47 protein-coding genes and 1 tRNA gene (1 of these 48 cut by a window edge) are annotated in these 57,671 nt (G+C 62.0%); 28 read left to right on the forward strand and 20 right to left on the reverse strand.

What is annotated here, in order from left to right:
- Both ggt and HYPGJ_RS15915 read left to right on the forward strand, forming a co-directional pair.
- Positions 1–545, forward strand: partial view of a gamma-glutamyltransferase gene (gene ggt / locus HYPGJ_RS15910; protein ID WP_046847982.1) — the final stretch only. Its footprint begins 1,201 nt before the window's first position; the window shows 545 of its 1,746 coding nt (coding positions 1,202–1,746); its start codon lies beyond the left edge, outside the window; the stop codon is at positions 543–545.
- 31 nt (positions 546–576) lie between these two features.
- On the forward strand, positions 577–1,584 hold the full coding sequence (locus HYPGJ_RS15915) for an FAD-dependent oxidoreductase (RefSeq protein WP_046847983.1): 1,008 nt from the start codon (positions 577–579) through the stop codon (positions 1,582–1,584).
- Here the strand turns inward: HYPGJ_RS15915 and HYPGJ_RS15920 are convergent.
- The gene (locus HYPGJ_RS15920) at positions 1,537–4,983 is read right to left on the reverse strand and encodes an acyl-[ACP]--phospholipid O-acyltransferase (RefSeq protein ID WP_046847984.1); all 3,447 of its coding nucleotides are present in this window, start codon (positions 4,981–4,983) and stop codon (positions 1,537–1,539) included. The genes HYPGJ_RS15915 and HYPGJ_RS15920 overlap by 48 nt on opposite strands.
- A gap of 193 nt (positions 4,984–5,176) precedes the next feature.
- Here HYPGJ_RS15920 and thiS point away from each other — a divergent pair, with 193 nt between their 5' ends.
- The 5 genes from thiS (at position 5,177) to hemH (ending at position 9,086) form a co-directional block, all read left to right on the forward strand.
- A complete protein-coding gene (gene thiS, locus HYPGJ_RS15925; protein WP_200185770.1) occupies positions 5,177–5,374 on the forward strand; it encodes a sulfur carrier protein ThiS in 198 nt (65 codons plus the stop codon).
- Positions 5,375–5,392: 18 nt separating this feature from the next.
- Complete coding sequence (locus HYPGJ_RS15930) at positions 5,393–6,208, forward strand: thiazole synthase (RefSeq protein WP_046848486.1); 816 nt, start codon at positions 5,393–5,395, stop codon at positions 6,206–6,208.
- A gap of 23 nt (positions 6,209–6,231) precedes the next feature.
- On the forward strand, positions 6,232–6,834 hold the full coding sequence (locus tag HYPGJ_RS15935) for a thiamine phosphate synthase (RefSeq protein ID WP_046848487.1): 603 nt from the start codon (positions 6,232–6,234) through the stop codon (positions 6,832–6,834).
- A 101-nt stretch (positions 6,835–6,935) separates the two neighbouring features.
- Positions 6,936–7,985 (forward strand): CHAD domain-containing protein, encoded by a 1,050-nt coding sequence (locus HYPGJ_RS15940; RefSeq protein WP_046847985.1) that lies wholly within the window; start codon positions 6,936–6,938, stop codon positions 7,983–7,985.
- 39 nt (positions 7,986–8,024) lie between these two features.
- The gene (gene hemH / locus HYPGJ_RS15945) at positions 8,025–9,086 is read left to right on the forward strand and encodes a ferrochelatase (RefSeq protein ID WP_046847986.1); all 1,062 of its coding nucleotides are present in this window, start codon (positions 8,025–8,027) and stop codon (positions 9,084–9,086) included.
- A 33-nt stretch (positions 9,087–9,119) separates the two neighbouring features.
- Here hemH and HYPGJ_RS15950 read toward each other — a convergent pair whose 3' ends face one another.
- A complete protein-coding gene (locus HYPGJ_RS15950) occupies positions 9,120–10,151 on the reverse strand; it encodes a KpsF/GutQ family sugar-phosphate isomerase (RefSeq protein WP_083984156.1) in 1,032 nt (343 codons plus the stop codon).
- Positions 10,152–10,353: 202 nt separating this feature from the next.
- Here HYPGJ_RS15950 and HYPGJ_RS15955 point away from each other — a divergent pair, with 202 nt between their 5' ends.
- The gene (locus tag HYPGJ_RS15955) at positions 10,354–12,021 is read left to right on the forward strand and encodes an outer membrane beta-barrel protein (RefSeq protein WP_046847987.1); all 1,668 of its coding nucleotides are present in this window, start codon (positions 10,354–10,356) and stop codon (positions 12,019–12,021) included.
- A 41-nt stretch (positions 12,022–12,062) separates the two neighbouring features.
- On the opposite strand, the gene galU is transcribed toward HYPGJ_RS15955, so the two are convergent.
- Positions 12,063–12,956 (reverse strand): UTP--glucose-1-phosphate uridylyltransferase GalU, encoded by an 894-nt coding sequence (galU, locus tag HYPGJ_RS15960; protein WP_046847988.1) that lies wholly within the window; start codon positions 12,954–12,956, stop codon positions 12,063–12,065.
- A gap of 270 nt (positions 12,957–13,226) precedes the next feature.
- Between galU and HYPGJ_RS15965 the strand changes: the two genes are divergently transcribed.
- The 3 genes from HYPGJ_RS15965 (at position 13,227) to HYPGJ_RS15975 (ending at position 16,850) form a co-directional block, all read left to right on the forward strand.
- The gene (locus HYPGJ_RS15965; protein WP_046847989.1) at positions 13,227–14,480 is read left to right on the forward strand and encodes a lytic murein transglycosylase; all 1,254 of its coding nucleotides are present in this window, start codon (positions 13,227–13,229) and stop codon (positions 14,478–14,480) included.
- A 105-nt stretch (positions 14,481–14,585) separates the two neighbouring features.
- Entirely contained in the window at positions 14,586–15,932 is a 1,347-nt protein-coding gene (locus HYPGJ_RS15970) for a DUF459 domain-containing protein (RefSeq protein WP_046848489.1), read from the forward strand.
- An 84-nt stretch (positions 15,933–16,016) separates the two neighbouring features.
- Positions 16,017–16,850, forward strand: coding sequence for an EamA family transporter (locus HYPGJ_RS15975; protein ID WP_046847990.1), 834 nt, complete (start codon positions 16,017–16,019; stop codon positions 16,848–16,850).
- Between the two features lie 16 nt (positions 16,851–16,866).
- Here the strand turns inward: HYPGJ_RS15975 and HYPGJ_RS15980 are convergent, their stop codons facing one another.
- The 3 genes from HYPGJ_RS15980 to HYPGJ_RS15990 form a co-directional block, all read right to left on the reverse strand.
- Positions 16,867–18,306 carry a glutamate synthase subunit beta gene (locus tag HYPGJ_RS15980; RefSeq protein WP_046847991.1) on the reverse strand — a complete coding sequence of 480 codons (1,440 nt, stop codon included), beginning with the start codon at positions 18,304–18,306 and terminating at the stop codon, positions 16,867–16,869.
- 47 nt (positions 18,307–18,353) lie between these two features.
- Positions 18,354–23,078: a glutamate synthase large subunit gene (gltB, locus tag HYPGJ_RS15985; protein WP_013216607.1), complete on the reverse strand. Its 4,725-nt coding sequence runs from the start codon at positions 23,076–23,078 to the stop codon at positions 18,354–18,356.
- Positions 23,079–23,675: 597 nt separating this feature from the next.
- The gene (locus HYPGJ_RS15990) at positions 23,676–24,128 is read right to left on the reverse strand and encodes an Hsp20 family protein (RefSeq protein ID WP_013216606.1); all 453 of its coding nucleotides are present in this window, start codon (positions 24,126–24,128) and stop codon (positions 23,676–23,678) included.
- Between the two features lie 200 nt (positions 24,129–24,328).
- Here HYPGJ_RS15990 and HYPGJ_RS15995 point away from each other — a divergent pair, with 200 nt between their 5' ends.
- Positions 24,329–25,297, forward strand: a complete 969-nt coding sequence (locus HYPGJ_RS15995; protein WP_046847992.1) for an alpha/beta hydrolase — start codon at positions 24,329–24,331, stop codon at positions 25,295–25,297.
- On the opposite strand, the gene hisN is transcribed toward HYPGJ_RS15995, so the two are convergent.
- Both hisN and HYPGJ_RS16005 read right to left on the reverse strand, forming a co-directional pair.
- Positions 25,294–26,106 carry a histidinol-phosphatase gene (gene hisN / locus HYPGJ_RS16000; protein WP_083984157.1) on the reverse strand — a complete coding sequence of 271 codons (813 nt, stop codon included), beginning with the start codon at positions 26,104–26,106 and terminating at the stop codon, positions 25,294–25,296. The genes HYPGJ_RS15995 and hisN overlap by 4 nt on opposite strands.
- Before the next feature lie 543 nt (positions 26,107–26,649).
- Positions 26,650–27,546 (reverse strand): N-formylglutamate amidohydrolase, encoded by an 897-nt coding sequence (locus tag HYPGJ_RS16005; protein WP_046847994.1) that lies wholly within the window; start codon positions 27,544–27,546, stop codon positions 26,650–26,652.
- A gap of 265 nt (positions 27,547–27,811) precedes the next feature.
- On the opposite strand from HYPGJ_RS16005, the gene HYPGJ_RS16010 reads away from it, so the two are divergent.
- From HYPGJ_RS16010 to HYPGJ_RS16025, 4 genes are all read left to right on the forward strand, one after another.
- Complete coding sequence (locus tag HYPGJ_RS16010; protein WP_013216602.1) at positions 27,812–28,198, forward strand: response regulator; 387 nt, start codon at positions 27,812–27,814, stop codon at positions 28,196–28,198.
- Positions 28,199–28,287: 89 nt separating this feature from the next.
- Positions 28,288–28,362, forward strand: a tRNA-Val gene (locus HYPGJ_RS16015).
- A 19-nt stretch (positions 28,363–28,381) separates the two neighbouring features.
- On the forward strand, positions 28,382–28,507 hold the full coding sequence (ykgO, locus tag HYPGJ_RS16020; RefSeq protein ID WP_013216601.1) for a type B 50S ribosomal protein L36: 126 nt from the start codon (positions 28,382–28,384) through the stop codon (positions 28,505–28,507).
- Positions 28,508–28,591: 84 nt separating this feature from the next.
- Positions 28,592–29,317: a tetratricopeptide repeat protein gene (locus HYPGJ_RS16025; RefSeq protein WP_046847995.1), complete on the forward strand. Its 726-nt coding sequence runs from the start codon at positions 28,592–28,594 to the stop codon at positions 29,315–29,317.
- Between the two features lie 261 nt (positions 29,318–29,578).
- On the opposite strand, the gene pyk is transcribed toward HYPGJ_RS16025, so the two are convergent.
- From pyk to HYPGJ_RS16040, 3 genes are all read right to left on the reverse strand, one after another.
- Positions 29,579–31,024 carry a pyruvate kinase gene (gene pyk / locus HYPGJ_RS16030; protein WP_046847996.1) on the reverse strand — a complete coding sequence of 482 codons (1,446 nt, stop codon included), beginning with the start codon at positions 31,022–31,024 and terminating at the stop codon, positions 29,579–29,581.
- The gene (locus HYPGJ_RS16035) at positions 31,021–31,467 is read right to left on the reverse strand and encodes a DUF1036 domain-containing protein (protein WP_083984158.1); all 447 of its coding nucleotides are present in this window, start codon (positions 31,465–31,467) and stop codon (positions 31,021–31,023) included. Before HYPGJ_RS16035 ends, pyk begins: the two co-directional genes overlap by 4 nt.
- A gap of 69 nt (positions 31,468–31,536) precedes the next feature.
- Positions 31,537–32,832 (reverse strand): DUF4147 domain-containing protein, encoded by a 1,296-nt coding sequence (locus HYPGJ_RS16040; RefSeq protein ID WP_046847998.1) that lies wholly within the window; start codon positions 32,830–32,832, stop codon positions 31,537–31,539.
- 183 nt (positions 32,833–33,015) lie between these two features.
- On the opposite strand from HYPGJ_RS16040, the gene HYPGJ_RS16045 reads away from it, so the two are divergent.
- From HYPGJ_RS16045 to HYPGJ_RS16055, 3 genes are all read left to right on the forward strand, one after another.
- Positions 33,016–33,324 carry a DUF1244 domain-containing protein gene (locus tag HYPGJ_RS16045; protein WP_046847999.1) on the forward strand — a complete coding sequence of 103 codons (309 nt, stop codon included), beginning with the start codon at positions 33,016–33,018 and terminating at the stop codon, positions 33,322–33,324.
- A 332-nt stretch (positions 33,325–33,656) separates the two neighbouring features.
- A complete protein-coding gene (locus tag HYPGJ_RS16050) occupies positions 33,657–33,950 on the forward strand; it encodes a DUF2312 domain-containing protein (RefSeq protein WP_046848000.1) in 294 nt (97 codons plus the stop codon).
- A 301-nt stretch (positions 33,951–34,251) separates the two neighbouring features.
- The gene (locus tag HYPGJ_RS16055; protein ID WP_046848001.1) at positions 34,252–35,181 is read left to right on the forward strand and encodes a LysR substrate-binding domain-containing protein; all 930 of its coding nucleotides are present in this window, start codon (positions 34,252–34,254) and stop codon (positions 35,179–35,181) included.
- Between the two features lie 36 nt (positions 35,182–35,217).
- Here the strand turns inward: HYPGJ_RS16055 and HYPGJ_RS16060 are convergent, their stop codons facing one another.
- From HYPGJ_RS16060 to HYPGJ_RS16070, 3 genes are all read right to left on the reverse strand, one after another.
- Complete coding sequence (locus HYPGJ_RS16060) at positions 35,218–36,759, reverse strand: DUF882 domain-containing protein (protein ID WP_052750939.1); 1,542 nt, start codon at positions 36,757–36,759, stop codon at positions 35,218–35,220.
- A 225-nt stretch (positions 36,760–36,984) separates the two neighbouring features.
- Positions 36,985–38,955: a L,D-transpeptidase family protein gene (locus tag HYPGJ_RS16065; RefSeq protein WP_046848002.1), complete on the reverse strand. Its 1,971-nt coding sequence runs from the start codon at positions 38,953–38,955 to the stop codon at positions 36,985–36,987.
- A 330-nt stretch (positions 38,956–39,285) separates the two neighbouring features.
- Positions 39,286–40,794: a sigma-54 dependent transcriptional regulator gene (locus tag HYPGJ_RS16070; RefSeq protein ID WP_046848003.1), complete on the reverse strand. Its 1,509-nt coding sequence runs from the start codon at positions 40,792–40,794 to the stop codon at positions 39,286–39,288.
- 349 nt (positions 40,795–41,143) lie between these two features.
- On the opposite strand from HYPGJ_RS16070, the gene HYPGJ_RS16075 reads away from it, so the two are divergent.
- The 9 genes from HYPGJ_RS16075 to HYPGJ_RS16115 all read left to right on the forward strand — a co-directional run bounded on the left by HYPGJ_RS16075 (position 41,144) and on the right by HYPGJ_RS16115 (position 51,583).
- A complete protein-coding gene (locus HYPGJ_RS16075) occupies positions 41,144–42,991 on the forward strand; it encodes a M3 family oligoendopeptidase (RefSeq protein WP_052750940.1) in 1,848 nt (615 codons plus the stop codon).
- Between the two features lie 182 nt (positions 42,992–43,173).
- Positions 43,174–45,084, forward strand: a complete 1,911-nt coding sequence (locus tag HYPGJ_RS16080; protein ID WP_046848004.1) for a potassium transporter Kup — start codon at positions 43,174–43,176, stop codon at positions 45,082–45,084.
- A 205-nt stretch (positions 45,085–45,289) separates the two neighbouring features.
- Complete coding sequence (locus HYPGJ_RS16085) at positions 45,290–45,400, forward strand: aa3-type cytochrome c oxidase subunit IV (protein ID WP_101536143.1); 111 nt, start codon at positions 45,290–45,292, stop codon at positions 45,398–45,400.
- 103 nt (positions 45,401–45,503) lie between these two features.
- The gene (locus HYPGJ_RS16090; protein ID WP_046848006.1) at positions 45,504–46,646 is read left to right on the forward strand and encodes a Re/Si-specific NAD(P)(+) transhydrogenase subunit alpha; all 1,143 of its coding nucleotides are present in this window, start codon (positions 45,504–45,506) and stop codon (positions 46,644–46,646) included.
- A 104-nt stretch (positions 46,647–46,750) separates the two neighbouring features.
- Entirely contained in the window at positions 46,751–47,179 is a 429-nt protein-coding gene (locus HYPGJ_RS16095; protein WP_046848007.1) for an NAD(P) transhydrogenase subunit alpha, read from the forward strand.
- Complete coding sequence (locus tag HYPGJ_RS16100) at positions 47,176–47,730, forward strand: hypothetical protein (protein WP_046848008.1); 555 nt, start codon at positions 47,176–47,178, stop codon at positions 47,728–47,730. The genes HYPGJ_RS16095 and HYPGJ_RS16100 overlap by 4 nt, the downstream gene beginning before the upstream one ends.
- A 52-nt stretch (positions 47,731–47,782) precedes the next feature.
- Complete coding sequence (locus HYPGJ_RS16105) at positions 47,783–49,198, forward strand: NAD(P)(+) transhydrogenase (Re/Si-specific) subunit beta (RefSeq protein WP_046848009.1); 1,416 nt, start codon at positions 47,783–47,785, stop codon at positions 49,196–49,198.
- A 119-nt stretch (positions 49,199–49,317) separates the two neighbouring features.
- Complete coding sequence (locus HYPGJ_RS16110; protein ID WP_046848010.1) at positions 49,318–50,697, forward strand: YiiX/YebB-like N1pC/P60 family cysteine hydrolase; 1,380 nt, start codon at positions 49,318–49,320, stop codon at positions 50,695–50,697.
- 64 nt (positions 50,698–50,761) lie between these two features.
- Positions 50,762–51,583, forward strand: coding sequence for an alpha/beta hydrolase (locus HYPGJ_RS16115; protein WP_046848011.1), 822 nt, complete (start codon positions 50,762–50,764; stop codon positions 51,581–51,583).
- Between the two features lie 80 nt (positions 51,584–51,663).
- Here HYPGJ_RS16115 and rpsU read toward each other — a convergent pair whose 3' ends face one another.
- The 6 genes from rpsU to HYPGJ_RS16145 form a co-directional block, all read right to left on the reverse strand.
- Positions 51,664–52,026 (reverse strand): 30S ribosomal protein S21, encoded by a 363-nt coding sequence (rpsU, locus tag HYPGJ_RS16120; protein ID WP_046848012.1) that lies wholly within the window; start codon positions 52,024–52,026, stop codon positions 51,664–51,666.
- Between the two features lie 199 nt (positions 52,027–52,225).
- Entirely contained in the window at positions 52,226–53,335 is a 1,110-nt protein-coding gene (locus tag HYPGJ_RS16125; RefSeq protein ID WP_046848013.1) for a 5-(carboxyamino)imidazole ribonucleotide synthase, read from the reverse strand.
- Entirely contained in the window at positions 53,332–53,826 is a 495-nt protein-coding gene (gene purE / locus HYPGJ_RS16130) for a 5-(carboxyamino)imidazole ribonucleotide mutase (RefSeq protein WP_013216579.1), read from the reverse strand. Before purE ends, HYPGJ_RS16125 begins: the two co-directional genes overlap by 4 nt.
- A 496-nt stretch (positions 53,827–54,322) precedes the next feature.
- A complete protein-coding gene (locus HYPGJ_RS16135; RefSeq protein ID WP_046848014.1) occupies positions 54,323–56,302 on the reverse strand; it encodes a cisplatin damage response ATP-dependent DNA ligase in 1,980 nt (659 codons plus the stop codon).
- 2 nt (positions 56,303–56,304) lie between these two features.
- Positions 56,305–57,324 (reverse strand): ligase-associated DNA damage response exonuclease, encoded by a 1,020-nt coding sequence (locus tag HYPGJ_RS16140; RefSeq protein WP_046848015.1) that lies wholly within the window; start codon positions 57,322–57,324, stop codon positions 56,305–56,307.
- Between the two features lie 56 nt (positions 57,325–57,380).
- Positions 57,381–57,587: a DUF465 domain-containing protein gene (locus HYPGJ_RS16145; RefSeq protein WP_013216576.1), complete on the reverse strand. Its 207-nt coding sequence runs from the start codon at positions 57,585–57,587 to the stop codon at positions 57,381–57,383.
- Positions 57,588–57,671 lie beyond the last annotated feature (84 nt).

Below are 57,671 nucleotides of genomic sequence, written 5' to 3' on the forward strand. Positions count from 1 at the left end.
CGCACATGTCGATCATCGACGCCGACGGCAACGCCCTTGCGATGACGGCAACCATCGAGAGCGCGTTCGGCTCGCATCTCTGGGCTGCGGGGTTCTTCTTGAACAACGAGCTGACCGATTTCTCCTTCGTACCCTTCGACGAAAAAGGCATGCCCGTCGCCAACGCCGTCGCCGGAGGCAAACGTCCGCGCAGCTCGATGGCGCCGACGATCGTGCTCGATGCGCAAGGCACGCCCGAGATCGTGACCGGATCGCCGGGGGGATCGCAGATCATCCTCTATGTCGTCAAAACGCTTGTGGGATTGATCGACTGGGGCCTCGATGCGCAGAAGTCCGCCGCCTTGGCGAATTTCGGAAGTCAAGGCGGAGCGTTCATCATCGAGTATTCTCCGTACTACGTCTGGCCCGCGTTCGATCTCACAGCCTACGGACACGCCATCGGCAACGCGACGATGACGTCTGGCGTCCATACGATCGTTCGCAAGGACGGACATCTGGAAGGCGGCGCCGATCCGCGCCGTGAAGGCGTGGCGCTCGGCGATTGATATGAAGTGACGGCGTGCGACTGGGAGAGGAATGTTGAGCAAACTATCGATAGCTGTTGTCGGCGCCGGCATCACGGGACTCTGGCAGGCATTCACGCACGCACGCGCTGGCCACCGCGTCCGCCTCGTCGAGCGAAGCAGCGAGCCGTTTGCCGCTTGCGCAAGCCGCTTGGCGGCGGCGATGATCGCTCCGGAATGCGAAGCGGAGGGAGCGCCGCCAATCGTTCGCGATCTCGGCCGCGAAAGCATCTCATTGTGGCGCGATGCCTACCCCGCAACGGTGGTCAACGGCACGCTCGTCGTCGCGCCGCCACGCGATAGCGCCGACCTGACGCGGTTTGCGCAAATGACCGAACGGCACAAGGTTCTCGCAGCACAATGCCTGGCGAAGCTCGAACCTGATCTCGCCGGGCGCTTCGAGCGCGGCCTTTTCTATCCCGATGAAGCCCATGTCGTCGCGACGGAAGCGCTACGATGGCTGCTATCTCAAGCGCGCGCGCTGGGTATCGCAACCGAGTTCGGCCATTCCTTTCAGCCTCACGGCGAAGACGTGATCATAGATTGTCGCGGCATCGGCTCGCGGCAGGACCTGCCGTCGCTTCGCGGTGTCCGCGGCGAACGCATTCTTATTCAATCGCGCGAACTCGGCCTGTCGCGTCCCGTGCGGCTGCTCCATCCGCGCCAGTCGATCTACATCGTGCCGCAAGGCAACGGGCGATACGTCATCGGCGCGAGTTTGCTGGAGCGCGAGGACGATATTCCGATGACGGTGAAGTCGGCGCTCGATCTCTTAGGCTCCGCTTATGCATTGCATCCGGCCTTTGGCGAAGCGTCGATCCTCGACATGGGCGCGGGCATCCGGCCTGCCTTCCCGGACAACATCCCGCGCGCGATCATCGAAGATGGCGGCAAGACGATCCGGGTGAACGGCACCTACCGTCACGGATTTCTTCTCGCGCCCGCGCTGGCAAAAGCCGTGGCCGGGTTTCTGTCAGACGGCCGGCGTGATAGCCCGCTCTTCGACAGCCCCAACGCTTGATCCAGCCTTTTCCGCTATTGCCTTTTTCGCCAGTTCGAGCGACGCGACATAGTCCGGCTTGCCTGAGCCGAGTAGCGGAATTTTGCTGACGACAAGAATATCGGCGGGGATCATCAGCTCCGTCGCGCCCTTGCGCCGCGCGAACTGAATGAAAGCCTCGCGCGTGCACTTTGGATCGGTCGTCAACAGCGCGAGACGTTCGCCCTTGCGCGCGTCTGGAAGCGCCACGACGAGGGTGATCAAGTTCGGCCAAAGCTCAGCCGCCAGCGCTTCGACCGCCGACAGCGACACCATCTCGCCCGCGATTTTCGCGAACCGCTTCGCACGGCCCTTGATCGTGATGAACCCCTGCGAGTCGATCTCGACGATGTCGCCGGTATCATACCAGCCATTTGAAGGCGGTTCGAGAACGCCGGGATTCTCGGTGCGATAATAGCCGAGCATCACGTTCGGTCCGCGCACGTAAAGCCGTCCGCCCGTCTCTATTCCCGGCACGGGATCGAGCCGCGCCTGCATCAACGGCGACAGGCGTCCGACGGTGCCCGCCTTGTTGGCGAGCGGCGTGTTGATGGCGAGCACAGGAGCAGTTTCGGTCACGCCGTAGCCTTCGAGAATACGCACGCCGAAGCGGTCCATGTAGAGCTGCCGCGTTCGATCCTTGACGGCTTCGGCACCCGCGAGCACCAGGCGCACGCGCGCAAAGTCATAAGGATGCGCCACGCGCGCATAGCCGGAGAGGAACGTGTCCGTGCCGAACATGATCGTCGCGTTCGAGCCGTAGACGAGTTCCGGAATGATGCGGTAGTGCAGCGGCGTCGGATAGAGATAGACAGGCACGCCCGCGACCAGCGGCATCAGCAGTCCGGCCGTCAGGCCGAACGAATGAAAGACGGGCAGGGCGTTGAAGACCTTGTCGCTGCCGTTGCATGCGACGCGCGTCAGGCTCTGCGCACAGTTGGCGAGCAGATTGCGGTGGGAAAGAACGACGCCCTTTGGCAAGCCCTCCGAACCTGACGTGAATAGGATCGCAGCCGGCGCATTACAGTCGCGCTCGACCTGCGGCTTGCCGCCCTGCGCAAGGCCTTTGATCTTATCGGCGAACGTAACAGTCGCGCGCACGTCTTCGAGATAGATGATCCGCGCGACGGTGCTGATCGCCTGCACCAGCGCTTCGAAATGCCCCTTCTCGACGAACACGCGCGAGGTCAGCACGACCGTGACGTTCGCCGCTTTGCACGCAGCGATGACATTCGCGGCGCCAGCCGTGAAGTTCAGCATCGCCGGAACGCGACCGGCCGTTTGCAGGGCGAAGAACGTCACCGCGACGCCGGCCGAATTCGGCAGAAGCAAGCCGACCGATTGACCGGGCTCCGGCAGCATCGGCGCAAGCTTCGCACCCAGCACCTGGGCTCCAACGATCAGCTTCTTGTACGAAAGCTTTGTGCCGAGCGGGTCCTGGATCGCGGGCTTTCCGGTGTCGCGCGTGTGCCGCGCCTGCACGAGCGCCTCGAACAGCGTCTGGTCGATCGGCGTCGTCAGAACGGCGGAGTCCGTCATCACGTCCTGCAAAGCCGCGCCCGCTGCCAGACGCCGCTGCTTGCCGCGCAGGTTCGGATCGATGTTCAACTTGACCGGCGGCAGGATCGTCACCGTCGTTTTCGGAAACCACGCCTTTTTCGTTTGCGCGTTGCTCAGGTATCCGAAATGCGAGCGCTCGAGGCCGTCGATACGCACCGGAATGACCGGCGCATCCGCCTTGTCCGCGATCATCGCCGTGCCATCGTAGACTTTCATCAGGCCGCCGGTGACCGTCAGCCGCCCTTCCGGGAAAATGACGAGCGACGAGCCATCCTTCACGTCCTGAATGAGATGCCGCATGCCGAGCGGCCGCGTCGGATCGATGGCGTAGGATTTGGCGAGCTTCAGAAACGGCTTCACCCACCACGTATTCGCCATGCCGGTATCGATGGCGAACGTCGCGTGCGACGGCAGCAGCGCATGCATCAAGGCCGCATCGAGAAGGCTGACGTGATTGGGCGCGATGATCGCCTTCTCGCCGGGAGCGGGAAGATTCTCGAGGCCCTTCACCTCCAGGCCGAACAAGGTCTTGAACAGGAACACGCCGACATCCTTGACGCCCTCCGCGCCCCACGCGCGCAGCACCAGCGCAACGACGATGAGATTGGCGACGCCGATGCCCGCATAGAGCAGTGCGACGGAAACTTTCTCGTATTGAAGCGCGGCGACCGCGAGGCCCGCGAATGTCATGAACGCAGCCGAGAGAACGTTGCATCCGGCGATCACGCGCGAGCGGCGTTCAACGGGCGACCATGCCTGCACGGCGGCGAACGACGGCACGATGAAAAGTCCGCCTGCAAATGCGATGCCTGCGAGATCGAGCAGCATGTGGATGCCGCTGAACGACGCCAGAAGTTCCGATACGCCGATCGGTTGCGGCGCTGGCGTTATCCGCGACGCCAACAGCGCGAGATCAATGAGGAATATGCCCATCAGGAGCGCGCCGATCGGAACGAGCGCCAGATTCGGCCGGTTCTTGCTTGCACTTGCGGCGACCATCGATCCGGCCGCGACCGATATGGCGAATGTAAAGAGCGCGAGCGTGTAGACCGAGGGAGCGCCGTTCAGCGTGTGCGGAATGAGGTTCTGCAACAGCGCCAGAACGACCGCGCCGACAAGCCAGAACCAGGACGTGATGAGCGCGCCCTGCCAGATGCGCCTGTCGCTGCGCAGGTCCTTGATGAGCGTCGCCGTCGATGTGACGATATTCTTGTCGACGACAAGGTCCGGAACCGTCGAAGGCGCTGCAGGAATAAGTCGCGCGCACAGCCAGCCCGCGATCGAGATCGCGACAATGGCGGCGGCGACGAGGCCGATCTCTCGGTCGCCTCCGGAAGCAAAATTGCCGCCGATCGTGCCGAGCAGGATCGCAATGAACGTCGCGCCTTCGATCAGCGCGTTGCCCGCCGGAAGTTCCTTGAGTTCGAGATGCGTCGGCAGCAGCCCGTATTTCACCGGCCCGAAAAAAGCGCTGAGCGTTCCGAACAGGATTAGCGCCACGAACAGCAACGGCACCGAAGGCAGCAGAAACCCGACCGCGGCCGCCAGCGCGATCGGGATTTCGAACAGTCTGACGCGCGCCGCCATCCGAGCCTTGTCGAACTTATCGGCATATTGACCTGCGAGCGCGGAAAACAGAAAAAACGGCACGATCAGCGCTGCGCCCGCCAGCGTCCCGATCGCCGGACCGTTTTCCATAGCGAGGCGATAGACGACCAGCATCGCCAGCGCGTTCTTGAGGAGGTTGTCGTTCAGCGCCGCGAGCAGCTGGCTCCAGAACAGCGGAGCAAAGCGGCGGGAAGCCATCAGGTGCGAGAACATCCGGGTCATCCTCAATGGGAACGTGCGGGTAGGCTGGCGGGAAGGAACGTAGGCAATACGGCAGATTGGCGGTGCTTTGACCCGTTCACCGCGTTTACGCTAATAAATCAGAAAATCCTCTAGCAAACGCCGCGAAAAGGCCTACTTGCAGCAGATGCACGAGGACGAGCCAATGCTGAACGCGATGCCGAAAATTGAACTGATCGTCAATGGCCGCAAGTCCGAAACGGGAGCACAAACGCTGGCCGCGCTTCTGGACGAGCAGGAACTGTCTGATGCCAAAGTCGCAACCGCGCTGAACGGTCATTTCGTGCCCGCGGCGAAGCGTGATACGACGAACCTCAAAGCCGGCGATAGCGTCGAGATCGTCTCCGCGCGCCAGGGCGGCTGAATGAGCATCTCGCAATCAATGAACCTCCGGGACCAAAGTCTGCATAAAGAGCAAGCGCTGTCGTTTTACGGCGTGACGGTGCCGTCGCGGCTTCTGCTCGGGACGGCGGGATACCCGTCGCCCGCAATTCTCGCCGACGCTGCGAAAGCCTCGCGAGCGTCGATCGTGACGGTCTCTCTCCGTCGTGAGGCGGCGGGGGGAAAAATCGGCGAGCGCTTTCTCGACATCATCAAGAATCTCGGCGTCCGCGTTCTTCCCAACACCGCCGGATGCCGCACGGCGCGCGACGCGATCGCGACGGCTGAAATGGCGCGCGAGCTGTTCGGCACCGATTGGGTCAAGCTCGAAGTCATCGCCAACGACGACACGTTGCAACCGGACGTGTTCGGGCTCGTCGAGGCTGCGCGCATCCTCAACGCCAACGGCTTCAAGGTCTTTCCCTATACGACGGAAGATCTCTCCGTGGCGGAACGCCTGCAGCAGGCGGGCTGCGAGGTCATCATGCCGTGGGCGGCGCCGATCGGCAGCGGCCGCGGTCTGGCGAATGTCGCCGCGCTCAAAAGTCTGCGGGCTTATTTTCCCGACGCAAAACTCGTGATCGACGCGGGTATCGGCGCGCCCTCGCACGCGGCCCACGCCATGGAGCTTGGCTATGACGCCGTGTTGCTCAACACCGCTGTGGCCAAAGCTGCCGATCCCGTCCGCATGGCGGAAGCCTTCGCAAATGCCATCGTTGCCGGACGCATCGGCTACGACGCCGGCCTGATGCCCGCGCGCGACATGGCGGTGCCATCGACGCCGGTCGCGGGCACGCCGTTCTTCGACATCGAATAGGGCTGGATTTGAATCGAATGCCGGTGAAGCTCGCACCGTTCTACCCGATCGTCCCCGATATCGGCTGGCTCGAACGCATCGTGCCGCTCGGCGTTAAGCTTGTGCAACTCAGGATCAAGGATGCGGCGCGGGCCGATGTCGTCGATCAGACAAGGCGAGCGCTCGCCGTGACGCGCGCGCACGACTGCCAGCTGATCGTGAATGACTATTGGGACGTCGCCATCGAAACCGGCGCAGATTTCATCCATCTTGGTCAAGAGGACCTTGAGACCGCAGACCTCGGCGCGCTGCGGCAAGCCGGAGTCCGCTTCGGCGTTTCGACCCATGACGAAGCGGAACTCGCGAAGGCTTTAAAGGTAAACCCGGACTACGTCGCGCTGGGCCCGATCTACCCGACCAAGCTGAAGGTCATGCCCTGGGCGCCCCAAGGCCTTGAACGGCTTAAGTTATGGCGCAGCAAAATCGGGGCGCTTCCACTTGTCGCGATCGGAGGGCTGATGCCGGATCGGGCCGACGGCGTGGCCGATGCGGGTGCGAACAGCTTGGCGGTAATTACCGATTTTGTAACTGCCGAGGACCCAATTGCCCGGGTCAAAGAGTGGCTCGCATGGGCGGCCGGCAGATAAAACTGACCGGCGCGTTTGCCTCGACTGATTTGACAGAAGCGCCCGTTCCGGTGGAATAATTCACGCCCAACTCCCGACAACCCTCAAGGTGCCTCGCGCTCATGCCGTACAGGTTCAAGATCGACGAGCCGGTTGAGAAGGGATTTCGGCGTATCGCGCGCGAGCAGCTCGATTTGGCTTTGCAGGAACTCGCCGCTCCGGAAGTTCAACCCAAAGGCGTACACGAAAGCCGGAAAGCTCTGAAGCGTCTGCGCGCGCTCGTGCGATTGGCTGCGCCTGCGCTCGGCGCGGATAGGGCGCGCAAGCGTAACAAAACGCTGAGCGAGATTGCACAACTTCTTGCCGGACACCGTGATCAGGCGGTGATGCTCGATACGCTGAAGAAGCTCAGGGAAGAGAATGGTCCGGACGGCGCAGCGACGCTTGCTCCGTTGACGGTGCACTTCGCCAAGGCGTCCGCCAATGCGCAGCAACCGCTCGATCCCGGTTCCGCCGCGCAGGCCCGCTTGATGCTTCTGCGCGAAACTAAAAAATTCGCGCGCGCCCGTATTCGCAAAAGAGGTTTTGCGGCTCTCGAAGGCGGGCTCGAGACGAGCTATCGCCACGCTCGCAAGGCCCTGAAAATCGCCTACAGCGAACCGGCGGACGAAACATTTCATACGCTGCGCAAATCGGTGCAATGGCATTGGCGGCAGATGAGCCTGCTGGCGCGCGCCTGGCCTGAAGAATTCGCGATCCGGGTCGCTGACGCTCGCGAGCTGTCGCAGCTTCTCGGCGACGATCATGACTTGGCGTTGCTGATTACCGCAACCGCGAACGCAGACGACATTTCCGCCGACCAGAAGGAAGACATCGTCGCCTTGTGCCGCCGAAAGCAACAGACGTTGCGTCTCGAGGCCGAGTTCCGCGCCAAACGGCTTTTCGCGGAGATGCCTCAGCCGTTTATCAAGCGGATGCGGGCCTATTGGAAGTTCGGCAGCGGGATGCGCGCTCGCGAACTCCCTCATCTGACGCATGTGGAGGAGCCGCAGGCGCTGCATCTGGCATCCTCGGACGTTCCGAAAAGCCTCGGCGAGATCAAGCCCGCCCTGGGCAAGCCCAGGCTTGCGGCAAAAGAAGAGCCCGCATCGCCTTCGCAACGCCGCGCTTGATCCGGCGATTTGTAGATTCCATTGTTGAACGGGACGCGGATGAACGAAGCGCCGAAATCGATAACTCCTGCGGATACGGCGTCGGCCTTTCCGCCGGGCCATAAGAACGTCGCACACGGACGTATCGGCGTCCTATTGCTTAATCTCGGCACGCCCGATGGCACCGGTTATTGGCCGATGCGGCGCTATCTGAAGGAATTCCTCTCCGACGAGCGCGTCATAGAGGAGCCGCGCTGGAAATGGTGGCCGATCCTCAATCTCATCATTCTGACCGTCCGTCCCGGCCGCAAGGGCAAGGACTACGCGACGATCTGGAATAACGAGAAGAACGAAAGTCCGATCAAGACGATCAGCCGAAACCAGGCTGTCGAGCTCGCCGAACGTCTGAAAGACCACGACGGCATCATCGTTGATTGGGCGATGCGTTACGCCAACCCGTCGACGGAAAGCCGCATTCAGGCGCTGAAAGACCAGGGCTGCGATCGCATTCTGCTGCTTCCTCTCTATCCGCAATACGCCGCGCCGACGACTGCGACTGCCGCGGATCAGGCGTTTCGCGCTTTGATGAAAATGCGTTGGCAGCCCGCGATCCGCCTGGCACCCGCCTACTACGACGATCCCGCGTACATTGATGCCCTCGCGCGTTCGATGCGGAAAAGCCTTGCGAAGCTCGACTTCGAGCCGGAGAAAATCATCGCGACGTTTCACGGAATGCCTGAGAAATACTTCGCGGCGGGCGATCCGTATCACTGCCAATGCCAGAAGACGTCGCGGCTGTTACGCGAGGCACTCGGCATCACCCCGGATCGTTGGCTGACGACGTTCCAGTCGCGCTTCGGCAATGATCCGTGGCTGCAGCCCTATACGGACAAGACGGTCGAAGCTCTCGCTAAATCGGGAACGAAAAGGCTCGCGCTCGTGGCGCCGGGATTTTCCGCCGATTGCCTCGAGACGCTCGAAGAACTCGACAGCGAAAACCGGCATTACTTTGAATCGAACGGCGGCGAGAAATTCGCCTATCTGCCGGCGCTCAACGACAGCCCCGAAGGCATAGACGTCATCGAGGCGGTTGTGCGGCGGGAGTTGCAAGGCTGGATCTGACAGCCGGAGGCGAACTCGCGACCGCCGCGCTATTCAAGCGACTCCGAGACGCAGCAGGTCGTGAATGTGGAGGATGCCAACCGGCTTCTGCTTCTCGACCACGAACAGCGCCGTGATCGACGACGCGTTGATGAGTTCGAGCGCCGCTGAAGCGAGCATCGTCGGCGAAATCGTTTTCGGCTTCGCCGTCATGATCTGATCGACGCTCGCCCGGACGAGGTCGGCGCCCATATGGCGGCGCAAGTCGCCGTCGGTGATGACCCCGATGAGGCGACCGCGCTTTTCCACGACGCCAACGCAGCCGAAGCTCTTCTCGGTCATCGTGACCAGCGCATTGGCCATGGTCTCGCCGCTCTTGATCAGCGGCAGCCGTTCGCCCTTGTGCATGATGTCCGAGACGTACTTGAGGTTCGCGCCGAGCGACCCGCCGGGATGGAAAATCTTGAAGTCGTGTGCGGTAAATCCGCGGGCTTCGAGCAGCGCGATCGCGAGGCTGTCGCCGAGCGCGAGCTGCATCGTCGTCGACGTTGTCGGCGCGAGCCCGTGCGGGCAGGCCTCCTTCGTGCGCGGCAGAAGCAGCACGACATCGGCCTGTTCGCCAAGCGCCGACTTCGCCTGCGAAGTGATCGCAATCAGCGGCACGGCAAAGCGGCGCGAATACGTGATGATCGGCTTGAGTTCGACCGTCTCGCCCGACCACGACAACGCCAGGATCAGGTCCGAGCGCGTGACCATCCCGAGATCGCCGTGCGACGCTTCGCTCGGATGCACGAAAAATGCGGGCGTCCCGGTCGACGCGAACGTCGCCGCGATCTTCTGCCCGACGTGGCCGCTCTTGCCGATGCCGGTGACGATGACGCGTCCCTTGACAGCAACGAGACGGCGCATCGCCTCCTCGAACGGCCCGGCGAGATCGCCGTTCAGTTCGCTGGCGAGCTGGATAAGGCCTTCCGACTCGAGGTTGAGCGTCCTCACCGCCGAAGCGACACTGGCTTTGAGGCCTGACTTTGTGCTCGAAGCAGCAGGCCGGGTGCTGGAACCGCGGAACGGGACCACTTTGGTCATTGGTGAGACGAGTCCTTCCCCCGTTGAGGCGCGTCCTGAGCCGTGCCAGCAAAACGTGGACTGACCTTATCAATTCCGCGCTGATGCCGCTATGCCGAAGCCGCGCTTACCCCCGGTTTTAAAGGCACATTAACCAACGGTTTCTACGGTGAGCGCGTTCAATTGTTTGCGTTCACGTGATTCTTCATGGGGGCGCTCGCAAATGAGCGACCGGCGTCATGGCTGGTTTTATTGGAGCTTGGTCGCAGCGGCACTTTTGGTGCCCGCCGGCGCGCGGTTCGCGCATGCCCAAAGCTCAGCTCGGCAAAATCTGACCAGCATCGAAGACCCCGCCACTTCTGACGCATCCGAGCCCGGATTGGATGACCCCAATTCCGACGGCAGCGAGAGCGGCGATCCCGCTTCCGTAGCCCCGGCCGACGCTGACGGCGACCCCGCCGCGACGGACGATACGAGCAACCCGGAAGACACAAATTCGTCCGCTGACCAAAACGATGCCGCCGAAAGCTCGCCGCAAGCTGGCATGCGCGACCCGGGCGAGGCCAATCCCGGCGACCTCGCCAACGGCGAACCTCTGACGCCGCCGCAAGGCATCGACGTCTCTTCCGCAAGCGCGCGCGATCCAGCCGAAATCGAGTTGCCCGATCAGCGAGCCGTGCGCCGCGATCCGCTGCTCTATCAAATTGAGGATTTGAATCCGATCACCGATAACCGGACGACGGCGCGCCTGTTTCGTCAGGAGCCTTACGATCCGGTGGGGATCAGGATCGGCAGCTTTGTCCTGTTCCCGGAGCTGGACCTCGGAACGTCCTACTATTCGAATGTCTTCCACGCTCCATCGGCAAAATCGGACGTCGCGTTCGATGTCTTGCCGTCGGCTCGTCTCGTTTCGAACTGGTCGCGCCATGCTCTGGAATTCAGCGCCACCGGCATCTTGAGCTTCTATAACGACTACACGACGGAAGACGATCGCGACTATCAGCTCGAAGCGCGCGGCCGCCTTGACATCACGAGCCGCGCCAACATTCAGGCGCTGATTTCGCGTCAGCAATCGTTCGAAGACCGTTCCGCGCTCGACGCGAGTTCGGTCGGCACGCGCGCCAAGATCATCGAAGATCGCGCTGAGGCGGCCTACAATCAGCGGTTCAATCGTCTGTCGCTGCAGCTGCGCGGCAGCATCAGCGACTACACGTATGGCTCGACTGAAGACTTAGGCGTGACGACGAACAACCAGGATCGCGACTACACTCAGTACGAGGAAGCCGCGCGCGTCATGTGGGAGCTGAAGCCGCAGCTTTCGCCGTTCTTCGAAGTCGCCATCAATCATCGCGACTATGCGGAGGCCGCACAGTCCGACGGCATCAATCGCACATCGAACGGCGAGCGCTATCGTTTCGGCATTTCATTCGGCAACGACGGCGATATCGTGCGCGGCGAAGTCAGCCTCGGCTACGGCGTCCAGACGCCGAGCGATCGCCGACTGCATCCCGTCGATGGCCTGATTATCGACGCCAACGCGACGTGGCGCATCACGCCGCTGACGTCGATCCTGTTCAACGCCATGTCGGACGTTTCCGAAACGACGACAGCCGATGTCGGCGGCGCATTCTACCGCGCGGCGAGCATCGGCATTCGCCACCAGCTGAGAAGCTATCTCATCGTCTCCGCCGCCTTCAATTATTCGAACCAGGATTCGCAGGACGGCGTCATCAGCGACAACGAGTTCCGCGAAATCCTTGGTATCGAATACTTCGCCGACCGCAACACCGTGCTCTACGGCCGCTACGAGCACGTCAACTTCGACGGCATCGGCATCCCGAACGATTACGTCGGCGACGAGATTCACGTCGGCGTAAGGCTCCGCCGCTGACCTTCTCCTTCAGTGAGAAGGTGACCGAATGAGGGGATTACTTACGCGCCGCTGAGCAACCGCTGAACCTCGCGCTTGAAGTCTCCCGCAAGCTCCTCGCGCTCCAGCGCCAACGCCACGTTCGCGGTCAGGAATCCGAGCTTCGAACCGCAGTCGTAAATCGTGCCGTTGAAACGCACGGCGTGGAACGGCTGTTTGCCGTCTTGCATCAGCCGGATCATGGAGTCGGTGAGCTGAATTTCGCCGCCCGCGCCGCGTTCCTGCTTCTCGAGCAGCGAGAAAATGTCGGGCTGCAGAATGTAGCGTCCCGTGATGTGCAGATTGGACGGCGCCGTACCGGGCTTCGGCTTCTCGACCATTCCGGTAATCGTCGAAACTTCGGCCTTCGCATCCTTCACGCCGACGATCCCGTACTGATGCGTCTGGTCCTCGGGCACCGGCGCGACGGCGACGAGATTGCCGCCATGCCTGTTGTAAGCCGCGATCATGTCCGCGAGACACGACGTCCGGCCGTGATGGATCATGTCCGGAAGCAGCAAAGCGAACGGTTCGTTGCCGACGATCTCGCGCGCGCACCAGACGGCGTGGCCGAGTCCTAGCGGCGCTTGCTGGCGCGTAAAGCTCGTCTGCCCGGCAGCGGGAAGATCGCGCGCCAGAGCCTCGAGTTCCTTTGTCTTGTTTCGCGCCGCCAGCGTCGCTTCGAGTTCGAACTGATTGTCGAAGTGATCTTCGATCACGGCTTTGTTGCGCCCGGTGACGAAGATGAAGTGCTCGATACCGGCGGCGCGCGCTTCGTCGACGACGTGCTGCAGCACCGGCCGGTCGACGACCGTCAGCATTTCCTTCGGTACGGCCTTCGTTGCCGGAAGAAAGCGCGTCCCCAGTCCAGCGACGGGAAACACGGCTTTGCGGATAGGCCTGATCGCGGCGTTCATGTCTTGCTCCGGAAAAATCAATCTGCTGCCAGCGCGGTCTCATGGGATCGAACGGGCCGGCTGCCGTTAACGCGCGGACGTGCGGAAAACGCGGCGGCGGCGACAGTTAGCGCCAATTTGCCGCCGCGGGTAGACGCAACGGGCCGCTGCCATCAATGTGCCTATAAAACTCGAGCGACGCCAGCCGGGATGGAGCCGCAAAAATGCCCTGAAATCCGAGCATCGGGGTCATCATCGGAACAACGCCCGATCAGGGAGAATAACGGCGAGATGCGGCTGAGCAGATTGATCCAGGGTTTTGCCACTACGCTCGCCCTCGGCCTCGCAGTAATAGTCGGGGGGCAGGCGGCGACCGCGCGCCCGGCGACGGACTTCAAGACGTTCGTCGAAGGTGTCTGGCCGGATGCGAAGGCCGCAGGCGTCAGCCGCAAAACCTTCGACGCGGCCTTTAAAGGCGTCGAGCCCGATTACACAATTCCCGATCTCGATCTTCCCGATCGCCCGAAGATCGACAACAGCGGCCAGGCCGAGTTTACGAAAACCGCCGCCGATTACCTGTCGGCGCCCTATCTCGAAAAGCTTGGCGTTCAAGGCCGCGCCTTTCTCAAGGACCACGAAGCGGCGCTGAAGCGCATCGAAGCGCTGACCGGCGTCGACCGCTTTACGCTGGTCGCGATCTGGGGACGCGAAACGGCCTACGGATCGTATCATCCGCCGAAGGACGCGATCCGCATGCTCGCAACGCTCGCCTATACCGGCAAGCGCAAGGACAAGTTTCGCGAGGAGCTGGTCGCGGCACTGAAAATGCTTCAGATGGGCGTGCCGCGTTCGGACATGCGATCGTCGTGGGCAGGCGCCGTCGGACTGACGCAGGCGATGCCGACCGAATATCTGCAGTTCGCGATCGACGGCGATGGCGACGGCAAGATCGACATCTGGCGCTCGGTCGCTGACGCGCTCGCCTTCACCGCGAAGCAGCTCGAAGGCAAAGGCTGGGTGCGCGGCGCGCGCTGGGGCTACGAAGTGATCGCGCCGGATCACGCCGACTGCTCGCTCGAAGGCCCACCCGACGCGCGTCCCATCGCCGATTGGGTGCGCATGGGGTTCAAACGGGCCGGCGGCAAGCCGTTCTCGCGCGATGAGCTTCAGCAGGAAGCCTATCTGATGATGCCGGGCGGCGCATACGGTCCGGCGTTTCTGGCGGGGCAGAATTTCCGCGTCATCCGGCTCTACAACACGTCCGACCTCTATGCGCTGTTCGTCGGCAACCTTTCCGACCGCATCCGTGGTGGCGGCAACTTCGTGACGCCCTGGAAAAACTTCGCGCAGCCGAGAACGACGACCGTTCACAATCTGCAGGTCCAGCTGCAGAAACTCGGCTACCCGATGGACAAGATCGACGGCAAGATTGGTTCCAACACGCGCAAGCAGATCGGGCTCTATCAGAAGGCTGCGCGCATCAAAATCGACTGCTGGCCCTCGGATTCGGTGCTCGCCTCGGCAAATGCGCAGGCAAATCGCTGAGCCCTGCGCGCCGAGACGTTGGAGAGCGGCCGCCGACGCGCTATGGTCCGGCAGGAATCGCTGAAGATTGAACCGCGTTTCGGAGAGGCGAAGGCACGCGCACGAATGGCTGATGCTTGGCAGAAACTCCGGCGTTCGTTCGCGGCGATTGCGCCTCTGGTCGCACTCGTGCTCGCGCTTGGCGCGGCCGTGCCGGCAAACGCCGTCGACATGGAGCAAAGCACGACCTTCCTGTCTCCGTTCCCCGACAACGACATCTATCAGGTCACCGTTTTCGGCGACGGCTTCGCGGAAGGCTTGCTCGGCGGCCTCGTACAAGCATTCGGCTCCGACGTCCGCCTCAACATCCAGCGCCAGATCACGCCGATCGCCAACATCCCGACGTGGGACTTTGAAGGCAAGACGGCCGCTCTGGAACAGAAGATCGCTGAGCAGCCGCTCAACATCGCCATCGTGATGACGGGCGAGGATGACCGCAATCCGTTCCGCAATCCCGACAGCAAGCGCATTCAGGTCGGCACCGACGCCTGGATCACCGAATATACGCGGCGCATCGACAGGCTGATGCGCGCCTTCAAGCGCAAGAACGCCAGCGTCTATTGGGTCGGCCTGCCGAACTTCGCGCGCGGCGACGCCAACGAGCTGGCGCAGCGCATGAACGACGTCATTCGCGAGCGCGCCTATCTCAACGGCTATAAGTACATCGACGTGTATCAGGGCTTCGCCGACGAAAACGGCGCGTACTCCGCATATGGGCCTGATCTCGAAGGCGCGATCCGGCTGCTGCGCGTGCGCGATGGGGTGAATTTCACGGCGGCGGGCAATCGCAGGCTCGCGCATTTCGTCGAGAAAGAGCTGCGCTCCGATCTGACGCAAGCCAAGAGCAATCGTAACGTCCCACTGCTCGGAGCCGAAGCCGAACAGGAAAAGATCAATCCCGGCAACGCGGTCAAAACACCGGCGCCGTCGTCGCCTGTTGCGGACGCCGCGTCGGCGAACACGAAAGTCCCCGTCGTTCGCAACACCGCGACCGACGGCACGCCGCCGTCTCAAACGAGCGCAGCGTCGGGCGATCAGAAGGCCGACAATGGCAAGATCACGCTGCGGCTCATCGGCAGCAATGGGCGCGAGGAAACGCAAACGATCGAAGTTCTCCGCCCGGCGATCCCTGCGTCCGTCGTCGCTTTGATGGCGCGGCGCGAAGGCTCGGTGCCGCGCGGCGATCTCGTCGTCGATCAGATCGGCGGTGGGCTGACATTGATGAGTTCGATCACGCCGCCCGGCAACCGCGATCGCGGACGTTTGTCACCGACGCAGGCGCCGTACTTCCGCTTGCTCGTCAAGGGCGAGCGCTTGCAGCCGAAGCCCGGCCGCGCCGATGACGTATCCTGGCCGCCGAAGAATGACTCGACCACCGATGCAAAACCGGCGGACCCGGTGCCGCGCGGTTAATTCCGCCGCAACAGACGAACGTTGCCCTCGCGATGCGCCGCTTCGCTCGATCGCCTCCGCGCGTTGGCGGGTTAAAGTCATGAGATGAGCGCTATCATCTTCACAGCGGTTCTGTTTGCAGCGTTTCTTCACGCCGCCTGGAACGCGCTCGTCAAAAGTGCCGGCGACAAGTTCCTGATGACGATCATGGTCGCGTCGTCGGCGGCATTTTTGGCCGCGGTCGCGCTGCCGTTTCTCCCGCAGCCCGATGCTGAAAGCTGGCGCTACATTGTGGCGTCGGCGGTGATCCACGTCGGCTATTTCACGCTCGTCGCGCTCGCTTACCACCACGCCGATATGAGCCAGACCTACCCATTGATGCGCGGAACCGCACCGTTTCTGGTGGCGCTCGTTGGTGCGCTTGCGCTCGGAGAGCTACTTTCGTCCGCCGCCTGGATCGGCATCAGCCTGATCTCGTTTGGCGTCTTGAGCATGGTGGGCCTCAGGCGCAGCGGCGACGGCAAGGGCGTGGCGATCGCACTCTGCAATGCCGCAGTCATCGCCGCTTATACGCTGGTCGATGGCCACGGCGTCCGGCTTTCCGGATCGCCCGCGGGATATACGCTTTGGGTCTTTATGCTGACAGGAATCCCGCTCGCGGCATGGGTCATGGCCCGGCACGGCAAGACGGCGTTCGTTCGCGCGGGATTGGATTGGCGCGTTGGATTGCTCGGCGGTCTCGCAACCCTTGCCGCCTATAGCCTTGTCCTCTGGGCGATGATGGCCGCGCCCGTCGCAATCGTTGCAGCACTGCGCGAGACGTCAATCCTATTCGGGACTGTCATCTCGGCCGTGATCTTGAAGGAAAACGTGGGCACGTCGCGGCTGGCAGCGGCGTGCGTGATCGTGCTCGGCGCAATCGCGCTCCGTCTCGGGTGAACGAAGCATTCCGCGTTTAGCGCGGAAGCTCCGTCGAACCCATCAGGAACTTGTCGATCGCGTGCGCGGCTTGGCGGCCTTCGCGGATCGCCCACACGACGAGCGATTGCCCGCGCCGAACGTCGCCAGCGCAGAACAGCTTCGGCGAAGTCCCGAGCTTATAGTCGCGATCCGTCGCATCGAGACCCTTGAAGCGTCCGCGCGCCACGACCGGAACCTGCAATTCCTTGACCACATCGCCTTCGACGGGACCGGAAAAGCCCATCGCGAACAACACGAGATCGGCGTCGAGCGCGCCTTCGGTGCCCTTGATCGGCTGCAGGTTTCCGTTGACGCGCGTATAGTGCAGCTTCTTCACCTTGCCTTTTTCGCCCGAGAAGCCCGTCGTCGAGATCGAATACTCGGTCGTCGCGCCTTCGGCCTGCGACGTCGAGATGCGCAGCTTCAGCGGCCAGTGCGGCCACGACAGAGCTTTGTTCTCCTTCGTCGGCGGAACCGGCATGATTTCGAGCTGCGTGACGCTCTTGGCGCCCTGCCGGAACGACGTGCCGATGCAGTCGGAACCCGTGTCGCCACCACCGATGACGATCACGTGCTTGCCCTTCGCCGAAATCTCTTCCGTCTTCGGCTTTTGCGGTTCGCCGGCATTGCGCCGGTTCTGCTGCGGCAGGAAATCCATCGCATAGTGCAGGCCTTCGAGATCGCGGCCGGGCGACTGGGCAAAAAGGTCGAACGGCGTTTCCGAGCCGAGCGCGAGCAGCACGGCGTCGTGCTTGCCTTCGAGATACTTCGCCGACAGATCCTGCCCGACATGAATGCCGCAATGGAACGTGACGCCCTCGGCCTCCATCTGCTTCACGCGCCGCGCGATCACGGTCTTTTCCATTTTGAAATCCGGAATGCCGTAAACGAGCAGCCCGCCAGGACGCGCGTTCTTCTCGTAGACGTGCACGTCGTGACCGGCGCGCGCCAGCTGCTGAGCCGCCGCGAGTCCAGCCGGGCCTGATCCGATGATCGCGACCTTCTTGCCGGTTTTCTTGTGCGGCGGCTGCGGCTGCAACCATCCTTCCTCGATGGCGCGGTCGGCGATCGCGCACTCGATGCTTTTGATCGTCACCGGCTTGTCGTCGATATTGAGCGTGCACGCCGCTTCGCACGGCGCCGGGCAAATGCGGCCCGTTACTTCGGGGAAGTTATTCGTCGAATAGAGGTTCTGCGCCGCCGTCTTCCAGTCGCCGTGATAAACCAGATCATTCCAGTCGGGGATCTGATTGTTCACCGGACAGCCGTTGTGACAATAAGGAATCCCGCAGTCCATGCAGCGCGCCGCCTGGCCTTTGATGTTCGCTTCCGCCAGCGGCTCGACGAACTCCTTCCAGTGCTTCAGACGCTCCTCGACCGGCCGGTATGTGCGCTCGGCGCGATCGATTTCGAGAAAACCCGTCGGCTTGCCCATTTCTATTCCGTCTTTCTGTTCGTTCCGTTGACCGGTCGCGATTTCAATTAGGATTTTGCGGCTGCTTCAGCTTCGCGGTTCGTTTCGCGAGACTTCGCAAGCTCGGTGAGCGCACGGCGATATTCGACCGGCATGATTTTCTTGAACTTCGGCAGGTAAGCGCCGAAATCCTTGAGAATGGCCTGCGCCCGCTGCGAGTTGGTGTAGTGCGCGTGACGCGCGATCAGCGTGTGAAGCCGCTCCGCATCCTGCTCGCGCATGTCGACCATCACGTTGCGAACTGCGATCGCCACGTCGCCGCCCTGTTGAGCCAGCTTTTGCAGCGAGCCCGGATCGGCCGTCAGCGTTTCGAGCTGCACCATCTCCTTGTTGAGATGATTTTCGAAGTCGCCTTTTTCATCGAGCACGTACGCGATGCCGCCCGACATGCCGGCCGCGAAATTGCGGCCCGTCGGACCGAGCACGACGACGACACCGCCGGTCATGTACTCGCAGCCGTGATCGCCCGTGCCCTCGACGACGGCGTAAGCGCCGGAGTTGCGGACAGCGAAGCGCTCGCCGGCGACGCCGTGGAAATAGCACTCGCCCGTGATCGCGCCATAGAGCACGGTGTTGCCGACGATGATCGAGTCTTCCGGCGTGATGCCGGATTTCGGATCGGGCCGCACGATCAGCTTGCCGCCCGAAAGACCCTTGCCGACATAGTCATTGCCTTCGCCGATCAGATCGAGCGTCACGCCGTGCGCCGTCCACGCGCCGAACGCCTGGCCCGCAGTGCCCTTGAGCGACAGCCAGATGGTGTCCTCGGGGAGTCCGGCATGACCGTAGCGCCGCGCGACTTCGCCCGAAAGCATGGCGCCGGTCGAGCGATTGACGTTCTTGATCGCGAACTCCGCCTTGACCGGCTTCTTCGCCTCGAGCGCCGGCTTCGCAGCTTCGATGAGCTTGACGTCGAGAACCTTCTCGAGCCCGTGGTTCTGACGCTCGCTGTTATAGATCGCGACGCCCTGCGGAGCGTTCGGCTTATGGAACAGCTTCGAGAAGTCGAGACCGCGCGCCTTCCAGTGTTCGATGGCGCGATCCTTGTCGAGCTGATCCGTCTGCCCGATCATCTCGTTGAACGTATGGAAGCCGAGCTGCGCCATGATCTCGCGTACTTCTTCCGCAACGAAGAAGAAGAAGTTGATCACGTGCTCGGGCTTGCCGGTGAAGCGGGCGCGCAGAACAGGGTCCTGCGTCGCGACGCCGACAGGGCAGGTGTTGAGATGGCACTTGCGCATCATGATGCAGCCCGCCGCGATCAGCGGAGCTGTTGCGAAGCCGAACTCGTCGGCGCCGAGCAGCGCGCCGATCACGACGTCGCGTCCGGTGCGGACGCCGCCGTCGACCTGCACCGCGATGCGGCCGCGGAGTCTGTTGCCGACCAGCGTCTGATGCGTCTCGGCGAGACCGATTTCCCACGGACTGCCCGCGTGCTTGATCGACGTCAGCGGCGAAGCGCCGGTGCCGCCTTCGAAGCCTGAAATCGTCACATGGTCCGCGCGCGCCTTCGCGACGCCCGCGGCGACAGTGCCGACGCCGACCTCGGAGACGAGCTTGACCGAAACGTCAGCCTGCGGATTGACGTTCTTCAGGTCGTAGATGAGCTGCGCCAGGTCTTCGATCGAATAGATGTCGTGATGCGGCGGCGGCGAGATCAGACCGACGCCCGGAGTCGCGTGACGCACCTTCGCGATCGTCGCGTCCACCTTGTGGCCCGGCAGCTGCCCGCCTTCGCCGGGCTTCGCGCCCTGCGCCATCTTGATCTGCATCATGTCGGAGTTGACGAGGTATTCCGTCGTCACGCCGAAACGGCCGGATGCGATCTGCTTGATCGCCGAGCGCATCGAGTCGCCGTTCTGTAGCGGTTTGAAGCGATCGGATTCCTCGCCGCCTTCGCCGGTGTTGGAACGTCCGCCGATACGGTTCATCGCGATCGCGAGCGTCGTATGCGCTTCGCGGCTGATCGAGCCAAAGCTCATTGCGCCGGTCGAGAAACGCTTAACGATGCTGGCCGCTGGCTCGACCTCGTCGAGCGGGATCGGCTTGCGGCCCATGCTTTCCGCCGAGCGAATGCGGAACATGCCGCGCAGCGTCATCAGCTGCTCGGACTGATCGTTGATCGACTTCGAATAGTCGCGGAACTTCTGCGAGACGCGGCCGCTCATCGCGGCGGCATTGTCGGTGCCACGAACTGCGTGCTGCAGGTCGGCAACCGTCGCCGGACGCCACATGTGCGCTTCGCCGCGCACGCGATAGGCATAGTCGCCGCCGACGTCGAGCGCGTTTTCCAGAACCGGAGAGTCGCCGAACGCCGCCTTGTGCCGCTCGACCGTCTCGCGCGCAATCTCGCGCAGACCGACACCTTCGACCTGGGTGTGCGTGCCGGTGAAATAGCGGTCGACGAATGTCGACCTGAGGCCGACCGCGTCGAAAATCTGCGCGCCGCAATAGGACTGGTAGGTTGAGATGCCCATCTTCGCCATCACCTTCATGATGGCTTTGCCGATCGCCTTGATGAACCGCTTCTTGGCGAGATCCGGCGTCGTGCCTTCCGGCAGATCGGGGATCATCGAGTACAGCGTTTCGAACGCGAGGTACGGATTGATCGCTTCCGCGCCGTAACCGGCGAGCGTGCAGAACTGATGAATCTCGTGCGCTTCACCCGTCTCGATGACGAGACCGACCGACGTTCTGAGACCTTGCTTGATCAAGTGGTGATGCACCGCCGACGTCGCGAGCAAAGAAGGAATGGCGATGCGATCCGGACCGGCGCGGCGATCCGAGAGAATGATGATGTTGTATTCCTTCGCGCGCACGAACTCTTCCGCCTCCGCGCAAACGCCGTCGAGCGCCGGGCCCATGCCCGCCTCGCCTTTGTCAGCGGGATAGGTGATGTCGATCGTGATGGACGAGAAATCGTTGTCCTTGACGGCGCCGATGCCGCGAATGCGTTCGAGGTCTTCGTTCGTCAGGATCGGCTGGTCCACCTCGAGGCGCTTCTGCTTCGACGTGCCTTCGAGCTCGAGGATATTCGGACGCGGCCCGATGAACGAGACGAGACTCATCACCAGTTCTTCGCGGATCGAGTCGATCGGCGGATTGGTGACCTGCGCGAAGTTCTGCTTGAAGTAGGTATGCAGCAGCTTCGACTTCGACGACAGCGCCGAAATCGGCGTGTCGGTGCCCATCGAGCCGATGGCTTCCTCGCCGCGTTCGGCCATTGGAGCGAGCAGAAACTTGATGCTTTCTTGCGTGTAGCCGAACGCTTGCTGCAGATCGAGCAGCGCGATGTTCGACTTCGCGGGACGCGCCGACGCGGGCGGCAGCGGCAGCTCCGACGCCTTGATTTGCGTGCGCTTCAGCCACGTTTCGTACGGATGGCTCGCGGCGATCTCGGCCTTCAATTCTTCGTCCGAGATGATGCGTCCCTTTTCGAGGTCGATCAGCAGCATCTTGCCCGGCTGCAGACGCCACTTCTTGACGATCTTGTCCTCGTCGACCGGCAGCACGCCCGACTCCGACGACATGATGACGGTGTCGTCCTTGGTCACGAGATAGCGTGCGGGACGCAGGCCGTTACGGTCGAGCGTCGCGCCGATCTGGCGACCGTCGGTGAACGCCATCGCCGCCGGACCGTCCCACGGTTCCATGAGACAGGCGTGATATTCGTAGAACGCGCGGCGCTTCGTATCCATCGTCGGATTGCCGGCCCACGCTTCCGGGATCAGCATCATCGCGGCGTGCGCGAGGCTGTAGCCGCCCATCGTCAGGAATTCGAGCGCGTTGTCGAAGCACGCCGTATCAGACTGGCCTTCGTATGAAATCGGCCAGAGCTTCGAAATGTCGGAGCCGAACAGCGGCGAGGAAACGGACGCTTGCCGCGCCGCCATCCAGTTGACGTTGCCGCGCAGCGTATTGATCTCGCCGTTGTGCGCGACCATCCGGTAGGGATGCGCGAGCTTCCACGACGGGAACGTGTTGGTTGAAAAGCGCTGATGCACCAGCGCCAGCGCCGAAGTCAGGCGCGGGTCGGAAAGGTCTTTGAAGTAGGCCTTCACCTGATACGACAGGAACATGCCCTTGTAGACGAGCGTCCGCGTCGACAGCGACACGGTGTAATGCCCGATATCGCGGCCCTTATAGGCGTCGTGGATCGCGTTCGAGACAACCTTGCGAACGATATAGAGGCGCCGTTCGAATTCATCCTGGTCCGCGATAGAGGAAGGACGTTCGATGAAAGCCTGCCGGTGCACGGGTTCGGTGGTGCGGACCATCGGCGACAGGCAGCTGTTGTCGACCGGCACCGAACGCCAGCCGAGAAACTTCAGACCTTCTTCCTTGACGCATCGCGCCCAGACGCGTTCGCAATGCGCGCGCAGCCGCTCGTCTTGCGGCATGAAGACGTGACCGACGGCGTAATCGCCGAACTTCGGCAGATCGAAGTCGAGCGTCTTTGTTTCCGCCGCGAGAAAATCATGCGGGATCTGAATGAGAATGCCGGCGCCGTCGCCCGACAGCGGATCGGCCCCGACCGCGCCGCGATGTTCCAGGTTTTCCAGAATCTTGAGCGCGCTCTCGACGATCGAGTGCGATTTCTTACCCTTGAGATTGGCGATAAAGCCGACGCCGCACGCATCCCGCTCCAGTGCCGGATCAAATAGTCCTTCAGGCGCCGGGCGGCCCTGCGGTCCGATTTCATCTTCCAGCGGGGGTAGGTAGCCTTCGCTCATCTTCTTTGCCTCGTCAGGCCCGTCGGGCCTCTCTGCGAATGTCTGTCGGGGTCGGGTCGCGCGGTTCGCCCATGAGAGCCAGCCGCGCTTGCATTTCTGTGTGAGTGGCGGCGGTGCCGCCGGATTGCGCTCTCATGTATCGGCGAAACTTTGTCCCAGGCGAAAGGCTGCCCAAGGAGTGCCGGAAAAGTGCGCGAGCGGCCGTGACGATTATCGCGTCGATTTTCGACGCATACGTTTCATCGCGGCCGCCGTGTAGGGCGACCGGACATCTGGCGGACGTGCTTTCGAGTGCAACATCGGCGTTCCAATAAAGGTCAGTAATGCTGACCTATGTGCCGCATCATACAGATTTGCATTCGTCGCACAAGTAGAAAAGCGCACAACTTTTGTACGATGTTTTTTTGGCTTTCGCACGCCGTCTTGCGACGAGCAAATCCCCACCATCCTGGGCGAAATCTGCCCGATCGCCAATATGGTCGCGCAGCCGGCCACGACGGCCTGTAATTGCGTGCTGGCATGACGAAGCAGCCGCGTCCGGGGGAGCGCGGCTGCCAAGCAATTTCAGCAACTTCGAAGGAATTTCGAAAGGCGGGCTTACGCGGCCTTCGCCTCAAGCTGCTTCGCGTCGCTCGAACCGATCGCGATCGTTCGCGGCTTTTTGCTTTCCGGAACATTGCGAACGAGATCGACATGGAGCAAGCCGTTCTCGAACTTGGCGCCCGTCACGTCGACGTGGTCGGCAAGCTGGAAGCGCCGCTCGAAAGCGCGCGCTGCGATCCCACGGTGCAAGAACGTCTTGCCTTCCGTTTCGGCAGCTTTCTCACCGGAGACAGACAGCGTCTGCTCCTTGACTTCGATTTTCAGCTCCTCAGGCGAAAAACCGGCGACCGCGAGAGAGATGCGATACGCATTTTCGCCAGTCCGCTCGATATTGTACGGCGGATAAGTCGATTCGCTATCGAAGCCCGTCGACTGGTCCAGCATCTGGAACAGGCGGTCAAAGCCGATTGCGGAACGATAGAAGGGAGCAAATTCAGTGTGTCGCATGAACATATCCTCCTAGAGAAGCGACATGTGAGCCGGCCCGGCGATCGAGTCCGGCTCTTTGAGTGCGGCCCCGCTTCGCGGCAACCGCAACAGACAGGTAGGAAGACCAAATTCCACTTCAAGAGGTCTGACGACAGGCTGCAAGCGCGCCCTCGCCGCGCTAGAATTGTTAATGCTGCGTCGGGAATTCAGAGAGCGCCATGAAACTCGTATCACTCTCGATCAATCCAGTGCCGAGCGGCGCAACGGTTTCCGAGTTCGACGGCTACGACGGCCTCAAGCTGCGTTACGCGCTGTGGGAGCCGACGCGAGGTCCGGTGCGCGGCACCGTCTGCATCGTGCAAGGGCGCGGCGAATTCATCGAAAAATATTTCGAGGTGATCGCTGATCTTCGCCGCCGCGGCTTTGCCGTCGCAACCTTCGATCTTCGCGGCCAGGGCGGCTCCGAGCGGCTGCTGTCGAACCCGCGCAAAGGCCACGTGATCGCCTTCACCGAATACGATCGCGATCTTGCGATCTTCATCGATGAAATCGTGAAGCCGGCGCTGCCGCAGCCGCTGATCGGGCTCGGCCATTCGCTCGGCGGCAATATCCTGCTCCGCAACGCCCAGGACGAGGCGAGTCCGTTCGCCCGCATGGTCCTGATGGCGCCGATGATCGCGATCCACGAAAATATGCTCGGCGTTAGCCCCGGCATCGCGCGCGCCTACGCGAATATCGCATGTCTTTTCGGTTTCGCCGGGACGTATGTCCGAGGCGGCGGCGACGAGCCGGACGACTTCAAGGATTTCGAAACGAACCGCCTGACCTCGGACCATGTGCGCTGGTCGCGCAACAAGGCGATCATCGAAGCCGCGCCGGAACTCGCGACCGGCTCGCCGACGGTCGGCTGGCTGCGAGCAGCGCTCCGAAGCACGGCTATGCTGCTTCGGCCCGAATATCCGAAGTATGTGTGCGTCCCGATGATCCTGTTCGCGGCCGGAGCCGACAAAGTCGTATCCACTCAGGCGATCGAAGACTTCGCCGTCGATCTGAAGTTCGGCGCGCACATCCTGATGCCCGGATCGCGTCACGAAATCCTGCAGGAAACCGACGCCGTGCGGCAGCGCTTCTGGGCGGCCTTCGACGCCTACATGGGAATTACCGCGGCGTCGCCGGAGAAGGCCTAGGCGTTGTTGATCAGCGTCAGCACGGCTTCATGCAAGCGCGCGTCGCCGCACGCGATGATGTCGCCGCCGCTCGCTGGGTCGCCGCCCGACCACGTCGTGATGCGCCCGCCCGCCCGCTCGATGATCGGAATGAGCGCGACGATGTCATAAGGCTTCAGATTGGTTTCGAGCACCAGATCGATGAACCCCGCCGCAAGCAGGCAATAATTGTAGCAGTCGCCGCCATACCGGGTCAGCCGAGCCGTCGCCTTCACCCGGTTGAGCGCCCCGATCTGCTTGTCGCCTTCGAAAAGATCGGGATGCGTTGACGCCAGCACGGCGTCTTCGAGGTTCGCGCACGGCCGAGTCTTGAGGCGCTGGGGCCGCCCGCCACCGACGCTGTGATAGGACGCGCGATCGCCGGACCAGAAGCGCTCCCCCGTGAACGGCTGATCCATCAGCCCGAAGAACGGCCTTGCGTCCCGGAGCACGCCGATCAGCGTGCCCCAGAGCGGCGAGCCGATGATGAACGACCGCGTCCCGTCGATCGGATCGATGACCCACTGGTAAGGGCTCGTACCGGCCTTGGTGCCGAATTCCTCGCCGATGACACCGTCGTTCGGCATTTTGGCTGCCAGCGCCTGGACGATCGCCTTCTCGGCGCCCCTGTCAGCCTTGGTGACGGGGTCAAAGGCGCCGCCCGCGGCCTTGTTTTCCACAGGGACTGCCTTGCGGAAGTGCTTGAGGATCACCGGCCCGGAAATGTCGGCGAGTTCATGGGCCACGCGCACGATGGCCTGAAATTCTGCTGCGGGTAACGACCCGGACACTTGCTCACCCCGTAAATGCGGTTGTTGAACTGTGATTGCGCAAAATGAGCAAATCTAGCGAGAACAAGGTACAATATTAAAATAGTTATATCCAAGTAACCTAAGTTGTGGCGCGCTAGATACATCTATTCCCGAATGCGCTACCTTAATACTCGTGGAGATTGCGAGCGGCGCCGAAGCATACCATCTTCACAATGCGGTTGTGTGAACACGCTTCTATCGCAATCGCTGCCCAATTTGGGCGTTTCCTCCCTAGACTTGGGCCGTTCTTACGAACGGCCTTTCTTTATGCGGCATTGTGCGCCGCAGGGAGCTATGCGAGATCCGCACTTTCCACTTCTCAGACCTGCATAAATCGCAATTGTCGGTGATGCGATGCACCGTTATTTTGTGCAGTGCGATATGTGAGCTTGTGCTCGCGCTTCGCAGCCCTCCTTGGGCGTTTCCTCCCTAGACTTGGGCCGTTCGGATCGAACGGCCCTTTTTCTTTGCACGGTCAAACGCCAAAAGCTTGCGTGGAAGGTTAATGCGCGGCGGCGGCGCTTACTCTGCTGCAGCGCGAAAATCGAGCAGCCCCGGCACTTCCGCGAAGAGATGCTGAGCGATCTCCCGGAGCGCGGCAGCGAGGGCGACGTAGCCTTTATTCGGCTGGAACGTCATCTCGTTGATGTAAAGCCCGCGATTGATCTCGAGCTGGATGGCATGCGTGCCGTGGGCCGGACGGCCGTGGTGCTCGGTGATGTACCCGCCCGCGTAGGGCCGGTTCAGCTGCACCTTGAAACCCCGCCGCTGAAACTCGTCGCGCACCAGCAGCGTCAGGCGCGGATCGGACGAAGCCCCGAAGCGGTCCCCGATCACGATGTCGGGCCTGAGCGCGCCACCTGGCGCCATCGCCGCCGACGGCATCGAGTGGCAGTCGATCAGAACGGCATAGCCAAACGTATCGCTGGTCTGAGCGATGAGCCGCGATAGTTCGGCATGGAACGGAAAATAAAGTTGCTCGATGCGCGACAGCACGCTCTCGATGCTCAGCCGGTTCGGATAAATATCTTCGCCGTCGGCGACGATGCGAGCCACGGTTCCGAGCCCGCCGGCCACACGCACGGATTGCGTGTTGGCGTGCGCGGGAACGTCTTCAACGAGTTCCGGATCGATCTCGTAGGGTTCGCGGTTGAGATCGAGGTAAGCCCGCGGAAAGCGGGCGCTGATCAGCGGCGCACCCATCTCGGCGACAGGCTCGAACAGCTTATCGACGAAGCAATCTTCCGATCGCCTCAGCGTTTTCGGGTCGAGCCGCGAAATCGCAAGAAATTCGGGCGGATAAAGCCGTCCTGAGTGCGGCGAAGAAAAAACGAAAGGCGCAGTTTGCTGGCGCGGCGAAAGAACATCGAAAGATGGGAAGAAGGCGGACGGCACGCTGTGAAGGTGGGCATCGGACATTCGGGAACGTGTGCCTTCGATTGCTTCCGCGACAATTTGACGATGAAAGGTTCGACACTCTGCCAACGTGCGACGGGGAAGTCCATGCGTGACTTCGGCTATGGTGCAGCTGATAACGCTTTGCGTTCTGAGAAGTTCGCGAATCGCGGCTTGGCTGCAACTCTCCACAATTTCATGCAACGTTTACCAAACTCGGGCCAAGTTTGCGCCAGACGGACTGTGCAGTATCGGTTACGTTCAAGCTCCGCTTCATCACAGAGTTCCCATGCCTGTTAAGCCCTCAAGTCTACCGCTGCGCCGCATCCTGCTTGCTGAGGATGACGATTCGATGCGCGGTTTTCTCGTTAAAGCGCTGGAAAAAGCCAACTACGACGTCGTCGCCTTCGAAAACGGCGAAGAAGCTTACGAGCGTCTGAAGCGCGAGCCGTTCACGCTTCTGCTGACGGACATCGTGATGCCGAAGATGGACGGCATCGAGCTTGCCCGCCGCGCCAGCGAGATCGATCCCGATCTCAAGATTATGTTCATAACGGGCTTTGCCGCGGTGGTGCTCAACAGCGAGAACCAGCCTCCGAAAGAGGCCCGCGTGCTGTCAAAACCCTTCCACCTCAAGGACCTCGTCCGGGAGGTCGATCGCCTGCTTGCGGCATGATCTGCTGCGGCAACCTCAGCATAATTCAAGAAACCCCTCGTTCAGGGCTTGACCAAGAGGGTTCAATCCCCCTAGAAGCTCGCTTCTTCGGGCACTTAGCTCAGCGGTAGAGCACTACCTTGACATGGTAGGGGTCAGAGGTTCGATCCCTCTAGTGCCCACCATCTTTTAACCGGTGTCGTTATGAAAGTTAGAAACTCTTTGAAATCCCTTCGTTCGCGACACCGCGATAATCGCGTCGTCCGTCGCAAGGGTCGCGTCTACGTGATCAACAAGACGCATCGCAGGTTCAAGGCGCGCCAGGGCTGATGCCCGTTTTGGCGCCCTTGGACGTTACTGCGAATTCACGAGACTCGTTTTGACCGTTTTGCCGCCGACCGCTACGGTCGGCGCATGAGAGCAAACGCGCGCATTTTTGTTGTCGGACTTGCTTTGGCTGCGGGCATCGCGCCTGCAGCGGCGGACGACGAGCTTCTAAAGACCCAGCCTTTCCCCGAAAAGCAGGTTCCGGCACAGCCGCCGCCTCCGCTGTCGCAGAAGCGCGAGACGCCGCCACCGGCTGCGCCTGTGCCGCGCACAGCCGAACAGGGCGATCCCGGCATGATGGGCCTGCCTTGGCCGAAATCTCCAGAGGAAGCCTCCAAGACCCTCAGCAATCTCTATGCCTTCCTCGCGACGACGGACGATCATCGCCTCGGCGGTGAGATCGGCGCCTCCATCGAGCGGCTCTGGCGGCTCTCCGGCGGCGACACGGTCAACCTGCTGATCGATCGCGCCGAGCTGTTTTCTTCCAAGAACGAGAACGATAAGGCCTTGCCGCTGCTCGACGCTGCGGTCGATCTCGCGCCCGACTATGCCGAGGCCTGGAGCCATCGCGCCTACATCGAATATCGCCTCAACAACTATCCGGCGGCGCTGGGCGACTTGCGGCGCGCTCTTGCGCTCGACCCGAACCACTTCCGCGCCCTCGACGGCATGGCGAAGATCCTGACGCAGATGGGCGAGAAGAAAGCCGCGCTCGAAGCCTACGATCAGCTTCTGAAAATCCACCCGAACATCGAAGGCGCCGAAACCGCCCGCGACGAACTCAAGAAAGCCGTCGAAGGCCAGGGGATTTAGAACCCGCTTTGGCGCTCAGTTCTTTGAAGCTGCATCATACCGCCCGTCACCACCATCCCTCCATCACGGCCGCGCAGGCGGCCATCTACGAAAAAGTGCGAACCGCTCGCTGCTTGCCGCGTGGATGGCCGCCTCCGCGGCAATGACGTGAGTTGTGCGTTTGCGGGCAGCTCGACAATGGGGCGACGGCGATGCCAATCACGACGGCATTGCCGGCCGGCTCGACGAAGGAGAGTCGGCAATGCCAATCAAAAAGAGCTTCTAAACTTCTTCCGCGATCGGTGCGCCGGATTCGTCGACGAATGCGATGCGGATCATGTTGGTCGTGCCGGGGCTGCCGAGCGGAATGCCGGCCGTGATCAGCACGCCCTCGCGCGCTTTGACCAGCCCTTCCTCGAACGCGATGCGGCACGCTTTGCGCACCATATGCGAAAGGTTTTCTGGATCACCAGTCAGGATCGTCTGCACACCCCAGACGAGCGACAAACGCCGCGCCGTCGACTCGATCGGCGTCAGTCCGATGACCGGAATGCCCGGCCGTTCGCGCGTGACGCGAAGGACCGTCGAACCGGTCGCCGTATAGCAGACGATGGCGCCGAGCTTCACCGTATCGGCGATTGCCGAGGCAGCGGCGGCGATGGCGTCGGCGCCGGTCGGTTGCGGCTCGGTCTGCGTCGCATAAAGCATCGGCTCGTAGATCGGATCGTGTTCGACCTCGATCGCGATCTTGTCCATCATCTGGATCGCTTCGACCGGGTATTGCCCGACCGCGCTTTCCGCCGACAGCATGATCGCATCCGCGCCGTCGAACACTGCATTGGCGACGTCGGAAACTTCGGCGCGCGTCGGCATCGGCGATGAAATCATGCTTTCGAGCATCTGCGTTGCGATGATGACCGGCTTGCCCGCCGCACGCGCCATGCGCGTCATCTTTTTCTGGATGCCCGGTACGCGCTCGACCGGCATCTCGACACCAAGGTCGCCGCGCGCCACCATGATGGCGTCGGACGCCGCAATGACGTTCTCTAGATCGGCAACCGCCGACGGCTTCTCGATCTTCGACAGGATCGCGGCGCGCGTGCCGATGAGGTTGCGCACTTCGTGAATGTCTTCGGCGCGCTGCACGAACGACAGCGCCACCCAGTCGACGCCGAGCTTGAGCGCGTGGGCGAGGTCGGCTTTGTCTTTCTCGGTCAGCGGGCTGATCGGAAGCAGCGTGTCGGGCATCGAAATGCCCTTGCGGCTCGCGAGCATGCCGCCGGTCGTCACTTCCGCACGGATCTGAACTTTTGAGGCTTCGACGACGCGCATCCGGAGCTTGCCGTCGTCGAGCACCAGCACGTGCCCCGGCTTGATGGCGTCGAAAATTTGCGTATGCGGCAGATAAACCCGCTCGCTGGTCCCGAGCGTCTCATCGAGATCGAATTTGAAGATCGAGCCGGTCTTGACCTGCACGCGGCCGGTTTCGAAATTGCCGATGCGGAACTTAGGGCCCTGCAGGTCGGCGAGGATGCCGATCGGGTGGCGATGGCGTGCCGCGCACGCGCGCACCGTATTGTAAAGCGCCTTCGAGCCGTCGTGTGACGAGTGGCTCATGTTGATGCGGAAAACGTCGACGCCCGCGATGAAAAGACGTTCCACCATCTCCGGAGCGGCAGATGCGGGGCCAAGCGTTGCAACGATCTTGACCCGCCGGTTACGTCTCATTTTTCAGCTTTTCCTTGCCCCGGATCAGTGAGGCGGATGGTCCATTCCTTCGCCTCTCCGGTATCGACTTCAAAAAATCCCGTGCGCTTATATCCGCGTTTTTCGCAATCCTGAACCCCCCGGATGGCGAACGACTTTTCATTGGTGCACATATCGTTCTTGCCGCCCCATTCGCCGCCGCGATCGTAATCGACGGCGTGAACGTAAACATAGCGGCTTGGCAGCGCACCCTTGAGCAGTGTTTCGCACGTCTGCGAGGCGATGTTCCACCAGCCTTCGGTGGCCCAGCCGGTTTTATCCTGATAGCCGATTGCAACGCCAACACGGCTCGAAGTGATATTGCATAACTTCAGATCGGCATGCGCGACATTGGCCGAGAGAAGGAGACCTAACGACAGCGCCAGAAGATGCATAGCGGCGCGCGAATTGAAGTACTGCGGCAAGTTTGCTCTCCGTCTGCATCAGGTCCGTTTCGGAAGCGCGCGGAAAGCGCGCGCCGACGGCGGCCTCGCCTACGGATCGACGAGGATGACCCTGAAATCGTTGACGTTGGTCTGCGTCGGTCCGCACAGGATGAGGTCGCCAAGAGGGCGGAAGAAGCCCGTCGAGTCGTTGTTCTCCAGCATCCTGGCAGCATTGAGGTTGAAGGCCTCCGCGCGTTTCAATGTGTCAGGGAAGACCATCGCGCCGGCCGGATCGCCGGCATTGCCGCCGCCGCCATCGATGCCGTCGGTGTCGCCCGCGAGTCCGGAAATGCCAGGCTCGCCGTTGAGCGCGATCGCAAGCCCGAGCGCGTACTCTTGATTCGGTCCGCCCGAGCCGTTGCCGCGCACGGTGACGGTCAGTTCGCCGCCCGACATGATGGCGATTTTCTCGCCGCGGCGCTTGGCGTCGAGTGCCATTTCCGCGTGCTTGCGCGCAACATCCCGCGCTTCGCCCTCAAGGTCGTCGCCGAGCATGATCACACGATAGCCGCGGTCGCTGGCGATGCGCCCAGCGGTCTCGATCGACGCTTTCGGCGCGGCGACGATGACGTAACTGGAATTCGCAAGCTTCGGATCGCCCGCCTTGAGCGTCTCGTTCTGCGCATCGTCCAAAGCGCGCGCGATTTCAGGATCGGGCGTGATTTTCCATTTCGCGAGAACCGCGCGTGCGTCGGCAAGCGTCGAGCGATCGGCAACGGTCGGCCCCGAACCGATTTCGTCGGGATTGTCGCCGGGCACGTCCGAAATCGAAAGCGTCAGCAGCTTCGCCGGATAGACGGCCGCTGCGAGCTTGCCGCCTTTGATTTGCGAGATGTGTTTCCGCACGCAGTTCATTTCGGAGATCGGCGCGCCGGATTTCAAGAGCTGCTTGGTCAGCGCTTGCTTGGCTTCGAAGCTGACGCCTTGAACGGGCGCGGCCCAGATCGCCGATGCGCCGCCTGAGAGCAGGCACAGAACGAGATCGTTCGGCCCGGCGCTCTTCGCGAGTTCGATGGCCTTCTGCGCGCCGACGACCGAGTTCGCGTCCGGCACCGGGTGACCGGCTTCGAGGATTTTGATGATCTTCGTCGGCAGCCCGAAGCCATGACGCGTCGAGATGAGCCCCGAAATGCCGTCGGCGGCGCCGGTCGCGATGTAATGCTCTTCGGCTGCGACGGCCATCGCCGCCGAACCCTTGCCGCCGCCGATAATGATGATGCGTCCGCCGGCCGGAACGGGCGGCAGGTGGGGCGGCAGGCACGTCGAGGGATGCGCGGTGGTGTAGGCGGCCTCAAACAGCGCGCCGAGTGTCTGGCGAGCGCTGCCGTTCGTTCCGTCTGCCATATGCATCCCCAGCCATTGGAATTGTGTGTTTATCGTTGTGATTTGCGCAATCGCCTTCCGCCCGTCAAGGCATCATCGGCCGCAGGGTTATAGAAGGCCCGCCAGCCCTGTGCCTCAGCCTGTTTCCGGCCTATCTTCAAGGGAGAAACCCGGCCGATCCGGCACGTTCGCGAGGAGATCACAATGAAGTCTTTCGATGCTCAGACGACGCTCGAATTGGAGGCGGCAGCCTTCCGGCGTCTTGTCGAACATCTCCGCGAGCGGACCGACGTCCAGAACATCGATTTGATGAATCTCGCCGGTTTCTGCCGCAACTGCCTGTCGAATTGGATGGCCGAGGCCGCGTCCGCCAAGGGCCTCGCGCTGTCGAAGGACGAAGCCCGCGAAATCGTCTACGGCATGCCCTATCGCGAATGGCAGGCCAAATATCAGAAAGAAGCAACGCCCGAGCAGAAGGCGGCGCTGGCAAAATCGCATCCGCATGAACATTGACACCCGTTTTGCCGGCTCCATGACGCTCGTCCGGCAGTGACACTTCGCTGTGGGAAATAACGTGTATGGCCGCCTGCGCGACCATGACGGAGAGTTGATGGATCAGGGCTCACTTCGATGCCGCAGTTTTTGGTTCGACTTTCCCTCACATCCGTCATGGCCGCAGAGGCGGCCATCCACGACCGGCCGCGAACACTGAGTCGGTGCGCGGCATTCGCGACGTCAAGCCCCATCCTCTGACATATCCCTATGGATTGCTTCCCTTATCGCCTTGCTGCGCCCAGCCCGCGCCGATAGCTTCCGGCAAAGCTTGAATTCAGCAAGGAGCCTCCATGAGTACGCTTCAGGCCTCGGCGCAAAATCAGTTGCGGCAGTTCGTCGAGCAGATCGAACGCCTGGAAGAGGAAAAGAAGCAGATCGCAAGCGACATCCGCGACAAGTACACGGAAGCAAAGGCTGTCGGCTTCGACGTCAAGGCGCTCCGCCAGATCGTGCGCCTGCGCAAGAAATCGAACCAGGAGCGCCAGGAAGAAGAAAGCATCCTGGAAGTCTACATGCACGCGCTGGGCATGCTCGAGCAGGCGCCCGCGGAGCACGTGGTCGACGCGATGATCGCCGCCGAATAGGCGGTCTGCGCCGGGCGCTGCCCGGTTTGCATGAAAAATTGAGATATTCGAACGGGCCGCGCGGCAAGTGTCGCTGCGGCTCGTTTTTTCGTGCACTTGGCGGGCCGGACACAAAACCAGCGCCGCTTGTCCCTATTCGGCGCTAGGGTCAGGCGGCGCTGTGCGGCGGCCTCACGACCACCTTTCCGGCGGATGCGCTCGGAAATGTGATCCTCTCCGAGCGTATCCGATGCTGGAAACATAGGCGCAGCCTATGATAAGGACAAATCGTGATTTCTTGTCCTGGGCATTAGAGTAGCTGATGGCACACGTTACGCTCAAACAGTTGCGGTACTTCGATGCCCTGGCGCGAGAGCAGCATTTCGGCCGGGCGGCGGACGCGTGCGCCGTGACTCAGCCCGCACTCTCGATGCAGATCCAGGACCTCGAAGCCTCGCTCGGGATTTCGCTCGTCGAACGCACGCGGAACGGCGTCAAGCTGACGGCCAAGGGCGAGGAAATCGCCAGCCGTGCGCAACGGCTGCTGAATGATGTGCGCAACTTGATCGACTACGCCCAGCACGCCGGCGGTATCCTGTCGGGCGTGCTGCGCCTCGGCGTCATCCCGTCGGTCGCGCCGTATCTGCTGCCGCCGCTCCTGCCGCTTCTGAAAGACAAATACCCCGACCTTGAACTGCACGTCCGGGAAACGCAGACGCAGGTCCTGACCGACGAACTGGTCGAGGGCAAGCTCGACGTCCTGCTGCTCGCTCTGCCCATCAAAAATCCCGACGTCGAAACGCTGTCGATCTTCGACGATCGCTTTCTGCTCGCGGTTCCGAAATCGAAAAAGCTGTCGGGCCGCGTGCGCGCGACCAAGGACATGGTCGAGGGCGATCGCTTGCTGCTGCTGGAAGAAGGGCATTGCCTCCGCGATCAGGCGCTGACGTATTGCAGCCTGAGGCAGGTCGATGCCGTCAGCACGTTCGGCGCGTCGAGCCTGTCGACGATCGTCGAAATGGTCTCTGCCGGTCTCGGGATCACGCTTTTGCCGGAGATCTGCGTCGGTGTCGAAGGCCGCAATCGCGAAATCAAAGTCATGCGCTTTGTTGAACCGGAACCGTCGCGCGCCATCGGCCTTGCGTGGCGCCGTTCGAGCCCGAGGCGCGATGATTTTCTGGCTCTCTCGAAGCTGATTTCCGTCGCGTGGCAGGCGTCTTTGAAGCGCGGCGCGACCGCGATGCAGGCCTGAGCAGACACGCATCCGAAGCGCTTATCTTACGGTCGCTCAGCGCGCGCTGGTCTGGACGGACCTGTTCTCTATGCCCGCAGGCGGCGGCCGTTGCGCCAGTTCCATGAGCGCTTCTGCATGGACAGCCTTGCCTTGGAACTGCTGCGCCCACATTTGCTCGGCGACCTGTTGGCCCGGCCGGAACTTCATCGGCGGAATGCGGCCTGCGTCGTCGAGTGCATCGAGCGTCGCTGCCACGTCCGGACGCTGCAAATCCGCCAGCGGCGCATCGCGCGCTTCCGCGTTATCGGTCAGCAGCGGCGCCAGCGGGAAGGGGCGGTACGCGAGTTCTTCCGGGTGATCCTCGTCGAATGCCGGGGCTTCCGCCCAGCCGTTACCGAGGCCATTCGGATTCATATCGGTGACGCTCGCGGCAGCCGCCGGATCGAGGCTGGCGACGCGCGCAGTCGGTTGGGCTTTCGGCGCATGACCGGATTCAGCCAGCGCAGCGGCGGCAAGCGCTTTTTGCGGACGTACGGCCCGCTTCGGACCGGAAACGAGTTCCGGCATCGGCATCGAAGCGGCAGCCGTCACAAGGGCATCGAGCTTGGTGCGATCGGCTTTCGATGGGCTCGGCGTAAAGCGCGACGGACGTTCGACGGCGCGCGGCGCGGACACGAGATGGGGTGCGCTTTCGTCAATGGCGGGCGGCGATAGAGACGCAACACGCGCAGGCGCGAACGGCTTCGGATCCTTGACCGCCGGATCGGGCTCCGTCGTCAGATTGACGTTGCGCCGTGTCGATCCACCACCGCCGAGAGACGCGACGACGGAGAGACGCTTGCCGCCGGTCCCGAGTTCTGCCGAAGCCACCATCGTGCGCGAACCGGGCGTCACGCGCGCGCGGAAGAAATCCGCGACCTGGATCGCCAGCTCGCGATACTTGCTTTGCGCAACCTGAACGTCGCCGGGCGTGATCGGGCGTCCGTCGGTCGGCACGTATTTGGAACGGCCGTTGGGGAACAGCAGCGCCAGTTCATAGCGCGGCATGCGCGGCCACATGCGGACGTTCGCGGTATCGACGTGAACGAATGGGATGCCGGAGGTCGGATAATAGCCGACGCCGCCGCGCTCGCGGATCAGCGCCGAGTAGCGCATCTTTTTCAGCGGCACGTCGGGGAAGGTGATGTCGATGGCTTTGCCGGTGATGTGCTGGCTGGCCTTGGCCTGCCCACCGCGCGTCTGGCGCAGCATTTCGTTCGTACCCGACGAGCGATAGCCGCAAATGATGTTGATCGGCTCCTTCGAGCCAAGTTCCTCGTGCATTTCCCAGGCGAGATCGATAGTCGCCGGAGAAATCTCCTTCACCTCGTTCTTGCGCCAGTCGCGCATGATCCAGTTGATTTGCTTCAGCGCCGCGGGATCATATTGCGTGCCGCGCTTGTACGTGACCGTCAGGCGTTCTTGCGTATGAATGTGATAGAACGAGATCGTGCGTTCATTGGCTTGGCCGGCCGCTGTGATGCTATCGGCGTGCAGACAGGCAGCCGCGGCAAGCGCAGCAACACCAAACACGACGCCTGAGCGGCGAAGAACCACGAAATTCCCCCGTCCCTACGCAAAACCCCCGAGCCCGACTGGGGCCGACAATGCTCGGCTCCCAATTGGGTAAACCCCAATTCGTTAAGACGCAGTAACTATGCGATGCTTTGCATCTAACGACGGGGAATGGGCGACAAAAGGGCGGGGGTGCTCGCGCCTAGGAAAAGGGCCGGTCCAATCGCCGGCCGGCCCTTCAGCGTGCAGCTGGTGGAAGGTCGGCGGTCAGAGCCCGCCGAGAACTTTCTGGAAGAAGTTATTGAGCCCGCCGTCGTACTTCTTGCCGCGCTTGCGACGGTCGCGGTCGTCGTTGTCGCTCATGCCGAACCAGTCGTCGTTATTGCGGCGGCGGCTGTCGGCATATTCGTCGAAGCCGATGTCGTCGGGCGTAACCTTCGGTTCCTTGGTGACGTCGATCTGGTTCCACTTACCTGCAAGCGCCAGCGTGATGCGCTTCTCGTGGCCGTAGATGTCGCCGAAGCTTTCGATGGCACCGTCGTCACCGGCTCGCGCGGTGAAATATGTGATGTGCACCGGGATCGGCCGATCGAGCGCGATCTCGTTTTCTTCCGGACCGTTTTTGAGCAGATCGTTGACGGCCGTCTTGTCCCAGCCCTTGTCCTGAGCGAGGACGACTTCGGCAAGCTGCACCGGATTGCGCACGCGCATACAACCGTGGCTGAACGCGCGGACGCTCTCGTTGAACAGCCCCTTGCTCGGCGTGTCGTGCAGATAGACGGCGTGCGCATTCGGGAACAGAAATTTGACGACGCCAAGCGCGTTTCCGCCGCTCGGCGGCTGATAGACGTGGAAGTTCCGGATATCGCTACGATACCAGTTGATGCTCGTCGCGCTGATGCGGCGGCCATTGCGTTCCATCACCAGGCCTTGCCGGCGCAGCGGATCGCCTCCGGCGCGAAGGCCAGGCAGCAATTCCTTGACCTTGATCGAATCCGGCACGTTCCAGCGCGGCTGAAAAACAATGGTGCGCATCATGTCTGAGAAGACCGGCGTCTGGCGGTTGACGCTGCCGGTTACGATGCGTTCGTCGAAGACAACTTCGCCGTCCTTGACGACGCGGACTTTGAAGTCGGGAATGTTGACCGTGACGTAGAAGTCGCCGAGGTCGTCCGGCATCCAGCGCCACTCTTCCATGTTGGCGAGCAGCTTTGCTTCGCTGATGCCGTCGCCTCCGTTCAGCGAGCGGCGAAGCGCCGTCGTGATCGTCGGTGTCGGCGGCTCGATGCCCTTTTCGACCTTGTAGGCTTTGACCGCGCGCGCCAGATCGTCATCGTAAAAGGTTTCGTCGAAAGGTTTGCCGTCCGGACCTGCCTGCGGCGGTGTCACCTTCAGAGCTTTACGGATCAGCGCGATCTGCGGACTGCGCTTGCCCGGCGCGATGTTTGCCCCGCCCGGAATGTTGATCGTTTCGCCATTGCCGCCGGATCTCAGCGCCAAAAGCTTCTGCCGCAGCAACTCGAACTGCTTGTGTTTCGGCTGCAGCGACTTGAGATAAGCGCCCTTGTCCGTCGCCGTCGCAAGCGTGTCGATCACCGTGCGCGGCGCGATCAGCTGCGGCTTGCGATCGAGATAGGCCGACAGCTGCTCCGGCGGATTGACGATCCGGCCGCCACGCGCATCGCGTGCATAGGCCAGCGCGCTGAGCGACAGTCGCGTTTCGGCGTCCGTCAGATCGTCGAGGCTATAGCTGCCGTCGGGCGCTGCCTTGAGATCGGGAATTTTATAGTCCTGGGAGCGCAGGCCCCAGTTGTCGGCATCCTTCAGCGCCGACATCACGCTCTGTGCGTCCTGCGTATAGCCGTTCTTGTCGACCCAAAGTGCCGCGCCCATCCGCGCCGCATAAAACTGCGTTAGCGCCTCGCGATCGCCGATATCGGCAGAGGCGAACAGCTTCTTCTTGTTCGCCTCCAGGTAGCGGCCGACCTGCGTATAGACGAGATGATCCGAGGTCGCGACGGAGGGAGCAGGTTCAGCGGCTCGTTCCGGTTCGGCCGCGACAGGCGCCGGCGCCGTTTCGGCAGGAGCGGCTTGCGATTGAGGCTGCATCGCGGTTTCGGTGCCGACGGCCGCTGCAGGCGAAGGCTCCGAAGTTTGTTCGGTGTTTGCCGCGTAAACGGTGGAAATGGAACTGCAGCTCAGCAACAGCCCGGCTGCAACGAGATACGACACCCGCATTACGAAATTCACCTTCCACCGTCGGAGCTTGCAAATTTTACTGATAGCCGCCGCTTCTATGCCTGACCAGCCCAGCCGCCGGATAACTGTATTGCACGAAGCTATGGCGAAAGTGTTGCGCTTCTGACGTCCGGGAAAATGCAAAAGCCCCGGATGCAGCCGAGGCTTTTGCGTCGAGAGCGACAGGGGGTTCGCACTCGGTCCGGATCGACAGAGTGATGTCGAGCCTACAGGGGTGTGGTGGTGGCACGGATGCGCTCCGGTTGCGCGCGGCCGTCCCACCGGACCCGCGCACATGCATTTCTGTCCGCTGTTACACGAACAGAAACCTCAGTTCGGCCTCGGCTCGAGACCGTATTCCTGCATTTTACGATAAAGTGTCGAGCGGCCGATATTCAACCTCTTGGCGACTTCCGTCATGTGTCCGCGATAGCGGCCGAGCGCCAGGCGGATCATGTCGGCTTCGATCGCTTCGAGCGAACGGATCTCTCCATCTTCCGCGACGGCCTGAATGCCGAGCGAGCTGCCCGATGCCGTAGACTTTATTTCGACGGTATGCGGCACCGTGTTCTCCGCGCCGATGAGCGCCGGTCCCGTGTAGGCGGGCTGCTTCTGCACGGCGGCCGGCGCTGCCGGAATCTCCGCTTCGAACCCATCGACGTGCGCGGCGATCTGCGGGAACTCCGCGACCGTCAACTCCGGCCCGTCGGCAAGAACGACGGCGCGGAAAATCGTATTCTCGAGCTGACGCACGTTGCCCGGCCACGAGTAGGCCTGCAGCAGCGCCATGGCCCGCTCGGAAATCGCGGCGACGCGCTTGCCTTCTTCGGCAGCGAAGCGAGCCGCGAAATGGCGTGCGAGTTCCGGAACGTCGTCGATGCGCTCGCGCAGCGGCGGCACGAAGATCGGGAACACGTTCAAGCGGTAATAGAGGTCTTCGCGGAACTTTCCGTCCTTGACCAGCTGGATCATGTCGCGGTTCGTCGCCGAGATCAGCCGGAAGTTGACCTTTACGGGCTTCTTCGATCCGACGGGATCGATCTCGCCTTCCTGCAGCGCGCGCAGAAGCTTCACCTGCGCGTCGAGCGGCAGTTCGCCGACTTCGTCGAGGAACAGCGTTCCGCCGTCGGCTTCCTGGAATTTGCCGATGCGCTTGTCGACGGCGCCGGTGAAGGCGCCCTTTTCATGCCCGAACAGAATGCTTTCGACGAGGTTCTCAGGGATCGCGCCGCAGTTGACGGTGATGAACGGACGGCCCGCGCGTTCGCTCTCGCCCTGGATGGCGCGGGCGATCAATTCCTTGCCGACGCCGCTTTCGCCTTCGATCAGAACCGGAATGGTCGACGCAGCCGCACGCTTGCCGAGCGAGATCACGCGCTTCATCGTATCGCCGCGCATCACGAGGTCGCCGAACGTCAGCGTGCCTTCGACCTTCTTCTTGATGCGGTTGATTTCACCCGCCAGCGCTTCAATCTTCAAAGCGCTCTTGATCGAAACTTCGAGCCGCTCCGGCGAGGCCGGCTTGACGACGAAATCGACGGCGCCGCGGCGCATCGCGTTGATCGCCGTCTCGATGGAGCCGTGCGCGGTCTGCACGATGATCGGGGGCATCCCCTGCGCATGACCAACGCGCTCGAGGACGGCCATGCCGTCAACGCCGGGCATGACGAGGTCGAGGATCACCAGCGCGATCGGGTCGCGTTCCTGGGATTCGAGAATTTGGAGGGCCTGTTCGCCCGAGCCGCAGGTCTTGGTTTCAAAACCGAAACGCTTGACCGTCTCTTCGAGAATACGACGCTGGGCGGGATCGTCATCAACGATCAGAACACGCTTGGACATGGGGCACGCAACTTTACAATAACTGACACTGGGTGCCGTCTCCCCCTGGCGCCGAACCGGGATTTGACCCAGCTTCTGACATTCGGTGACCGGCAAATAACGCAACAGGGGCGAGAGTGACGTATTTGAGTAAATGGATCGTTTCCGCGTGCTGCATTTTTTGAGCGAGTTAAAACACCATGAAAAGTGCGCGCTCCGCCCGCTAATCGGCAGCGCGTGTGGCTTCGAAGACGGGGACGGCGCCCTGTAAGGCCTTGCGCGCCACGCATCCGATCGCCAAATTTGCCTGCGCGCGGGGGCGTACTGACGCTTCCTCGCTCACGCCACCAGGTCCCCCGAAAGGAATTTCATGAGCCGCGAACCTTCCCGCAAATCGTCGTCCGCGCTGCGCGCCACAACCAGCCGTTCGACCAAAACGCCGCGGCTTGGCGCGATGCCGGAATGGGACCTGAGCGATCTTTACGCCGCGCCCGACGCGCCCGAGGTGCAACGCGATTTGAAGGCTGCGGCCAAGGAAGCGGCGCGCATCAAGACGGCCTATCAAGGCCGCCTCGCCGACCTCGCGAAAGACGGGGGCAAGCTCGCGGGCGCGATCAAGGACTATGAAAAGCTGTCGGACCTGGTCGGCAAGCTCGGATCGTACTCGGGACTCTATTACGTGCTCGATCAGACCGATCCGGTACGGGCAAAATTCAACGGCGACGTGTCCGAGGCGCTGACCAAACTCTACACGGACCTGATCTTCTTCGAACTCGAGCTGAACCAGATCGACGACGCGACAATGGAAGGCGCGGTCAAACATAAGGACGTGAAGCGCTACAAGCCTTGGCTCGAGGACCTGCGCAAGGAAAAGCCGCATCAGCTCGATGAAAAGCTCGAACGCCTTTTCACGGAGAAATCGCAGACCAGCCGCAGCGCTTGGAACCGCCTCTTCGACGAGACGATGTCCGCGCTGAAATTCGACGTCAAAGGCGAGAAAACGCCGCTGACGTTGGAGCCGACGCTGAATTTCCTGTCGAGCCCGGATGAGAAGAAGCGCAAGGCCGCGTCGGAAGCCTTGAGCAAGGTTTTCAAGGCCAATCTGCCGCTGTTCACGCTGATCACGAACACGCTGGCGAAGGACAAGGAAATCTCCGATCGCTGGCGCAACTTCAAGGACGTCGCCGACAGCCGCAACCTCGCGAACCATGTCGAAGGCCCGGTCGTCGACGCGCTCGTGACGAGCGTCCGCGCCGCCTATCCGCAGCTTTCGCATCGCTACTACGCGATGAAGGCCAAGTGGCTCGGCAAGAAGAAGCTCGCGTCCTGGGATCGCAACGCGCCGCTCCCCGACAAGCCCGAACGCACGATCACGTGGGCCGAAGCCGAGAAGATCGTGCTCAAAGCCTACGGCAATTTCGCGCCGGAGATGGCGACGATCGCGAAGCAGTTTTTCGACAAGAACTGGATCGACGCAGCGGTAAAGCCGGGTAAGGCGCCGGGCGCGTTTTCCGCCTCAACGGTCCCGTCCGTGCACCCGTACGTGATGATGAACTATCTCGGAAAGCCGCGCGATGTGATGACGCTCGCGCATGAGCTTGGCCACGGCGTGCATCAGTGGCTGGCGCGCGCTCAGGGCCCGCTTCTCGCCCCGACGCCGCTGACGCTCGCCGAGACCGCATCGGTGTTCGGCGAGATGCTGACGTTCAAGGCCATCCTCGCCGAGACGAAGGATAAGCGCGAACGCAAGGCGATGATCGCGGGCAAGGTCGAGGACATGCTCAACACGGTCGTGCGCCAGGTCGCGTTCTACACGTTCGAGCGCAAGGTCCATGAGGAGCGGCGCCAGGGCGAACTGACGTCCGATCGCATCAACGCCATCTGGCTCGAAGTCCAGGGAGAGAGCCTGGGACCAGCGATCGAACTCAAACCTGGATATGAAGTGTTCTGGACGTACGTCCCGCACTTCATCCATTCGCCGTTCTACGTTTACGCTTACGCCTTCGGCGACTGCCTCGTGAACTCGCTTTATGGCCTCTATGCCGAAGCACACCCGGGGTTCGTCGCGAAATACTTCGACCTGCTCAAAGCCGGCGGCTCCAAGCACCACTCGGAATTGCTCGCCCCGTTCGGCCTGGACGCCCGCGACCCGGAATTCTGGAACAAGGGGTTGAAGGTCATCGAGGGCATGATCGACGAGCTCGAAACCATGGCGTGAGTGCCGATTAGGCACGCGGGCGGGAAATTGAGAAAGCGGGGGAAACGAATCTAAGACCCGGCGTATTGTCAACCTGTCGCAGGCGGGGAGCGGTAGAATTTGTCGCTTCCCATTCACACCCTGTCGGAGTAGACACCCCGCCACTTTTGCTGCGTCGCAGCTTTTCGACAGGTTTCGCCTGAATGGCACAACCGCAAGCCTCTCTTCCCGCCGCGGATTTTGGTTCGGCAGAGGGCCACGACAACAAGAACTTCTGGGCGTTGGCTTTAGGCTCCGTTGGCGTCGTCTTCGGCGACATCGGAACGAGTCCGCTGTACGCCTTCAAGGAAGCGATTACGGCAGCGTCGCATCACGGCACGGTGGCCGAGGCGACGCTGGGCGTGCTGTCGCTGATCTTCTGGAGCATGACCTTGGTCGTCACGATCAAGTACGTGCTCCTGCTGCTGCGCGCCGACAACAAGGGCGAGGGCGGCATGTTCGCCCTGATGGCCCTCGGCCAGACAGTGGCCCGCCGCAGCGCGCCGTTGCTCGGCGCTCTCGGGATCGCCGGAGCTTCGTTCTTTTACGGCGACGCAGTCATCACGCCCGCAATTTCTGTGCTCTCTGCGGTCGAAGGCCTGCGGCTCATCGCACCGCAATTCGAGGTTGCCGTCATTCCGGTGGCTCTAGTGGTGCTGACGGGCCTGTTCTGGATGCAGTCCCACGGCACGGCGAGAGTTGCGAGATTTTTCGGGCCTGTGATGGCGCTGTGGTTCGCCGTGCTGGCGTTGGGCGGCCTGATGCACATCGCCGACAACCTGCACGTCCTGCTGGCTCTGAACCCGCTCTACGGCATCGAGTTCGTTTATTCCAACGGCGTGCTCGGGCTGACGGTCATGGGCCTCGTGTTTCTGGCCTGCACCGGCGCCGAAGCGCTTTACGCCGACCTTGGCCATTTCGGCCGCCGTCCGATCACGGTGTCATGGCTTTATTTCGTGATGCCGGCGCTGATCCTGAACTACTTCGGTCAAGGCGCGCTCGTCATGAACGACGCCAATGCGATCGAAAATCCGTTCTACCGGCTCTATCCGCAATACGCGCTTGTCCCGATGCTGATCCTGTCGACGTTCGCGACCGTGATCGCCTGTCAGGCCGTCATTACGGGCGCATTCTCGTTGACGCGGCAGGCCATTCAGCTTGGCCTCATCCCACGCTTCGAGATCCGTCACACGTCAGAGAGCGTCGCGGGCCAGATTTATATTCCCCGCGTCAACTGGATACTTTTCATCTTCGTCGTGATGGTCATCTTCGCGTTCCGCACGTCGTCCAATCTCGCCGCGGCGTATGGTGTGTCGGTTACGGCCGCGATGGTCATCGACACGCTGATGGCCTTCTTCGTGATCTGGAAGTGCTGGCGGTGGCCGCTCTGGCGCGTCGCCCTGGTCGTCATTCCGCTGCTGATGATCGAGCAGGCCTTCTTCTCGGCCAACCTGCTGAAGCTGTTCGAAGGCGGCTGGGTGCCCCTCGTCATCGCCGCGATGCTGGCGATCATCATGTTCAGCTGGGTCAAGGGCACCAAGCTGCTGGCTAAGCTGACGAAACGCAACGAGGCCGATCTCGATTGGCTCGTCCGCAAGCTGGAAGCCAAGCCTCCGCACCGCGTTCCTGGAACGGCGGTGTTTCTGACGGGCGACCCTTATGCCGCTCCGACATCGATGATGCACAACCTGAAGCACAATCGCGTCATGCACGAGCGCAATATTCTGCTCTCCATTCGCACGGTGGAAACGCCGCGCGTCGCGCGTCACGAGCGGATTACGATCGAGCGCGTCTCCGATCACTTCATCCGGATCGTTGCCCGCTACGGCTTCATGGAAACGCCCAGCGTGCCGAAGATCCTCGAGCACGCCCGCCGCAAGGACTGCAACATCGACATCGGCGCGACCTCGTTCTTCCTTTCGCGCCGATCCCTGCGCAAGACGCCCAAGTCCGAGTTGCCGCGCTGGCAGGAGCGCCTGTTCATCCTCCTGGCCGCCAGCGCCGAGGATGCGACGACGTACTTCCAGATCCCGACCGACCGTGTCGTCGAGGTCGGGACCCAGGTCGCAATCTAAAATGGCCCGATATTGAGGGCCTCTATTCGATCCATGGCCGTTTTTACCCCACGTTGAGGCCGGACTGGGGGTATGGACCGAAAGTCAGGGGCGCGTGTGACTTGAAGCCTACGATGTCTTCAGGTACCAACCGGATAACAAATTTGGCGAACCGCATCTGGGGAGACGAAACGTGAGTGTCGACTATTCAAACGGCCACTCTGCCATGGACTACGCCGAGCATCAGAAAACCTACGCCGGTTTCCTTCGTTTCGCGAAGTATGCCGTCATAGCCGCGGCGCTTATACTTCTCGGCATGAAAATCTTCTTGGTTTGAGGCCCATCCGGCCACCCAAGAGAATTCATGCAGGGCAGGCTCTCGCGGGTTCTGCCCTTTTTGATCCCGGCTTCCGGCCACATCACTTCAATTGGGCTGAGACATGGTCACGATAGCTGTCACCAGTGAATCGGCGGACGAACCGCGCATTGCGGTTTCGCCCGATACGGTGAAGAAACTCACCGCTCTTGGCGCCAAGGTGCGTATCGAATCGGGTGCCGGAGCGAGATCGCGCTTCTCCGATGACGCCTATCGGGCCGCTGGGGCAGATGTCGTAACGCGTTCGGAAGCCATTCACGGCGCGGACATTCTCCTCGCCGTTCGTCGGCCAAGTATCGAGGATGTCGCCGCATTGAAGCCCGGTGCCATCGTTGCCGCGATGATTGATCCGTACGGAGATCGCTCGGCGCTGGCGGCGCTCGCGGGCACCGGCGCGACGGTCTTCTCGATGGAATTCATGCCGAGAACGACGCGCGCCCAGTCGATGGACGTGCTCTCCAGCCAGGCGAACCTCGCCGGCTACAAGGCCGTCGTCGACGGTGCCGCGATGTTCGGACAGGCCTTGCCGATGATGATGACGCCCGCCGGCACCGTGCCGGCAGCGAAGGCGTTCATCATGGGCGTCGGCGTCGCCGGTCTGCAGGCGATCGCCACGGCGCGCCGCCTCGGTGCGCAGGTGACCGCAACGGACGTTCGACCTGCAACCAAAGAGCAGGTTCAGTCGCTCGGCGCGAAGTTCATCGCGGTCGAGGACGAAGAGTTCAAGCAGGCGCAGACCGCAGCCGGTTACGCCAAGCCGATGAGCCCGGAATATCAGGCTAAGCAGGCCGAGCTCGTCGCTCAGCACGTGAAGAACCAGGATCTCGTCATAACGACGGCACTGATCCCCGGCCGCCCGGCGCCGAAGCTCATTTCGCGCGCCATGATCGAGAGCATGAAGCCCGGCGCTGTGATCGTCGACCTTGCAGCCGAGCGTGGTGGCAATACCGAGCTGACTGAGCCCGGCAAGACGATCGAGACGCCGAACGGCGTCAGGATTTTCGCGCCCCTCAATCTGGCGGGCAGCATCGCCGTCAACGCCTCGAGCCTCTACGCCAAGAACCTCTTGGCCTTCCTCGACGGCACGATGTTCGACAAGAAAGAAAAGACGCTGGCGGTCAATTGGGATGACGAGCTGATCAAGGGCACGCTCGTCGCCAAGGGCGGCCAGATCGTCCATCCCAACCTGCAGACGCAAGCAAGCTAGAACTCGAGCCGCCGCCGTAAGTCCTTCGCTTTCGCGGCGAGGGCTCGGTCAAGGGCTCAAACGCTACGAAACACGCCGTTCGAACGATCATTTGGAGTGTCAAAATGCCGAAGGGACCATCTCTCCAGGCGCTTCACCCAACCCCCAAAGGGCGCGCTTTTCTTCCCGCGCTGATCGCGGCGCTGTTGCTGCCGACCGCGGCCTTCGCATCGGAGGGCGGCGGTCCCGTCAGCCCCGCAGTCTATGAATTCATGGTCTTCGTGATCGCGATCTTCGTCGGCTACTACGTGGTCTGGTCGGTGACCCCGGCGCTGCACACGCCGCTGATGAGCGTCACCAACGCGATTTCTTCCGTCATCGTCGTCGGCGCCTTGCTGGCTGTGGGCGTCTCGCTGACGGCCGCCGACAGCGTGGTGGCCAAGATTTTCGGTTTCCTCGCACTGATGATGGCGTCCGTGAACATCTTCGGCGGCTTCCTCGTCACCAATCGCATGCTCTCCATGTACAAGAAGAAAGACGCCCCGAAGAAATGACCGGGCTTGGCGCGATTTTCCGCATCATTGGCGCGGCCATCGCCTTCACGCTGGCGCTGGCCGGCGCAAGCCATGCGCGCGGGCTGAACGATGCCGAGAAGGCGTCGCTGTCGGCGACGGTCAGCGATTTCAACGGTGCCATCAAGTCCGCCAACATCGACCGCATTTCGCAAACCGTGCCGCCGAGAATTTTCGACCTTCTCGCCAAGAAATCCAATGTCGACGCCGCGGTCATTCGCGAAACAATGCTGCAACTCCTGAAATCGGCGATGGACGAAGCTCCGTTCGAGGCGTTCAGCATGGACGTCCAGAACGCAGCGTTCAAAGAGACGCCGCAAGGCGAGCCCTATGCTCTGATCCCGACCGAGGTTGCGATCGCAATCGATGGCAAGCGCTTCAAAGTCTCGACGCACACCCTGGCGCTGATCGACGGCGAGACTTGGTATCTCGTGCGGGTCAGCGAACAACAGCAGATCGCGCTTCTGCGCGAAGCTTACCCGAGTTTTGTCGCTGAAGAATTTCCCGAGAGCCGCACGGAGGCGCTGAACTGATGCGCACCTCCGCCATGAACTCCGAAATCCCCTGCCGTCAAAGGATACCGTCATGAGCGCCAACGTCGCCGCATTATCCTACCTCGCCGCGGGCGTGCTCTTCATTCTGGCGCTGAGAGGCTTGTCGAGCCCTGCGACTTCGCGACAGGGCAACCTGTTCGGCATCATCGGCATGACGCTGGCCATCCTGACGACGCTCGGCCTCGCGGCGCCGACGGCGACATCCTGGATCCTGATCGTTCTCGGCCTCGGCATCGGCGGCTTCATCGGCGCCAAGACGGCGCGCGAAATCCCGATGACGATGATGCCCGAGCTGATCGCGGCCTTCCATTCGCTCGTCGGTCTTGCCGCCGTGTTCGTTGCGGCGAGCGCCCTCTACGCGCCGTCGGCGTTCGGAATTTTGGTCGATCCCGCCAATCCCGCGCTCGGCATCAAGGGTGGCAGCCTGTTCGAAATGGCGCTCGGTGTCGCCATCGGCGCCATCACGTTCACAGGCTCGGTGATCGCGTTCGCGAAACTGTCTGGACGTATGTCGGGCAAGCCGATCCTTCTTCCCGCGCGCCACCTCATCAATGCGGCGCTGGGCCTGATCCTGATTTTCGTAATCTACAGCTTCATCCAGTCCGGCGGATCGGCGTTCCTCTTCTGGCTGATCGTGCTTCTCTCCTTGCTGGTCGGCATCCTGATCATCATCCCGATCGGCGGCGCCGACATGCCGGTCGTCATCTCGATGCTGAACTCGTATTCGGGATGGGCGGCGGCCGGCATCGGCTTCACGCTCGGCAACATCGCGCTCATCATCACCGGCGCGCTCGTCGGCTCGTCCGGTGCCATCCTGTCCTACATCATGTGTAAGGGCATGAACCGGCAGTTCCTGTCGGTCATCGCCGGTGGCTTCGGCGGTGAGACGGCAGCGGCCGCAGGTGGCGGCGAGCAGAAGCCCGTCAAGCTCGGATCGGCCGAAGACGCCGCCTACGTGCTCGGCAACGCGGGCAAGGTCATCATCGTCCCGGGCTACGGCATGGCGGTCGCCCAAGCCCAGCACGCCCTTCGCGAAATGGCCGATGCCCTGAAGAAGAAGGGCGTCGAGGTCAAATACGCCATCCACCCGGTCGCGGGACGTATGCCCGGCCACATGAACGTGCTGCTGGCGGAAGCCAACGTCCCCTACGACGAGGTCTTCGAGCTGGAAGACATCAACAGCGAGTTCTCCCAGGCCGACGCCGTCTACGTCATCGGTGCCAACGACGTGGTCAACCCGGCGGCGGAAGAGGACAAGACCTCTCCGATCTACGGAATGCCCGTCCTGCAGGTCTGGAAAGCCGGGACCGTGTTCTTCAACAAGCGCTCGCTGGCATCCGGCTACGCGGGTATCGACAACCCGGTCTTCTACCGCGACAATACCGTCATGGTCCTTGGCGACGCCAAGAAAATGACGGAAGAGATTGTTAAAGCGCTCTCCCATTAGGACCTTCTGCGCGCCGTCCGGGGCTGATCTGCAACAGGTGTGCAGCCATCGCTGCACACCCTGCGCGACAGCTGTCTTGGTCTGCTATAAGCGCAGCGTTCCGTGGTTGAGGGTTTTGCGTGTTGGCTCCCGTGGCGTCGTCGTCATTCGAAAATGATCTTGAGCGCATCGAGATCCTTGCTGCTTCGCCTGTCACCAGTTCGGCGCTCCTCGAACGCAACCTGAACTGCATCTACGAACAGGCCGCCGCCGCCCGCTTCGACGACTATGACGTCGTAAGCATCGCAAGGGTCGCGCCCGCCGTCATGTACCGGATCTTCGACCTGCGCGTCGGCCTGCGCGAGAAACTCGCGCATTACGAAATGCTGGGCCTGATGACGCCCACCGCCGTCCAGGGCTTTCGCGACGTCTTCCGGGTGCTGCGCTATGTGTCGGATATGCTCGGCGAAATCGCGAGCATGGAGCCGAATACCAGCGACCCGGGCTATCTGCTGCGCGGCTTCACCGGCGAAGAAAACAACACCCTGATCAACTACGCTTTCTATCGCGACGGCAGGTCCGTGGCCTTCCAGTCGGGCGACGTCATTCTCGTTCGCGGGCGCGCGCACAACAGCGCCGCCATCGCACGCATCGGGGACGTCGACAGCCAGTTCAGCCATATCGGCATCGTTCACATCGACGAGCAGGGCAGCCATTGGATGGTGGAAAGCCTGATCGAGGACGGCGCGATCATCAATCCGCTCGGCAAGGCGCTCGACCACAACATCGTGCGCGCCGTGCTTTACCGTAATCGCGATGCCGACTTCGCGGCCCGCGCGGCGAAATCGATTTTCGACTACGTCGCGGCCTCGCGCGTCAGAGGTGGCAAGCGCATCCTGTACGACTTCTCGATGCGCACGGACGAGACGCGCAATCTCTTCTGCTCGAAGCTGGTGCGGCTCGCATTTTCGCAGGCGAGCGAAGGCGGCGTCATTCTGCCGAAGTATCCGACGCACATCGGTCGCAAGAACCGCGATTTTCTCGATCGCGTCGGCGTTGCAACCGATATGACGTTCGCGCCCGCCGACATCGACATGGAATCGAGCTTCGATCTCGTCGCCGAATGGCAGGACTATCGTGAGACGGCCAATATCCGGCTGCAGGATTTCACGATGGACAAGATTTTCGAGTGGATGGAGCGCTACAACTATCGTTTCGAGGAAACGTCTGCGATCAGGCTCGTCTCTTTGCTTGGGCGCCTCTCATCGCATTTCTCCGAAAGCGCGAAGCAGACGCTATCGTCGGTGTTCCCGCGCGTGCCCTCGAACATGCCGCGGAAAACCGTCGCCGTCGTCGCGATGCTTCACAAGACGGCCGAACCCATTTATCTCGAACTGCAACGTCAAAATCAGCAACTGGTCATGGAAACCGGCGTGCCGATGCATGGCCTCGATATTTTTGCGGCGTTGGAAGCCATTCGCGAGCGTTGCGGGAACCGGATCGGGTATTTGGTGCGATAGGACTCCTTGTGAACACCGACGATCTGAATTTGAATTCCGCGCTGCGGCAGCCTGAGGCGCAGTCTTGCTCAAGACCATCATCATCATCGCTGTCGGACTTTACGCGGTCGCCTCTACAGTGATGTACTATGCCCAACGCCGCTTCATCTATTTTCCGGAGCCATCCCGCACGCTTCCGCAGGCGGCCGGGCTTCCCGATGTTGCCGAGCGCATCCTCAAGACTCCCGATGGCGAAAAGCTGATCGCCTGGTACGGCAAGGCGCAGCCCGGGCAGCCGACGCTTCTCTATTTTCATGGCAACGGCGGCGCGCTCGAATATCGGAGCGCGAGCATCCGCCGCTATCTCAATCGCGGACGCGGCATCTTCATGCTGTCCTATCGCGGCTACAGCGGCTCGACGGGATCGCCGTCGGAAGTGGCGAACGTCGCGGACGCCAAACTCGCTTACGACGCGCTGCTCAACGAAGGCGTCAGCCCGCGCGACGTCATTCTTTATGGAGAGTCGCTCGGCACCGGTGTCGCCGCGCAGGTCGCGACCGACAAGAAAGTCTCGGGCGTGATCCTCGACAGCCCCTTCACGTCAATGGTGGATCTCGCCGAGCAATTCTATCCGTGGCTGCCGGTCAGCTTGCTGCTGAAGGATCGCTACGAGTCGCTGCGTTACATCCGCGACGTACACACGCCGATCTTCGTCGTGCACGGCGAAGCCGACGACGTCGTGCCGGTCGGGATGGGTCGGCGTCTGTTCGCGGCCGCCAACGAGCCGAAGGAAATCGTCACGCTTCCGGGCGTCGGACACGCGGTGCACGACGAGACGACGTTTGCGATCATCAACGGCTGGATCGACAAGCTGCGCGCCGCGCAGGCGACCGCCGCCCCGCAATGAGCGCCAAATAATTGAGCGCAAAATAAAAGGCCCGCGAAATTCGCGAGCCTTTCAAATTCCGTACAGAAGTATCGGACGTCTCAGAAGCTGCTGCCGCCGCTGCTGCTGCCGCTGTTGAACCCGCCGCTCGACTGGCCGCCGCGGAAACCGCCGCCCGCGCCACCGGCGCCCGGACCACGACCAGCACCCGTGCCGCCTTTGCCGCCCGGACCACCGCGAGCCGTCGCCGGCTTGCTCGGCAGAAGACCTTCGCGCTGCAGTTTCTTGCGAGCCAGCTTGCGGGCGCGGCGCACGGCTTCCGCCTTTTCGCGCGCTCTCTTCTCGGAAGGTTTCTCAAAATGTCCGCGAAGCTTCATTTCACGGAAGACGCCCTCGCGCTGCAGCTTTTTCTTGAGCGCCTTCAGAGCCTGATCAACATTGTTATCGCGAACGAGAACCTGCAAGCGGTTGTATCCTCTATAGAATTTCGACGGTTTGAATGCACAAAAACACCAGCTCCGGGGCTTCGCCACCAGAGCTAGCGTGGATTTCTCCGGCCCTTCTAGCAAACACGGTGAAGATTGGCAATCGGGGCGAACGCGGGGAGGCGCAGCTATTCCAGGGCCGTTTTGCAGGGCCACGGCCAGCCAGCTGCAGGCTGCCTCAGCCCTGAGCGGCTGTCAGGAGCCGGTTGACGTGCCCCATCTTCCGGCCCGGGCGGACGTCCTTCTTTCCATAATGATGAAGGAACGAGCCGGGCGTAGCCGCAATCTCGGACCACGCCAGAATGTCATCGCCGATCAGGTTGATCATCTCGGCGCCTGCCGCCTTGAGGTCCGTCGCCCCAAGCGGCCAGCCGGCAACGGCGCGGATATGCTGTTCGAACTGCGAGGTAAGCGCCCCGTCGATCGTCCAGTGCCCGGAATTGTGCACGCGCGGCGCCATCTCGTTCACGAACAGACGATCGCGGTCGTTGTCGGAAACGACGAAGAACTCGATCGCGAACACGCCGACGTAGTCCAGCCGCTCCGCAATCTTCCGCGCCGTCCCGATTGCCTCATCAGCGACATCCGGCGCAAGCCGCGCCGGGGCGACCGAGCGATGCAGAATGTGATTGCGATGCTCGTTCTCGGTGACGTCGAAGGCCGCGAACGTTCCGTCGGCCGCGCGCGCCGCGACAATCGAAACTTCCGCGCGAAAGTCGACGAAGGACTCAAGGATCGACGGCGCATCGCGCATCGCGGCCCACGCTGCGGCCGCATCTTTGCGCGTGAGGATTTTCGCTTGTCCCTTGCCGTCGTAGCCGAAGCGGCGCGTCTTCAGAACGGACGGAATGGCGAACCCGCCGTCGAGCGCATTTTCGAGATCGGCGAGGCTGTCGATCGTCGCGAATTCCGCCGTTACCGCGCCAAGCTCGCGTGCCAGCGACTTTTCGTTGAGCCGGTCCTGCGCGCACGCCAAAGCCTTCGCGCCGGGCCGAACAGGGATCTGCCGCGATAGGAACTCGACAGTTGCAACAGGGATGTTTTCGAACTCATACGTCGCGACGTCGATGGCCTTCGCGAATGCCGCGAGTTGGGTTTCATCTTCATAGGCCGCGATCGTATGCGCCGCCGCGACCTCGAACGCCGGGCTGTCGGCTTCCGGTGCGTAGATATGTGATCTGAATCCGAGCCGCGCCGCAGCCAACGCCAGCATGCGGCCGAGCTGTCCGCCGCCGAGGATTCCGATCGTCGAACCGGGAGGAAGTGCAGTCATGGCGTTGGCTGTCATCCTTGCGCCGGCGTCTCGGCAACTTCCGAGGTATGCCGCCGCCGCCAGTCCTCGAGCCGCCCCGCCAGCGCTTCGTCCGCCAACGCCAGAATCTGCGCCGCGAGAAGCCCGGCGTTCTTTGCACCAGCGTCACCGATCGCGAGCGTTCCGACGGGCACGCCGGCCGGCATCTGCACGATCGAATAGAGGCTGTCCTGGCCTTTGAGCGCCTTGCTCTCGACCGGCACGCCGAGCACCGGAAGCGTCGTCATCGAGGCTGTCATGCCTGGCAGATGCGCCGCGCCGCCCGCACCCGCGATGATCACTTTGAGACCCGCCGCCTTCGCGCCCTTGGCGAACGAATAGAGCCGCTCGGGCGTCCGATGCGCCGAGACGATCTTCGTCTCATAGGCAACGCCGAGATCGCCCAGCACGTCGGCGGCGTGTTTCATCGTCGGCCAGTCCGACTGGCTGCCCATGATGATTCCGACTAACGGCTTGGCTTTGGTCATAAGTCACGGCTCGCAAAGGGGAAATTCGGGACCGACTACGTAATCCTAATTACGCATCGGAATTAACGGAATCCGTAAATCAGGGAAAGCGCGTCGGTACAGCAGAAAACCCGTATTTACAAGGATTATCCAGTTTTTCGGCCACCGCGAGGCCCGAAGTGAAGCCCGTCCTGAAGCCCATCCGCATCATGCGATGCCCGAGGCCGCTAGGCCGCCAGAGCCTCCCGTGTCTTTCCCCCTCAACTCTAATTCCCTCTCCTCAGGGGAGGGGAGACGTGCGGCGCCCCCCGTCTTGCAATCGCCGTTGTGCTCATCGGATGACCCGAGGCCTCAACTCCAATTCCCCTCCCCCTCGCGGGGAGGGGTTAGGGGTGGGGGGAATCGGACTGAGCGTGATTTGAGCGGCGATCGAATTTTTTGCGGATTGAGAAGGCTCAATATCGTGTTTTTGACAGGCTTAGCTCGGTGCCGACCTTTGCCGATTAGGACAAAGCGATCAGCGTTCCTCGATGTCAGCTGCGCTTTCAGCAGCAGCATCCGAACTGCCGCTCACAAGGCGAAGAACCGTCTCCAGCGTGTCGGCCTCCGCCGCGGGCTTATCCCAGCGAATGCGGTGAATGCGCGGAAAGCGCATCGCCACACCCGACTTGTGCCGCGTCGACGCATGCACCGCATCGAATGCCACCTCGAACACGATGCCAGGCGCGACGGCGCGAACCGGCCCAAAAGTCTCGACGGTGTTGTTTCTGATCCAACGGTCGAGAAGCAGCAGCTCTTCGTCGGTGAAGCCGGAATACGCTTTGCCGACGGGCACGAGCTGACGCTCTCCGCCGGCATCCTCCTGCCAGACACCGAACGTGTAGTCGGAATAGTACGACGACCGCTTGCCCGATCCACGCTGCGCGTACATCAGCACGCAATCGAGCGTCAGCGCGGCGCGCTTCCATTTCCACCATTGGCCCTTGATCCGGCCCGCTTGATACACGCTGTCGCGGCGCTTCAGCATCAATCCTTCGATGCCCTCGGCGCGCGACGACGACCAGAGCACGTTGAGATCTTCGAACGTTTCGAACGCGACGAGCGGCGACACGTCGGTCAATCGCGGATGCTCTCGCGCATGCCACGTCTCGAGCCGCGCCCGGCGCTCGCTGAACGGCAGCGCGCGCAAATCCTCCGGCCCATCGAACAGCAGATCGTACAGCCTGACGTGCGGCGGGAAGGCCGTCATCATTTTCGCCGTCACGACTTTGCGGTTGAGACGCTGCTGCAAGTCGTTGAACGGCGCGATCTCGCCATCGCGCATGATCAGCAATTCTCCGTCCACGACGCAATCGTGGCCTTGGAAGGCGCTGCGAATTTCCGGAAAGGTCCCCGAGATGTCGTCACCCTGGCGCGAGAACATGCGCACGTCGCCGCCGCGCGCCGAGATCTGCACGCGGATGCCGTCCCATTTCCATTCCGCGACGAAATCTTCGGGCGCAAGCTTCGGCCAATCCTCTTCTTCGACTGGATGCGCGAGCATGACGGGACGAAACACCGGCTTCAAACCGGGATCGGGACGCTCGGCTTTGCCGTCGAGCCACGCGAAGAGATCGAGGTACGGCGGCTCCAGCGCGTGCCAGATTTCCTCGATCTCGGAAACGTCGCGTCCGTAGGCTTCCGCCAACGCCGCGCGTGCGAGACGCGCCGAAACGCCGACACGCGGAGCGCCGCCGAGCAACTTCAGAAGCGCCCATCGCCCCGAAGCATCGAGCGCATTCAGGAACTGCCCGAGACGCACGGTACGTTCGGCCGCCGTCCCGTTCGCCATTTCGTCGATGACGTTTCCAAGCGAGAGATACGCCGGCTCTCCCGAATTGTGTCCCACGTCGGCCCATGCCCGATCTGTGATCTCTGAGCGCGGTTGAGATGCTGAACGCATGTCGTCTTGCGATCGCTCATCAGCCGCGTTCGCAGCGATCGCGCGACGCTCCTGCTTATGTTCTTTGCGCGCTAAAGGCGCGATCTCTTTTTCCCCTCCCCCTTGCGGGGAGGGGGCAGGGGTGGGGGTGAAATCCAGAGACAGTTGCTGCGCTTTATCGTCGAGCTTTTCACGCCGCGCCCGCCCTCTCGTCGTCGAGGGGACAGCGGATTCCTCCTCTCGTTCCGCTCCATGCGGTGAAGGATCAGCGGAGGTAGTCTCTACGCGCGTCAAATCCACCGGCTCGTCCGGCCAGAGCAGCGCGACGGTCTCCGCCGTGTCGCCGACGTAATCACGCGAAAGCTGATACAGAATGGGATCGATGAAACGGCCAGTGAGATCGCCCACCATGCGCCGCAGCGGCAAGCGGATCGGAATTCCGTCCGTCAGCGCCGCCAGGGCCCAGCCGCGATCCGGATCAGGCGTCGACCGGAAATAACGCGCGAGCAGCGCCGTTTTGCGATTGCGGCTTTGCGTATAGACGAGACAGTCGAGCAGGCGGGCGAACGCGCGCATGACTATTCGGCCTCCTCCTCGCGCCCGACTAGCGCTAGCGCGCGGGCCTTGATGCCTCGCGTCGCGAGATAGTGGACGAGCGCATCTTCGCGGCCGTGCGTCACCCAGATTTCTTCCGCGCCGACGTCCGTCACGGTCTTGATCAGCTCTGGCCAATCGACGTGATCGGAAACGACGAGAGGCAGCTCGACGCCGTGCTGGCGCGCTCGCCCGCGCACGCGCATCCAGCCGCTCGCAAACGCGTTGACCGGATCACCGAAGCGCCGAGACCAGCGATCGCCGAGCGCCGACGGCGGACACATCACGATGCCGCCGCTGAGCGATTTCGCATCTTCCGTTGTGGCGGGCCGCACGTCTCCGAGATCGACGCCAAGCCGCATGTAAAGCTCGGTCAATGCGATGACGGCGCCGTGCAGATAGATCGGCTCGGAATATCCGGCGTCACGGATGACGCGAATCATGCGCTGGCATTTGCCGAGATTGTACGCGCCGATGAGATGCGTGCGATCTGGTTCGGCAGCCATCGAGCCCAAGAGTTTTTCAACCTCGTGCGCCGCTTTCTCGTGGCGGAACACGGGCAGCGCGAATGTCGCCTCGGTTACGAAGACATCGCACGGCACGAGCTCAAAGGGGGTACACGTCGGATCGAACGCGCGTTTGTAGTCGCCCGAGATGACCGCGCGCTTTCCGGCCCATTCGAGGACGACCTGCGCCGATCCCAGAATGTGGCCCGCAGGCGCAAGTCGCACGCCGACGCCATTGATCGTGATCGTCTCACCGAGCTTGAGCGCCTGGAATGCGCCGGCGCAATTTTCGCCATAGCGCACTTTCATGATTTCGATCGTTTCGTGCGTCGCGAGCACTGAGCCGTGGCCTGAGCGCGCATGGTCGCTGTGACCGTGCGTGATGATCGCGCGATCCACTGATCGGTGCGGGTCGATATAAAAACCTCCGGGCTCACAAAAGAGACCGGCCTCGCTCGGATAGAGCCAGCTATCAACCGGAGGAAATGTCGAACTCATGAAGAACTAACGCGCAAGGCCTCGAAATTGCCTCGCCAGCCTGACGATCCGGCCGCTTAGGCAATGATGTCGGGAAGCAGCTTGTCTTCGATCTGCGTGATGCGATCCTTCAAGACGAGCTTCTTTTTCTTCAGCCGTTTGACAAGAAGTTGGTCGGCCAGAGGGTTGTCTTCAAGTGACACGATCTCGCAGTCGAGCTTTCTGTGCTCGGCCCGCAAGTTCACCAACTCTTCCCTGAGCTCGCGTTCGTCGCGCCGCTCCATCGCAAATGCCCTACCCCCGCCCAATCGCTCGAAGCGTTTTGGGCGATTGCTTTTGATCTGGCAACTGGCAAACGCGAGATGCCT

This window comes from Hyphomicrobium sp. GJ21 (genome assembly GCF_001006785.1).
Classification (GTDB): Bacteria; Pseudomonadota; Alphaproteobacteria; order Rhizobiales; family Hyphomicrobiaceae; genus Hyphomicrobium_B.

Excerpts from the sequence above, each read along its gene's own strand:
- HYPGJ_RS15915 (WP_046847983.1), top strand. The coding sequence starts at position 577 with ATGTTGAGCAAACTATCGATAGCTGTTGTCGGCGCCGGCATCACGGGA.
- HYPGJ_RS15920 (WP_046847984.1), bottom strand. The coding sequence starts at position 4,983 with ATGTTCTCGCACCTGATGGCTTCCCGCCGCTTTGCTCCGCTGTTCTGG.
- HYPGJ_RS15930 (WP_046848486.1), top strand. The coding sequence starts at position 5,393 with ATGAACCTCCGGGACCAAAGTCTGCATAAAGAGCAAGCGCTGTCGTTT.
- HYPGJ_RS15940 (WP_046847985.1), top strand. The coding sequence starts at position 6,936 with ATGCCGTACAGGTTCAAGATCGACGAGCCGGTTGAGAAGGGATTTCGG.
- hemH (WP_046847986.1), top strand. The coding sequence starts at position 8,025 with ATGAACGAAGCGCCGAAATCGATAACTCCTGCGGATACGGCGTCGGCC.
- HYPGJ_RS15950 (WP_083984156.1), bottom strand. The coding sequence starts at position 10,151 with ATGACCAAAGTGGTCCCGTTCCGCGGTTCCAGCACCCGGCCTGCTGCT.
- HYPGJ_RS15955 (WP_046847987.1), top strand. The coding sequence starts at position 10,354 with ATGAGCGACCGGCGTCATGGCTGGTTTTATTGGAGCTTGGTCGCAGCG.
- galU (WP_046847988.1), bottom strand. The coding sequence starts at position 12,956 with ATGAACGCCGCGATCAGGCCTATCCGCAAAGCCGTGTTTCCCGTCGCT.
- HYPGJ_RS15965 (WP_046847989.1), top strand. The coding sequence starts at position 13,227 with ATGCGGCTGAGCAGATTGATCCAGGGTTTTGCCACTACGCTCGCCCTC.
- HYPGJ_RS15970 (WP_046848489.1), top strand. The coding sequence starts at position 14,586 with ATGGCTGATGCTTGGCAGAAACTCCGGCGTTCGTTCGCGGCGATTGCG.
- HYPGJ_RS15975 (WP_046847990.1), top strand. The coding sequence starts at position 16,017 with ATGAGCGCTATCATCTTCACAGCGGTTCTGTTTGCAGCGTTTCTTCAC.
- HYPGJ_RS15980 (WP_046847991.1), bottom strand. The coding sequence starts at position 18,306 with ATGGGCAAGCCGACGGGTTTTCTCGAAATCGATCGCGCCGAGCGCACA.
- gltB (WP_013216607.1), bottom strand. The coding sequence starts at position 23,078 with ATGAGCGAAGGCTACCTACCCCCGCTGGAAGATGAAATCGGACCGCAG.
- HYPGJ_RS15990 (WP_013216606.1), bottom strand. The coding sequence starts at position 24,128 with ATGCGACACACTGAATTTGCTCCCTTCTATCGTTCCGCAATCGGCTTT.
- HYPGJ_RS15995 (WP_046847992.1), top strand. The coding sequence starts at position 24,329 with ATGAAACTCGTATCACTCTCGATCAATCCAGTGCCGAGCGGCGCAACG.
- HYPGJ_RS16005 (WP_046847994.1), bottom strand. The coding sequence starts at position 27,546 with ATGTCCGATGCCCACCTTCACAGCGTGCCGTCCGCCTTCTTCCCATCT.
- HYPGJ_RS16010 (WP_013216602.1), top strand. The coding sequence starts at position 27,812 with ATGCCTGTTAAGCCCTCAAGTCTACCGCTGCGCCGCATCCTGCTTGCT.
- ykgO (WP_013216601.1), top strand. The coding sequence starts at position 28,382 with ATGAAAGTTAGAAACTCTTTGAAATCCCTTCGTTCGCGACACCGCGAT.
- HYPGJ_RS16025 (WP_046847995.1), top strand. The coding sequence starts at position 28,592 with ATGAGAGCAAACGCGCGCATTTTTGTTGTCGGACTTGCTTTGGCTGCG.
- pyk (WP_046847996.1), bottom strand. The coding sequence starts at position 31,024 with ATGAGACGTAACCGGCGGGTCAAGATCGTTGCAACGCTTGGCCCCGCA.
- HYPGJ_RS16040 (WP_046847998.1), bottom strand. The coding sequence starts at position 32,832 with ATGGCAGACGGAACGAACGGCAGCGCTCGCCAGACACTCGGCGCGCTG.
- HYPGJ_RS16045 (WP_046847999.1), top strand. The coding sequence starts at position 33,016 with ATGAAGTCTTTCGATGCTCAGACGACGCTCGAATTGGAGGCGGCAGCC.
- HYPGJ_RS16050 (WP_046848000.1), top strand. The coding sequence starts at position 33,657 with ATGAGTACGCTTCAGGCCTCGGCGCAAAATCAGTTGCGGCAGTTCGTC.
- HYPGJ_RS16055 (WP_046848001.1), top strand. The coding sequence starts at position 34,252 with ATGGCACACGTTACGCTCAAACAGTTGCGGTACTTCGATGCCCTGGCG.
- HYPGJ_RS16065 (WP_046848002.1), bottom strand. The coding sequence starts at position 38,955 with ATGCGGGTGTCGTATCTCGTTGCAGCCGGGCTGTTGCTGAGCTGCAGT.
- HYPGJ_RS16070 (WP_046848003.1), bottom strand. The coding sequence starts at position 40,794 with ATGTCCAAGCGTGTTCTGATCGTTGATGACGATCCCGCCCAGCGTCGT.
- HYPGJ_RS16075 (WP_052750940.1), top strand. The coding sequence starts at position 41,144 with ATGAGCCGCGAACCTTCCCGCAAATCGTCGTCCGCGCTGCGCGCCACA.
- HYPGJ_RS16080 (WP_046848004.1), top strand. The coding sequence starts at position 43,174 with ATGGCACAACCGCAAGCCTCTCTTCCCGCCGCGGATTTTGGTTCGGCA.
- HYPGJ_RS16085 (WP_101536143.1), top strand. The coding sequence starts at position 45,290 with ATGGACTACGCCGAGCATCAGAAAACCTACGCCGGTTTCCTTCGTTTC.
- HYPGJ_RS16090 (WP_046848006.1), top strand. The coding sequence starts at position 45,504 with ATGGTCACGATAGCTGTCACCAGTGAATCGGCGGACGAACCGCGCATT.
- HYPGJ_RS16095 (WP_046848007.1), top strand. The coding sequence starts at position 46,751 with ATGCCGAAGGGACCATCTCTCCAGGCGCTTCACCCAACCCCCAAAGGG.
- HYPGJ_RS16100 (WP_046848008.1), top strand. The coding sequence starts at position 47,176 with ATGACCGGGCTTGGCGCGATTTTCCGCATCATTGGCGCGGCCATCGCC.
- HYPGJ_RS16105 (WP_046848009.1), top strand. The coding sequence starts at position 47,783 with ATGAGCGCCAACGTCGCCGCATTATCCTACCTCGCCGCGGGCGTGCTC.
- HYPGJ_RS16125 (WP_046848013.1), bottom strand. The coding sequence starts at position 53,335 with ATGACAGCCAACGCCATGACTGCACTTCCTCCCGGTTCGACGATCGGA.
- purE (WP_013216579.1), bottom strand. The coding sequence starts at position 53,826 with ATGACCAAAGCCAAGCCGTTAGTCGGAATCATCATGGGCAGCCAGTCG.
- HYPGJ_RS16135 (WP_046848014.1), bottom strand. The coding sequence starts at position 56,302 with ATGCGCGCGTTCGCCCGCCTGCTCGACTGTCTCGTCTATACGCAAAGC.
- HYPGJ_RS16140 (WP_046848015.1), bottom strand. The coding sequence starts at position 57,324 with ATGAGTTCGACATTTCCTCCGGTTGATAGCTGGCTCTATCCGAGCGAG.
- HYPGJ_RS16145 (WP_013216576.1), bottom strand. The coding sequence starts at position 57,587 with ATGGAGCGGCGCGACGAACGCGAGCTCAGGGAAGAGTTGGTGAACTTG.